This is a genomic window from Bradyrhizobium sp. CCBAU 45394, from assembly GCF_028128655.1.
GTDB lineage: Bacteria > Pseudomonadota > Alphaproteobacteria > Rhizobiales > Xanthobacteraceae > Bradyrhizobium > Bradyrhizobium diazoefficiens.
Genome location: NZ_LBIX01000174.1, coordinates 55,299 through 111,824, shown reverse-complemented (window position 1 = coordinate 111,824; position 56,526 = coordinate 55,299). Strand labels below are relative to the sequence as shown.

Below are 56,526 nucleotides of genomic sequence, written 5' to 3'. Positions count from 1 at the left end.
GTCCGCACTGCTCAATATCCGCCAGAGTGCGGGTCCGGAGCGCGCGATCCGCTACAACGGCTTCCTGTCGTCCGACATCAACGCGGCGGCCGCGCCCGGCTTTTCATCGGGCCAGGCGCAGGAAGTCGCGACGCGGATCGCGGCGGAAGTGCTGCCGCCCGGCTTTGCCTTCGAATGGACCGACCTGACCTATCAGGAGTTCATCGCCGGCAATTCCGGAATCTGGGTGTTCCCGCTGGCGATCCTGCTGGTGTTCCTGGTGCTGGCCGCGCTCTACGAGAGCCTGACCCTGCCGCTCTCGATCATCATGATCGTGCCGATGGGTCTGCTCGCGGCGATGTTCGGGGTCTGGCTCTCGAAGGGCGACAACAACGTCTTCACCCAGATCGGCCTCATCGTTCTCGTCGGGCTCTCGGCCAAGAACGCGATCCTGATCGTCGAATTCGCGCGCGAGCTCGAATTCGCCGGGCGCACCCCGATCCGCGCCGCGATCGAGGCGAGCCGGCTGCGGCTCCGTCCGATCCTGATGACGTCGATGGCGTTCATCATGGGCGTCCTGCCGCTGGTGCTCTCGACCGGCGCGGGCTCCGAGATGCGGCGGGCCATGGGCGTTGCCGTGTTCTCCGGCATGATCGGCGTCACCGTGTTCGGCCTGTTCCTGACGCCGGTGTTCTACGTGCTGCTCAGAACCATCACCGGCAACAAGCCGCTGGTACATCACGGCAGCGACATCAGCGCCGCGCCGGTCCAGGGGCTTCATCACGAAGGCGCAGGCCACTAGATCAGGGAAATCCCCGAGATCAGCAGCAGAACGAGCACGGTCTTGCGAAAGACCGTCTCGTTGACGCGGTGAAAGGCGATCACACCGAGCGCGGAGCCGGCGAACAGCGCCGGCAGGCTGACCGCGAGATCGACGAAGACCTTTGACGACAGGTCCTGGTGTCCGACCAGCAGCGCGATGGCGAAGACCTGCATCGCCGCGATGAACGGCTGCACCAGGCCACGCTGCTCGCTCTTGGGCATGCCGCGCATGTCGCACCAGATCGTCGGGATCGCGCCCGGCATGGCCGTCAGCCCGCCGACCAGCCCTCCCCCGAATCCGATCAGCGCCACCCAGTGCCGGCCGACGGCCTCGCCGGCCGTCACCAGCGTCGGTCGCAGCAGCATGTAGGCGGCATAGAGCGCGACGATGACGCCGAAGCCGCGCCTGAGCAGATGCGTATCGGTGGACTGCAACAGCGACACAGCGATGGGAACGCCGATCAATCCGCCGACGATCAGCGGCAGACTGCCTTCCCAGCGGATGCTGCGCCGAAGCGCCCACAGATTGGTCGCCTGCACGCCGATGCTGCACGCCATCATCAGCGGCACGGCCTCCAGCGGCTGAAACACCCGGAGCAGGATGGCGCCGGCTACGGCCGAGAATGCGAATCCCGACAGCCCCGAAACAAAGGCGCCGGCGAATACGGCAACGCTGAGCAGAGCCAGTGTCGTGACATCAGGCACGGACCGTCCTCCGGTCAATCGTAGGGAATTTGCGAGACGGCAGCGTCGACGTTTTCCGAGCAAACTTGCGGTTCGCGTGGAAACGACACATGCATCGCGTGCGCGTGAGAGCGTTCCAGCATCGCAAGGCCAACCAGTTGAAGCGTGACGAGTGCCACGGTCGCGGCGATTGCGACGATGTTGACGTTACGCACGCTCGAACGTGGGGTCGCCGGCGGCGCGCTCGCGCGCATCAGATCCGTGGGCATTGTCTGCAATATCCTCTTTGTTGCTGACCGGAATGATTTCATTCAAAGGCAATGGGTCGTGCGGCTGCTCCAGCAGATGGCGATAGCGCAGCAACGCGCGCCGCGCGTCGATCGCGCGCTGCGCGCGGAACGCCGCGCCGATACGCGCGACGATGTCGCGGAACTTGCGAGCCAGAACCGGTGACGTCGAGCGCATGACAATCTCCTTTCGACCTACACCAGAGATTGACGGGATTCACTTCCGCTCGCTGTGAGTTGCTTCACAAAACACGAACGCGTCGAACAAGAGATCGTGTGACATCTCCTAGAGGGGCACGCGGCAAATCGCGTCATTCGATCGAATGACCCGCGATAACTTTCTAATGATGTGTCTGTTTGAACCTATGGCGGGCTGCAGCGACGCCGCCCGCGACGCGAAGGCGCGTCAGTGCAGGAGTGGATTGGAAAATCCCGCCACGAGCTTGACGAGATCCGCCTGACGAGAAACGCCGGTCTTGGCGAAGACGCGATGCAGATGCGTCTTCACCGTCGTCTCTGCGATGCCGAGCGCAATCGCCGTCTCCGGCACGCCGCCGACCTCGACGATCGACTGCAAGACCCTCAATTCCGCCGGCGTGAGGTCGAACGTGCGGTCGACGAGGCCGGCACACGAGCGGCCGTCGAGTTCCGCCTTCCAGACGAACAGGGCTCCGACGGCCGGCGTGCGCTCCGTCGCGCCATCACGCAGCAACGACGGCAGCGCGATGACGTTCGCGATATAGTAGGAACCGCCATCGGATCTCAGCGGGATTTTTCGACCGGCCGCCGCAGCTACGGCAACCTCGCCGGAGTCGCGGAAGATATCGCGCAGGGCCAGATTTGCCTCGGCGGATCGCGCCACGAGCCGGCCCGAGACCGACCGCAGGACGTCAGCCGCGGCCAGAATGGTTTTTGCGGCAGGATTGCTGTGGACGATATTGCAGGCGGCATCGAGCAGGATGACGCCGGCACTGAGCCGGTCCACAACATCGGCCAGCGCGATCGCTCGCTGCTGCTTTCGCTCGATCGCCCGGTTGATCAGCAGCGCCCGGCTGGCGTGCGCGACCAGCGACTGCATGCGCGCGCGCTGCTCCGCATTGAGCATCTCCCTGCCCGGGATCACCGTCAGCAACATCGGACACGGCGACTTCGACTGCTCCAGCACCACGTTCGCCACGTCGACATAGCCCTGTGGACGCAGCCATTCCTGATAGAAGCGGCCGCGGCGATATTCCTCGAAATTCACGAGATCCGGGATGTTGCGCACCTCGCCGTACCGGGGGAGCCTGGCGAGAGGATCGTAGCGGGCGTAGGTCTCGGAATAGAGCTGGATGTAGTGCGGATCGACCCCGCAATAGAAATGCGTCGCGCCGGACTTGCTGACCGGATCCTTCGAAATCAGGCCGCAGGCCTGGCTGCCGATGAACGCATTAACCATGACGACGACGTCGCTCCACAACTCAGGGTGGAGACCCGCGTCATATATACTCTCGATCAACTCGTCATGTTTGGGAGGTCGGGGCATTGGAAGAGCCAGTGGTCAAACATCGAGACTGTGGAATGTTCTTCGTGCCCGGCGGCCTAGTTGAGTCTGCCACGGGAGCAAAAGGTTCAACTCCGATCGTGATTTGTGCCGATCAGCTGACGAACGGATTCGACAATCCCGCAGCGGGCAGCTCTCGAGGTCCGTGCATGGCAATGAATGGCATGAGTGATCAATATCACCAAGCGTACCACAACCGCGGCACGCGGCATCCTCCGATCGGAGGATGCGCCGGCCGGGCAGATGGAGCCCGGCCAGCGTGCGTCGTGTTCAAGCCGCCGGGGCTAATGCTGGCTCAGAACGCGACGCGAACGCCGCCCCTCGCGGTGCCAGTGCGGCTCTGGCCGGACATCATCATGCCCTCGACCGCGCCGAACACGGACACGTTGCGGCTGGTACGGTAGTCGAAGCCGAAGCCGGCGACGGCACCACCGTGCTGCGGCTACCGGGCGTCACGAAAGAGAAGTTCTGGCCGAGCAGCACTGTGCTGATGGTGGTGTCGCCGACGCGCTGGAGCGCGATGACGCCGCCATGGATGTTGGCCTTGAGCTCGCCGCCGGCGAGGCTGGTCACGCAGGACAGATCGACCTCGCCCGCTCCTCTGCAGCGTGCGGCCGCCGACCGACAATCCCTGCGCCGAGCCGGTCTCGCTGTAGCCATCGAACCGGCCCGCGACGTAGCGCAGCCGCGCCGTCGGCGTCAGCAGATCGCCGCTGCCGTCACATTCATTTCCAGTCCCTCGGTCGCCGCCATCTCGCCCCACCGGCGCACAGGCACGTTGTCGGCAGCCCCGCCTCCAAACGGAGGAGGCTGCCGCTGCGAATTGGATTCGCTGAGCGCTAAAGTAGAAATGTCCGTCGTATTCGAGTTGGACGGAGGCGACCGGGTCGCGGCTCAGAACGAACCGAGCGCGCTTCGCCCGGAACTGGTGCAGAGTCGTGACACCGCCTGCGCGGCTCACACCTAGTCCCAGCCCGCCCTCTCCGCGCTCTCGGCCCACACGGCGGCGCGATAGATCTCGCGCCCGCGGTTGTCCCTGACGCGGATCCAGGCGTCACGATCGCGCAGGTCGTCGCGCCAGACGAAAAGATGCCGCGCCATCTCGTCAGCCACCACGATGGTCGCCTTGGCATGTTCGAACACCATGCCGCCCGGGTCGATCTTCACGATATTGCCGACCAGGAGGTCGAAGAAGAAACGGTGCATTCAACACTCCGGCTTCAGGCGCCGTTTCCGCACGCAACGCTGCGTCATGATCTACTAAATCCGGTCGGGGTGCGTTACAGCGCTTCGCCGCTCCTGACGTCGCTCGGCGTCGCGCCATAGGCCCGCCGGAAGCAGCGGTTGAAATAAGAGAGATCTCCGAAACCGACATCGTAGGCGATCGAACTCACCGGCCGCTCGGCGAAGTCAGGCTCGCGCAGCATGCGATGGGCACGCTTGAGGCGTTGCTCGGTGAGGAAGGACGAAAAGGTCTTGCCGTCGGCCTCGAACAGCCGCTGGAGATAGCGCGGGGTCACGCCGAGCTCTTGGGCAACATTTGCCACCGAGATATCCTGCTGCCAGCAATTGTTGACGATGAGGAATTTCGCCTTCTGGAGTCGCGCCGCCTTGATGCCGCGCCGTCCGGTCGATTCCCGGACGTGATCCGTGGCGCCGAGAACGAGCGCCAGGAGATCATGCAGATGCGCGACGCCGAGCTGCCGCATCGCAGGCACCGCCAGCACCTTTTCGTGCACCAGCGCGATCGCGTAGTCGACGAGCAGCCGTAGCCCGGTGGTGCTCTCCGGGATGACGCGCATCACCGCATCGTCGACATCCACGATCATCGGGGCCAGCACGCGTCTCGGCACGCGCAGCGAGAAGCCGCTTCCGAGCGAGAGGCGCTCGAAGATCGTGACGTCCTCCGCGCTGGTCAGGACCGCCTCTCCCGCCCGAAGCCTCAAATCGTGTCCTCGCTCGGATATACCGAGAACGCCCGACCTGTTCACGATCAGGGCGAGACTGTCGTCGCCATCTGCAACCAGATGCTTCGTGCGAACGACCCGCGCTCCGCACAATCCCCCGATCAGCAACTGGGCTTCCGGCAAGACGTGGGACGTGAAGCTCGCCGCAGCCGGCTTTCCTTCCCTTGCCTCGACTTCCGCCTTCAGCACGCCGCGGCAGTAGAATTCGCGCAGGAGCGGTACGCGCTCGTCTTCGGGAATGTGGTCCGTTGAAACATTGAAAATTGAAAATTCATTCTTGCCGCTCACTGCAATCTCTCCAACCAACGAGCAGGCCCGGCCACGCGCTGTTATCTCCCCGCACCCGCGTTCGGTGCCGGTGCGCATTGTTCCGTGACGCACGCTGCCCTTCTCATTTTCAAGTGGCGGCCATATACGAAAGTATCAAATGATACGCGTCATACGTTCGGAGGACACACGCACCTTGCTCATCACAATGGATTGAGATTGCGCGAACTCATGATCCGCGATGTGAATTGGATCACACCGCATCGCCGGCGCCGGTCTGCCGCCCAAACGGCGCCGCAAATCCGGCGGCGATCTTGACGAGGTCGGCCTGCCTGCCGGCGCCCGTCTTTTCGAACAGCCGGCTGAGATGCGTCTTCACCGTCGTCTCGGCGATACCGAGCTTGGCCGCAATGTCGGGAACCCCGCCGATCTCGACGATCGCCATCAGCACGCGCAATTCGGACGGCGTCAGCCTGAACGCCACTGCGATCGCATCGGGCACGAGCGATGACACCATCGTGGCCCTTTGAACGAAGAGCACGGTGGCAGCTCCGTCACGCGGCAGATGGCGCTCCCGCCTCAACGGAACGGCATGGAGCAGATAATGATGTCCGTCGGACGATGTCACGAGCTCGATCTGACGGCGACCGTTTGAATGAGTTCCTGCATCCGCGGAAAATTCGAACAGGCCGCGGAATATTTTGTCAGCCTGGGTGTTGCGGCCAACTATTCTGTCGCCGACCATTGCGAGGAGATTGGCGTCGACGAAGAGCTGACGGCACGACGCGTTGGCATGGACGACCCTCCCTTCTGCGTCGAGCAGGCAGATCGCCGTGCTCAGTCCGTCCAGGACATCGGCAAGATCGTCCACGGTATGCGAGCGCGCCCTGATCTGGCGACCCATGACCCGCGACCGCTGGATGTGAGGCGCGAGCAGGCGCATACGCTCGCGCATCGCGTCGTCGACGGTCCCGCGGGACCGGTGACGCAGCACCTGCAAGATCGTGGTGCGCGCGACCGTTTTCTCGAGCGTCACGGTTGCGAGGTCTATCGCTCCCTGCGGCTCCACCCACTCTCGGTAGAAGCTGGTCGCCTCGAAGTCGGACTGGGGCATGACGTCGGCCACGCCGACCGTCTGGCCGGCGGCGAAGTCGAGATGGCGGTCGAGCAAGGGATCAAGTTCGACATATCTGTCGCGATAGAGCTGGCGGAACCGAGTGTCCGTGCCAAAATGCTCGTGGATCTCGATCGAGAGCCTGGCTGCATCCCTGGACAGGATGGTCGCGCCACATCCACCGACGAAATTCGAAACCTGCTCCAAGGCGGCGCTCCGCAGCGCGGGATTGGCCGCTGCATCGTAGATCTCGCCGACGAGCGACGAGAACCGGTTTGCCTGTAGGATCGTCATCGGATGGACGATGGGGTCTGCGAGTTGCCCCGGTGGCGAGGGGGACGAGCGCGTCGGGAACTGAGGGAGGCAGGCCGGCCGATCGCCGCCTTGGACGGAGAAAAAATGCGACAGCGCAATGCTGGAATATCGAACATCATCCTTGCGTAACGTCAACCGCAGGATGCGGCTTGGACGTTTCCGCCAAAGACTAGGATTAATGCGAACAGCGACCGGACAGTGTGCGAAGAGTCACGCGCCCGCTCGCGGTTATCGCCTGCTGTCGCCTGCCCGCCTTGCGGACCGGCCTCTGCGACTTACTTCCGGTTCTCCTCGCAGAATTTCAGCGCGGCGAGCGCCTCGCCGGCGCGAGGGATCTGCATCTCGATGCTGTCCTCGTCATCGTCCTCGAAATCGAGCGTGAGACGCCTGGCCTTGGAGAGGCGATCCATGATCGCCTGGTCGAACTCGAAGATGCCGCGCACGGTGGTCTTGTCCATCACCTCCCACTTCGCCTTCTTCATGATATCGGCGTCATCGGTGGCGACGTCGGCCCGGAGGATCTCGCCGACCTTGTCCCACTCCCAGCCGTCGTAGATCATCACGATCACGATGGCCTTGTCGGAATAGGTGATGACGATGACGTAGTCGCGGTTCTCGTCCTCCTTGTCCTTGTAGCCGCGGCTCGCATTGCAGTGCGTATCCTGCGTACGCTTCTCGATGGTCCAGTCGCCGACCTTGGATTGTTGCGCCAGCGCGGGCCTTGAGCTCAAGGCGGCTGCGCTCAAGGCGCCTGCGAGCATTCCGGCGGCGAGAAGGAATCGTCTCATGTCGGCCTCCAGCGTGTTCCCGGGGCCGAGATGACCACCTCTGCCGACGACCCGCAAGGGCTTCAGGCCGCGGGCAAGGCCAGCGGCAGGCGGCTTGCGTCCTAGGCTCGCCGCGGCACGATCGCGATCGGGGTGAAGGTGTAAACCTCCTCGCCGTTCTGGTTGAACATCGTCCATTTCACCAGCGCGATACCCTGCGGCTTCGACTTCGACGGCGTCAGGCTCATCACTTCGCCGACCAGATGCAGGCGGTCATTGGGCCGCACCGGAATGGTCCAGCGCAGCCCGTCGACGCCCGCGCCGATCAGCGGATGCGGACCGAAGGGCCGGGTCTGGATCGCGAGGTTCATGGCAATCGCGGCGGTGTGCCATCCTGATGCAGCGAGCCCATTGAACAGGGTCCCCTTGGCGGCCTCGTGGTCGAGGTGCATCGGCTGCGGATCGAACTCGGCCGCGAAGCGCTTGATGTCGGCTTCGGTGACCTCGACCTCCGGCGATTTGAACCGCATCCCGATGCTGAGATCGTCGAACCACTCGACCTGCGCCATGATTTTGCCTCGCAAAGCAGGACCGCCCGCGAAGACGCGCGGCCCGAAGGAATTGAACTAAAAGCGCGATGTAGCGGGCCTGCCGCGCACAAACCAGCCCAGGGTTCCCCGCGAAACCCCTTTTCCGGTGCGACGAAACACGCCTGAAACAGATGGCCGGTTATCTGGTTGTCAAAATCATACAGGGACGGCCACCATGCAATTCCTTCTCAATCTGATCCTGGACTATTCCTGCTGCCAAAATCTCGTCGCCCAGCCGGCGCGGGAGGATGAGCTATGATCGAGCTGATCTCCGCCCTCCTCGCCCTTTGCAGCATCGGCGTCTTTGCGGCGCATGCGCTGGATGCCTATCGCACCACGCACTCCTGAGCGCCCTGCGCTAGAACGGCCGCCGGTAAAAATGCTCCGAATGCGTTGCCGGCGGAAACCTGTTGGCGAGCGCCAGCGCTGACTTTTCATCCGTCTCGAGCGCGATCTTCTGCGCGAGCATCACGTCGCCGGGCACGAGGAAGCCTGTCGGGACGAAGCACCATCCCATCGTTGCCATGCCGGCGTCGTCGATTTCGTGGACGTTGGCGGCCGTGCCGTAGTGGATGCGATACCTCTTGCCGGTATCGCAGCCGATCACATCGAAATACCGGTGCTGCTCGAACTGGGCGCGCTGCGCCGGTGACAGCCAATCGGCCAGAAGCCGACGGCCGCGCGCATCCGGCGTGTTCTCGCCGAAGAAGCGACGGTAGAGTTCGCGCAGCGCATGCAAACGAGCACGCGCTGGCGCGCGGAACCGGAGTGCCGCGAACATGGGCAGCTCAGATCAACCGCCGACCAAGCGGGGATAGAACAGCGTTTCCTGCGCGGTCGGGTCGAACGATTTGATACGGGTCACTTCGCCGGGCCCGGTACGGAAGGCGGCGGTGAAGCCGGCTCCGGTCAGCTCCCGAAAGCGCTGTTCGGCCCGCGCCAGCGCTTCGGCATTGCCAGGATCAAACTCGTGGCGTGTGTCGCCAGTCTGGTCCATCACGATCTGGGTTGCCATGTTGAGTCTCCTCATGCCCAGCCCTGAATCTGATCAAAGCAAACCTCATGCCGTCAGTTCCTGATAGCAACAACTTTCTCGCGCCGGCGCATCACGCCTTGCTGAGCAAGAGCGTTTTCGAGCGAAGTGGATGCCGGTTCGCGTCAAGAAAACGCGTCAAAACAAGCATCGAGAGCCCCGTTTGAAGCGGGGCTCTCGTCAGCGCGAGGCGGCCGTTCCGCCCTCGTCGATCTGTCGTCCCATCAACGCAATTGCCTTCTGATAGACGCCGGCCGCATTCCAGGCCTCGATCGCGGCGAAATTCGGCTCGCCCGGCTGGTAACCGGCTCCCGCACGCCAGCCATGGGCCTTCAGGAAATTCGCAGTCGAGTTCAACGCATTGGCGGCAACCTCGAGATTGCCGGTGCCATAGGCCAGGATGTTCTTGGGCATGAACTGGGTCTGGCCGACCTCGCCGTGCATGGAGCCGCGGGTCGCCCCCGACAGGGTGCCGCGGTCGATCAGCTTCAGTGCGGCATAGAGCTGGTCGGTGAAGAACTCGGGGCGACGGCAGTCATAAGCAAGGGTCGCGATCGACGACAGCATGTTCTGGTTGCCGCGCTGGCTGCCGAAGCCGGTCTCCATGCCCCAGATCGCGATCAGCGGCCCGGGCGGAACGCCGTAGCGCTGCTGGATCGAGGCGAACAGGGCCGCCTGCGACTGCTTGAGCTGGCGCCCCTTGGCGACGATGGTGGTGGCACCGCGCTTGGCGAGGAACTGGTCGAGCGACAGCGAGAAGCTGCGCTGGCCGCGGTCGGCTGCGATGGTCGCGCTGGCGTAGTTCGTCTGCATCAGGGCCGAGATCGCGGTCGGGCCGATGCCCTTGCCCTGCGCCTCTGCACCGAACTCACGCTTCCAGCCTTCGAACCCGGCCGGCGAGCTGCCGCATTGCGCGGCGTTGGCCGCAGGCAGAGAGAGAAGCAGCGCGGCCGCGCCGATCACCGCCGTCGCCACAATCCTGCCCTTGATCATTGCTCGTTCCTCTCCTTAGGGCGCGACCGGCTCGCGCACGCGCATGATCCTACGTCGGTTGCGATCGCTCAAGTCCCGACAGGACCAATCGATCCAAGCAAAGCTCTTGACACCGGCAAGTCGCGACGTCCGCAAATCACGCAGCCTCCGTTCCCAGCAGGAAATCCACCATGATGCTCTGGTGCTGCTGGTACATGTCGGTACCGGTCCCCGTGACACAGCCGATCTTGCGGGCCGCGGCGATGAAGGGGGAGACTTCGGGCCTGGTGATGACGCAGCCGCAATAGGCGGCTGGCGCAAGGCGCGCGACGTCGACCGGCAGCGGGTCGCCGTCCTTCATCCCGGCGGGCGTCGCATTGGCGACGAAGTCGAAGCCGGCGGGGTCCATGGTGCCGGTCCGCACCGGCGCTTTGCCGAGCCCATTGAGCCGGCCGATCAGCGCGTCGCGGCGCTCGGCCATGCTGTCGTGAATGGCGAGCTCGCCGACGCCGGCCTCGACCAGCGCGAGCGCGATCGCCGAGCCGGCGCCGCCGGCGCCGACCAGAAGGGCGCGCATGCCGCCGGGATCGATCCCCTTTGCCCGCGCTGCGCCGACGAAGCCGAGGCCATCCACCATATCGCCATGCCATGAGCCGTCGGCGCGCCGGCGCATCAGGTTCACGGTGCGCAGGAAGTGCGCCCGATCGGTCGCACTCGTGCAGGCCTGGTAGCAGGCAAATTTGTGCGGGATGGTCACGACGATGCCGTCGAGATTTTTCAGCCGCGCAGCCACCGAGAGGAAGTCGGGCAAATCCCCCGGGGCGACCTGAACGGGCACGAGAATGCCGTCGTGTCGCCGTGCGGCGAAGGCGGCTGACACGCCCGCGGGCGAGCGCACCTGCGCGATGGGATCACCGACGATGACGTGGAGCCGCGTGGCGCCTGACGGGGCCGGGATCATGCCGCTCACACCGGAACCGGGGCGCCGCCCGCCTCCGCGGCCGTCCCGTAGGTCAATTCCAGTCCATCCAGATTGCCCTCCTTGCGCCACTTGTCGAGCAGCCGCAGGAACGCCACCGGCCCGCGCCAATATTGGCTGTTTCTTGCCGCGATCGGATCGAACACGCCCTCGTTGTTGTAATAGCCGGGCGTGCATTCGGCCAAGTAAGTCTGACGGCCGAGCGCGGCTTTCACGACCTCCTCGACCCAGGCGTTCTCGGCAGCGAGCGTCGGCTCCAGCGTTCTGGCGCCGCGCTTGCGCGCCTGATCGATCACATAGGCGATGTGCTGCGACTGCTCGTCGATGATGTGCGGGAAGTTGGCGCTCTGGCCGGCCTGCACCGTGACGATCAGGAAGCAGTTCGGGAAGCCGCGGCTGTAGAAGCCGTGCATCGTCCTGACGCCGTCGCGCCAGCGCTCGGACAGGCTCATGCCGTCGCGGCCATAGACCTCGAAGCCCATGCGGCGGGCGTAATCGGTGCCGACCTCGAAGCCGCTGGCATAGATCAGGCAGTCGAGCTCATAGGCCTTGCCATCGACGATCACGGCATTCTCCGTGATGCGCTCGACGCCCTGCCCTTTGGTATCGACGAGATGCACGTTGGGGCGATTGAAGGTGTCAAGATATTCGTCGTGGAAGCACGGCCGCTTGCAGAACGCCTTGTACCAGGGCTTGAGCGCGGCCGCGGCCGCCTCGTCCTTCACCACGGCATCGACGCGCGCGCGGATCTCCTCCATCTTGCGGTAGTCGGCCTGCTCGATGACCTTCAACGCCTCCTCCAGCGAGGTCACCGGCTGTGGCTGGCGGCGCGGCGCGAGCAGTATCTCGCCAAGCAGGCCGGTCCAGCCATCCTGGACCAGATCCTGCTCGAACGGCTCGCCCGAGATCACGGCGGTGAAATTGTCCATGCGCTCGCGCTGCCAGCCGGGCCCGAGGCTCTGCGCCCAGCTCTGATCCGTCGGCCGGTCGTCGCGCACGCCGATCGCCGACGGCGTGCGCTGGAAGACATAGAGCTCCTTCGCCGAGCGGCCGAGATGCGGCACGCATTGCACGGCGGTGGCGCCGGTGCCGATGATGCCGACGCGCTTGTCGGCAAGGCCGGCGAGACCGCCTTCAGCCGTACCGCCGGTGTAGGCGTAGTCCCAGCGGCTGGTGTGAAAGCTGTGTCCCCCAAAACTCTCGATGCCGGGCATGCCCGGCAGCTTCGGCCGGCTCAGCGGGCCGCCGGCCAGAATGACGAACCGCGCGCGGATGCGATCGCCGCGATCGGTCTCGACCAGCCAGCGCGCCTCCCGCTCCTGCCATTCCATGCGCGAGATGACGGTCTGAAACAGCGCGCGCTCGTACAGGCCGAAGTGGCGGCCGATGCGGCGGGAGTGTTCGTAAATCTCCGGCGCCCGCGCATATTTGCGCACCGGCATATAGCCGGTCTCCTCCAGCAGCGGCAGATAGATGTAGCTCTCGGTATCGCAGGCCGCACCGGGGTAGCGATTCCAGTACCAGGTGCCGCCGAAGTCGGCGGCCTTTTCCACGATGCGAAAATCCGCGATGCCGGCCTCGCGCAGGCGCGCGCCGCAGAGCAGGCCGCCAAAGCCGCCGCCGACGATGAGCACTTCGGTCGCTTCGCTGACGGCCTCGCGCGCAAATCCGGGATCGGCCCAGGGATCATCGAGATAGCGGCCGAAATCGCCTGATACCTCGACATATTGCGCCTTGCCCTCGGCGCGCAGACGGCGATCGCGCTCGTCGCGATAGCGCGCGCGAAGTGCGGAAAGATCGACCGTAGGTGCGCCGGCTGCGCCGGTCTTGTGTCTTTCCGCTGACATCCATTTCCTCCACGACAGACGCTGCTTCGCCGGCAGCTCTCCTCACGTTAGCCTTGAAAAAGTGACGCATGCAATCACGTCTGCCGTTTTTTGCGTGAACGGCGCGTGACGTTCCGGTAACCTCGCGCGCAAATCACAAGCGCCATGCAACGACATGGCGATCCGGAGGAAATGATGCAGGGATTGATGATGGACATGCCGCTCCTGATCAGCGGCCTGATCCAGTACGCCGCCGACTATCACGGCGAGGCGGAGATCGTCGCGCGCGAGATCGAGGGCGACATCCATCGCTACACCTATGCGGACGCTCACCCACGCATCAAGCGCATGGCGCTGGCCTTGAAGCGTCTCGGCATGCAGCAAGGCGACCGCGTCGGCACGCTGGCCTGGAATACCCACCGCCATTTCGAGATGTTCTATGCCGCGCCGGGCATGGGCTATGTGCTGCACACCGTCAATCCGCGCCTGTTTCCCGAGCAGCTCGTCTACATCATCAACCACGCCGAAGACCGCCTGCTGTTCGTCGACCGCGCCACGCTGCCGATCGTCGAGGCGATCGCGCCGCAATTGAAGACGATCGAGGCTTACGTCGTGATGTCCTCGCGCGAGCGGATGCCGGAGACGAAGCTTGTAAACGTCCATTGCTACGAGGAGCTTCTCGGACGAGAGAACGACGCCGGCTTCACCTGGCCGGAGTTCGACGAAAAATCCGCCTCTACCATCTGCTACACCTCGGGGACGACGGGAAATCCCAAGGGCGTGATCTATTCGCACCGCGCCGCGATCCTGCAGACCATGACCTGCTGCAATTTCGACTTCCTTCCGGGGCACGTCGAAGGCGTGCGCGAGGTGATGATGCCGATGGCGCCACTGTTCCACGGCAACGGCTGGAACATGCCGTTCACCGCGCCCTATACCGGCTCGAAGCTGGTGCTGCCCGGCCGCAACTATGAGCCCGACAAGCTGTATGAGCTGCTCGAAGGCGAGAAGGTGACGCTGTCGGCGGGGGTGCCGAGCTTCTGGCTGATCCTGCTCGACTGGCTCGGCCGCACCGGCAACAAATTCTCCACCTTGCGTGCAACGCTTTCGTCGGGCTCGGCCCCGCCGCGCGCCATGGTCGAGAAGCTGAAGCGCGACTACAACATCGACTACATCCAGGCCTGGGGCATGACCGAGGCTCTGGGCTGCTCGATGCCGGGCCTGCGTCCCGGCTCGGAGCACCTCAGCGACAAGGAGAAGTTCGACCGCCGACAGGTCTCGGGCCGGGCCTGTTTCGGCACCGCCTTGCGCATCGTCGACGACGGCGGCGTTGAGCTGCCGCGCGACGGCAAGACCGTCGGCCATCTGCGCGCGCGTGGTCCCTGGGTCGCCTCGGGCTATATGAAGCTCGACGAAGGCCTCGACCGCGACGGCTGGCTGATCACCGGCGACATGGCCGTGATCGACCCGCAGGGCCACGTCACGCTGACCGACCGCTCCAAGGACGTGATCAAGTCCGGCGGCGAGTGGATCTCCTCGATCCAGCTCGAGGACGTCGCCTTGTCTCATCCCGACGTGCTGCAAGCTGCCGTGGTCGCGATTGCGCATGAGAAGTGGCAGGAGCGTCCCCTGCTCCTCGTGGTTCGCAAGAAGGGCGCGACCGTCGACGGCAAGGCGCTGCTCGACCACATGCGCCCGAAGATCGCGAGTTGGTGGATGCCTGACGCCGTCGAGTTCCTGGACGAATTCCCGATGACCGGCACCGGAAAGGTGCTCAAATCGGCGTTGCGCGAGAAGTTCAGGGAATACCGCGTCGCCTGAAGCGGCACGCGATCACGCTGAAGTCCGCGCCGTCCATCGATCAAGGAGACGTAAGATGCTTTACCCGATGTCGCCCAAAGTCGTCGAGCTCAAGCGCAAGCTCGAAAGCTTCATGGACCGGCACATCTATCCCAATGAGGAGCGGTTCTATCGCGAGGCCGAGGAGCTCGGGCCCTGGAAGGTCTATCCCGTCGTCGAAGAACTGAAGCCGCTCGCGCGCGCGGAAGGCCTCTGGAACCTGTTCCTGCCGGAATCGAGCCACGGCGCGGGCCTCACCAATCTCGAATATGCCCCGCTCTGCGAAGTGATGGGCCGCTCGCATCTTGCGCCCGAAGTGTTCAACTGCTCGGCGCCCGACACCGGCAACATGGAGGTGCTGGAGCGCTACGGCACGAAAGAGGACAAGGAGCGCTGGCTGAAGCCGCTGCTCGCGGGTGAAATCCGCTCCTGCTTCGCCATGACCGAGCCTGCGGTCGCCTCGTCCGACGCGACCAACATCGAGAGCTCGATCGTGCGCGACGGCGACCATTACGTCATCAACGGGCGCAAATGGTACACCACCAACGCGACCGACCCGCGCTGCAAGATCTGCATCTTCATGGGCAAGACCGATCCTGACAATCCGGACCGCCACAAGCAGCAATCCATGATCCTGGTGCCGATGGATACATCAGGCATCGAGGTGAAGCGTCCCCTCCCCGTGTTCGGCTTCTACGGCGTGCCCGACCGCGCCTCCGAAGTCGTCTTCACCAATGTGCGCGTCCCGAAGGAGAACATGCTGCTCGGCGAAGGCCGCGGCTTCGAGATCGCGCAGGGGCGCCTCGGCCCCGGCCGCATCCACCACTGCATGCGCCTGATTGGCCTTGCCGAGCGCACGCTGGAAAAGATGTGCCGCCGCGTGCGCAGCCGCGTCGCCTTCGGCAAGCCGGTCTCCGAGCAGACGGTGACGCAGGAGCGCATCGCGGAAGCCCGCATCATGATCGAGCAGGCCCGGCTGCTGACGCTGAACGCCGCCTACGCCATGGACACGGTCGGCAACAAGGTGGCGAAAAGCGAGATCGCGATGATCAAGGTCGCCGTGCCCAACATGGCCTGCCAGGTCATCGACTGGGCGATCCAGGCCCATGGCGGCGGCGGCACCTCGAATGATTTCGGCCTGACTCAGGCCTATGCCACCGCACGTTTGCTGCGCCTTGCTGACGGCCCGGACGAGGTACACAGGAACCAGATCGCACGGTTCGAGCTGAAGAAGTATTCAAATGCCTGAGGGGACGTTGGCCTCAGCAAGCATCGAAGCCAACGCATTGAGATCGGAGTCTAATCGAAGCTTGGCGGCTCATCGATGGATACCGGCACATTCTTCTGCTTCGTAATTGCTTCGAGCATTGCGTTGAAGATTATGATCGGCAGGTAAAACATAAGCATGATCGTATTCCTCCTGCTGTGACAACCTTGGCTCGCGGGGCCAAGTTCCTCAAATTGACACTCGCTGGCCGCGGAACATTCTCTTGGCTTACTTGACTACCGATGAAACCGGGTCTCAAAGAGTATCAGGAACGCATCGCGTCAATCGCATGAGCGATCAACACCATTGCGCTCGCAGCGATGATAAGCACAAGCAACCAACTCACGTCCGCCTCCAACGCCGGAAGTGAACGCGCTCATCCATGCACAGTCAAAAACCATCGCTCTGGAACCGCTATTCAGCGGCTCGCTGATGTTTCGCGGCAACAAGAGCATCCGCAGTCGGCCCTATCGGCAGAATGCCAAAAGGAGCAACGCGCCGACGACGCAGGCTGCTAGGACTAAAAACCAAACGCCCATACGCTCCCCCGACTCACACACGCGAATCAGGATTAGCCCTACGATTTGGCATTGAAACGCTTATTGCCGGCTTTTCCCCAAGCCAGGCACGATCCATCTGCTCGCTGCGCTAGTCCAATACCTCCACCGTCGCGGAGCGACCGGCGACCAGCGACATGTTCTCCGGCACCGGATCGAGCGCGATGCGCACCGGGACACGCTGTGCCAGCCGCACCCAACTGAAGGTCGGGTTGACGTTGGCGAGCATGCTGGCTCCCTCGGCGCGGTCGCGGTCCTCGATGCCGGCGGCGATGCTCTCGACGCGGCCTGACAGCGTGACCTTCTCGCCCATCAGGCGGACCCGCACCTTGTCACCGGTGCGGATGCGCGCGAGCTTTGTCTCCTCGAAATAGCCTTCCACATGCAGCGTGTCGGTATCGACCAGCGCCATCACGCCCTTCCCGGCCGTGACGTAGGCGCCGGGGCGCAGGTCCATGTTGGTGATCACACCGTTCACGGAGGCATGGACCTCGCTGCGGTCGAGGTTGAGCTGCGCCAACGCGCGATCGGCCACGGCTTGATCGAAGGATGCCTTGGCCTGGAGCTGGGTGGCGAGAACCTGCTCCTGCTTCTGCTGCGACACCGCGTCGGTCGTCAGCGCGTTGTAACGCTTCAGATCGGCATTGGCCTGATCGAGCGTCGCCTGATGACCCGCAACCGACGCCTCGGCCTGGCGCAGCGCCAGCGCGAAACGTTCGCGGTCGATCCGGAACAGCACGTCGCCGCGGCGGACCTTCTGGTTGTCCTTGACCAGCACCTCGGTGACGAATCCGGACACGTCGGGCGCGACCTGGACCACGTCGGCGCGGACGCGGCCGTCGCGGGTCCAGGGCTGCTCCATGTAGTAGACCCAGAGCTCGCGGCCCACTGCGAGCGCGGCGACGACAACGATGACGGTCAGCGCGAGGCGGCCGAGCCAGGCGAAATTGCCCTTCATGAAAGATACTCCGAGAGGTAGACGACGCCGCCGAGAAGGCAGACGAAGATCGAAAAATCGAACAGCGCGCGGTGCCAGACCAGCCGGTAGAGGTCGAAGCGCTGCATGAGCCGGCGCAGAATCGCGCTGAGGACGTAAGCGACAATGATCCACAGCAGCAGCGACGGCACGAGCACGCCGTAGATGTCGATCACATATCTCATGCCGCAACACTTTCTGCGCGCGGCCGATAAGCCGGCGCGTCCGGAAACAAGCCACGCCTGATGCCGACGAGACCTATCAGGGCGTCTTCGCGCGCGCTGTCATTGGGATCCTTCACCGCCTGGGCCAGCGCCCGGTCGACGCTGGTCAGCAGCTCGGCCGGCATTCCGTCGCCGGCGTAGCCGCGGCAAGCGACGGCGAGCCGATCGAGCATGTCGTCGATGACGGCAATGGTGGATGCCGCAAGCCCGTAACGCGCGCGGCGCAGGTCGATGATGTTGATCCCGATACGAAGCTGGACAAGGCTGTCGGTATCGCGGCGATCGCTCTCCGACAGAAACGCGATACGCTGCACCAGAAGCCCGAGCCGGTGTAGCATGAGACCCGCAAACTCCGCGCGGTCGCGCTTGCCGCGCCGTTCGGCGGCGACCGCGATCGACTTCCAGTTCGACATCACCAGGCGATTGGCGATCCATTCCGCGCCGACGCCGCGCGCGATCCGCGTCACGATCTCGGCGACGACGATGCCGACGAAGAAGGCAACGGCGGAATTGGCGTAGGACGCAAAGTCCGCGCTGTAGGTCGACTGGATTGCAAGCAGGGTTGCAGTGTTGGCCGCGAGCGCCGTCCCGGTTCCCGCCGTAGCCGGACGGCCGATCAAGAAGCCGTAGAGCAGAAAGGTCGGCGCGAGTGCGACCACCAGGACCTCGATATGGGAGATCGCGGGGACCACCGCGAACAGATAGACCGCAACGACGACGATGGCGACCAGCGACCACCGACCAAAACTGCGAATGAAGCGTGCGGGCTCGTCTTGCGCCGCGAAGAACGAACATGCGACCGCTGCCATCATCGGCGCCGATGCGCCGTCTGGCCAGCCGGTCCCGATCCAGAACGCGCAGCAGATCAGGATGGCCACGACCGCGCCGGCCGCCGACCACAATGCAAGGCCGCGGTCGCGGTGGCGGACGGGCGCGGCACCGGCCTCGGAATGAAACGCCAGGTCGATCGTTGCAACATTGCGGTTCTCGGCAATCGCCTCGGTCAGCGCACGGCAATCGCGCGAGAGGTCGACCAGCTCGCGCAGCCGCAACAACAGGCTGGTGGTGATGATCCGTTCCCAGTCGGCGCCGTCATCGAGCACCGCCTGCTGCTCCGAGATCGCGGCCCGGATTCGCTCGGCCGGCTGGAGCGCGCCGACATCGCTCGCGATCCATTGCGCGAGATCCTCCAGGAGCCGTTTCAGCCCGGGTTGCCGCCGCAAGGCCTCCTCGCCGAGCGCCGCCAGCCGGTCCTCCAGCGAGGCGATCACCGGCAACAGCGTCAGCATGCGCAGCCTGATTTCACCGAGGCCGGTCACCGCATTGCGATCGGTCAACCTGTCATAGGCGAGATGGGTGGAGAGCGTGTCGATCTCGACGATGTCGGTCGCGAGCTTGAGGCGCTTGGCGCGATGCGTTTCGCTGGTGCCCTCGCGCAACAGCACGACCTGGCTGAGGCGCCGCGCGTCCGCCAGCCAGGCGTCGACCCGGTGAGCCACAGCAGGCGCGACGCTGCGGGGAAATACGATGGTCGAGACCAGGCTGGCACAGATGATACCCAGCGAGATCTCCTCAAGCCTTGCCACCGCAGTGTCAAAGATCGCGCCGGGCTCCGACACCGAGGGAAAGCCGATCAGCGCGACCGTGTATCCGGCCAGCATGAAGACGTAGCTGCGCGGCGTGCCGTCGAGCAGCGAGAGATAAAGACAGAGCCCGACCCAGAGCGCGATGGCGAGGCAGAGGAGTTCCGGCGCATCGATTAGGTTCGGCACCAGCGCGACCGTCATGGCCGCGCCAGCCAGCGTGCCCATCACCCGGAAGAACGCCTTCGAGCTGGTCGCGCCCGCCAGCGGCTGCGAGGTGATGTAGACTGTCGCCATCGCCCAATAGGGCCGCGGCAGGTCCATGGCGAGCGCGATGACGAGCGCCAGCATCGACGCGGCGAACGTCTTCAAAGCGAAAACGAGGTCCGCGTGGCGGACCAGGAACGGCTCGTCTGCGCGCATGACTATTTCGACTCTGCAAACGTCCTGGCAAACATCTTGGCTTCATGCAGGCGACCGGCCCGCTGCTCGATGCGCTGGAGCGTCTCGAAGGTTATCGCAAGTTCATCCGCGCCGATATCCTTGAGCAGGCTTGCCCGCACCCTACGCAGCACGCGATTGGTCTCCTCGACCTTGGCCTCGCCCGCCTTCGTCAGATGTAGCGTTTTGGCACGCCGGTCGGTCGGGTCCTCGCGGCGCTCCACCAGGCCTTCGGCCTGGAGCAGGTCGATCAGACGCACCAGCGATGGCCCCTCGATGCCGAGCTCGTCGGCAAGCACGCCCTGACGCACGTTCTCACCCTGGCGCGACAGCAGCAGCAGCGGAATCGCGGTCGCATAGGACAGGCCGTGATCGGACAAGGCCTGATCGGACTCGCGCCGCCACATCCTGCCGAGGCGCGTGATGAGCCGGCCGATTTCGGCATGGATAAAGCCTTGCGAGGGTGCCATGCAAATTAGATAGGACGCGAACTATTAGCCTGCAACTATATAACCCGGCGTAGCGCGATCGATCACGCAAATGCGAACGGGAACAACGCAGGATGGGACCGGGTTCCGCGACTGAGATACGAGAGGCGATAGCGGGCGAGAGCGCGCTGGCGCTCGTCCCGACCTTCGTCGTCGTAGCCGTGGATGCCACGGGAATGGGAATCATCCTGCCGCTGTTGCCATTCTATTCGCAGCGACTCGGCGCCACGCCCTTCCAGCTCGGCGCGCTGATCTCAGTCTATGCCGTTTGCCAGCTCGTTGCCGGCCCCGTGGTCGGCATGGTCTCGGACCGCTACGGTCGCAGAAAGGTCCTGCTGGTCAGCCAAATCGGGACGTTCATCGGATTTGTGCTGCTGGCATTGGCGGGCAACCTGACACTGGTGTTCCTGGCGCGCATCATCGACGGCCTGACATCAGGCAACATCTCGGTCGCTCACGCCTATGCCGCCGAGCACAGCGCGCCGGCAACGCGCAAGCAGGCGCTCGGCATGACCAGCGGCGCGATCGGAACCGGGCTGCTGCTCGGCCCCGCGCTGTCGAGCTTCCTCGTGCACTACGGCCAGACCGCGCCAGTCTGGGCTGCGGCGGCGCTCTCGCTGATCAGCATTTTCGCGACCATCGCCCTGCTCCCGCCCGATCATCCGGCCTCCGAGCCGCTCTACCAGCATCGCGTGCCTGAGCCGACGCTGACGCGCAGCCTGTTCGGCATGCGCTACGCCTGGCGGCTGCTCGGCCTGCTCATCGTCTTCTTCTTCGTCAATTCGATGTTCCTGTCGCAGATCGGCCTGTTCCTCTCGGCGCGGTTCTCCTGGGACGGGCATCCCTTCGGGGCACGCGAGCTCGGCTGGATGTTCGCCTATGCGGGCTTCATCAACATGATGGTCCAGGGACTGTTGATCGCGCGCGCGAACCTGATCGCTTCCGACCGCGCCATCGTGATGGCAGCGTTCGCCTGCATGGGCCTTGGATTCGCGGGGTTGGCGGCCGGCAACAATGTCAGCCTGCTCGCGATCTATCTGACGCTGATCATCGTGGGCACCATGTTCGCCCGCAGCACGCTGACCGCGGAATTGTCGCGCTCGACCGCGATCAACCGCCAGGGCATGATCATGGGTCTCAATCAGTCCCTGATGTCGGGCGCAAACATCAGCGCCCCGCTCTTGAGCGGCGCGCTGATCGGTCATCGGCTGTTCGCGACCTGGGCGCTGGCGATGGCTGCGATTGCAGCAATCGGCGCGGCGCTGGCCGGCCAGTTACTGGATACGCCGCGGACGCGTCAAGACAGATCAAGATGAGTTCGCAGTGTGCACCTCTCCCCAGCGGGGAGAGGTGCAAGCCACCCTCGCCTCAGTTCACCACATAGACATCCGGATCGGCGCTCGAGCTCGGCTTCTTGTAGGCGTTGCGCAGAGCGGGCGACATCGGGACGTTGTAGTTGAGGCCGTTCGGCGGCGTCGGCGATTCCAGCCACCTCTTGTAGAGGACCTCGATCTCCGGGCTCGCATAGAGCTCTGCCGTGGCACGATCGGCCAGCGCCTTGAACGGCGCGTCCTCCCGCCGCAGCATGATCCCGTAGGGCTCGGGCTTCGAGAACGTTTCTTCGCTGATCATGAACAGCGCCGGCTCCTTCGAGCGCGCGATCGCGACCGCGAGCTGGACGTCATCGAGCGCGTAGGCCTGGGCGCGATCGGTTTCAAGCAGCAGGAAGGCCTCGGCCTGGTCCTTGGCCGGCATGATGTTGATGCCGAGAGTGCGCTCGGTGTTGACCTTGGCGAGCTGGGTCAGGTTGACCGACCCGGCCACTGCCGTGACCGCCTTGCCCTTGAGATCGTCGATGGTGTTAATCTTGGCGGCCTTCTTCGCAGCAAACCGCGTCGCGCTGAGGAAGTGCGTGTTGGTGAAGGCGACCTGCTTCTGGCGGTCGGCGTTGTTGGTGGTCGCCGAGCAATGCAGGTCGAGCGTGCCGTTGACCATCAGCGGGATGCGGTTCGACGACGTCACCGCGAGAGTCTCGACGACGATGTCGGGCATGCCAAGCTGCTTCTTCACGGCGTCGACGATCTTCAGGCAGATGTCCATGGCAAAGCCGACCGGCTTCTGGTTTCCGTCCAGATAGCTGAAGGGAACGGACGCCTCCTGATAGCCGAGCGTGATCTTCTTCGTCTCCTTGACCTTCTGGAGCGTGCCCGACAGGTCTTCGGCTGAAGCTGCGCCCGCAAGACATGTCAGGGCCAGGATAACGGTGGGTAAGCGCATCGGCTGCTCCTCAAGGGGGTCGTCGACTCGTGTCGAGACGCGATCGCGGCGGTGATAGCCCAGACATGCGCCAGCCGCCAGACGAGGCCGCGTCTACCAACTATCGCGACTTTCGATATGACGCGCGGCAGTTGTCTCCGGCGGAGCGGCTCGGCCCGGGCACCGAGATAGCCCTTACGCGTCGATGCTCCGTTGGACCAGGATGCGCTCCGCGCTGTCGTTCCAGACGTCCATTTTGGTGATCTTGCCTTTCCGCACCACGAAGCGATCGATGTAACGGTTGCCCTCGAACGGTGTACCGTCCTTCCACTCGCCGTAAAGCGTGCCGACGCTATAAACGATGGTTTCGCCATCGCCGGGGCAGACGTCGAATCGGTCCATCTTCTTCTTGACCCAGCGGTAGCGCTTGGCGTTGAAGCCTGTCGGGCCGCGCGGATGATCGAACTCGCGTCCGCCGGTGAAGGTAATCACCGTACCCGGCGCCATATAGGCTGCCGCAGCATCGGGATCAGGGATCATCGATGCTGTAAGATAGGCCTCCACAATCGCGGCATCGGACAACGGAGCGGTTTCGGCTCGTGCGGCAACGGACATGCTAATTCTCCCGGGTTTGCGGAATACTAACGCCACTCCCGCGAACTCCGTGCATATATTTTGAACATTTCCTTCGCTAGACTGCCGACAATCTGGAGCCGCCAATCTCGGCCGATTGCTCTAAATTCCGCCCGCAAGTGCCATGACAAGTCAGACCGCCTTCGACCTGATCTTCCGGAACGCGCTGTTGCGATCATCCGCCGCACCCGTCGATATCGGCGTGAAGAGCGGCCGCATCGCCGCGATCGAGCCAGGGCTGACCTGCGAGGCCGTCGAGGTCGATGTCGGCGGACACCTCGCCCTCCCCGGCTTCGTCGACACCCACATCCACCTCGACAAGGCCTGCCTGCTCGGCCGCTGCGGGCACAATCACGGCAGCGTCTCGGAGGCGATCCGTGCCGTTGCCGGGATGAAAAAGGACTTTACGGTCGAGGACGTCTACGCGCGCGGTGCCCGCGTGCTCGAGCGCGCCATCGTGCACGGCACGACGCGAATGCGCACGCATGTCGAGATCGACCCGCGCATTGCCCTGCGCGGCTTCGAGGCGGTCAAGGCGCTCAAGCGCGACTATGCTTGGGCGATCGACCTGTCGCTCTGCGTCTTTCCGCAGGAGGGCCTGACCAACGATCCCGGAGCTGAGGACCTGCTGATCCAGGCGCTGCGCGACGGCGGCGAGACCATCGGCGGCTGTCCCTATATGGACACCGACCCGAATGCTCACCTCGAGCGCATCTTCAATCTCGCGCAGGAATTCGACGTCGACGTCGATCTCCATCTCGATTTCGACCTCGACCCATCCTGGTGGCACCTCGACGAGGTGTGCCGGCAAACCGAGCGGCGCAACTACGGGGGACGCGTGGCGGTCGGTCATGCCACGAAACTCTCCGCGTTGCCGCCGGAGCCGCTGAAAGCTGCCACCGCGCAACTGGCGAAAGCCGGCGTTGCCGTCACCGTGCTGCCCGCGACCGATCTCTATTTGATGGGGCGCGAGGCCACCCACAACGCGCCGCGCGGACTGACGCTCGCCCACAAGCTCGCCGGAGACGGGGTGTTGTGCTCGGTCGCGACCAACAACGTGCTCAATCCGTTCACGCCGTTCGGCGACGCCTCGCTGCTGCGGATGGCGAATTTCTACGCCAACGTCGCCCACGCCTCGGTCAGCGACTTCGACATCTGCCTCGATCTCGTGACCGAACTGCCGGCACGGCTGATGAACCTCGGCGATTACGGCATCAAGGTCGGCAATCCCGCCGATCTCATCGTGCTCGACACGCAAGACAGCCGCTTCGCCATCGCCGAGCTTCCTGATGTCATGATGGGCTTCAAGGCTGGCCAGCAGACTTTTGCGCGGCAGCGGCCCACTCTGTTCAGCCCCGGACGCTGAGCAGCCCTCACCTTGCCGTGCCTTGCGCCCGCCCCGCGGCCCGCGCAACACTCCGCAGATCATCCAACGGAGGAACCGGATGGCCTTCGACACACTCTTCCTCAACGCACGCTTCGACGGCGGCACCCGCCATCACATCGCGGTCAAGGACGGACGCATCGCCGCAATCACGTCCGTTGACCAGCCACCCGCCGGTGCCGAGACGATCGACCTCAAAGATGCCCTCGTCGTTCCCGGCTTCGTCGAAGGCCACATTCATCTCGACACCAGTTTCTATGGCGACGCCTGGCGGCCGCACAAGCCGTGCACCGACGGATTCAACGTGCACGAACGCGTCGCCTTCCAGGCGCAAAACATGGCCGAGGCCGCGCCGATGGACGTGCGGGCGCGCAACCAGCTCGATCTCTGCATCGGACACGGCACCACGCAGATGCGCAGCCACGTCATGGTCGACGGCTCGGTCGGCTTGAAATCGCTCGAGACGATCCTGCGCGTGCGCGAGGAATACAACGGCCTGATCGACATCCAGCTCGTCGCCTTTCCCCAGAGCGGCATCCTGTCGAGCCCGGGCACGGCGCAACTGCTCGACGAGGCCATCGGGCTTGGCGCCAACCTCGTCGGCGGGCTCGATCCCGCGAGCTTCGATCGCGACGTTGAAAAGCATCTCGACGTCGTGTTCGGCGTCGCCAATAAGCACGGCGTCGACATTGACATCCATCTGCACGACATGGGCACATTGGGCGCCTTCGAGATCGAGCAGATTGCGGCACGCACGCGCGCGCTCGGCATGGAGGGGCGCGTTGCAGTCAGCCACGCCTACGGGCTCGGCGACATCCCCGCGGATTACCTCAAGAAGGTCGCCGAGATCCTCGCCCGCTCCGGCGTCGCGATCATGACCAACGCACCGGGCGCGCGGCCGTTTCCGCCGATCCTCGCCTTGCGCAATGCCGGCGTGACCGTCTTCAGCGGCAACGACAACATCCGCGATTCCTGGTGGCCTTATGGCGACGGCGACATGCTGCGCCGGGCCACGACGCTCGGCTACCGTTCCGGCTTCAACATCGATGAGGAACTGCGCGCCGCATTCGACGTCGTCACCGCATCAGGCGCAAAGGCGCTCCGGCTCGAAGGCTATGGCCTGCGAATCGGCGCGAAGGCCGATTTCGTGGCGCTGAATGCGGAACACGTTCCCGAGGCCGTCGTCGCGGTGCCGCAAGGGCGCTCCGTCTACAAGGACGGCAGGCTCGTCGCCGCGAACGGCAGGATTGTAGGGAAATCCGGCTGACGACCGGCCGCTTTCCGTTCGATGTTACCGCCAAGCTTTCCAGAATTCCGAATACGGTAGAATCCCGGATAGTAGATTCTCTCCGATTCCCGATAGGTGCGCGCATTGCAAGTCCCGCGGTGCCGGTCATAGTAGGGCCTGCACTGAAGTCTGCATTCAACGGGGAAGCATGGACATGTTCAGCGCATTCAGCAGCATCGACATTCATTCCGTTCGAGCAAGAACACCGAGCGAGGTCGCCGTGAAGCGGCTCGACGGCATCGGGCACGTCCTGTCGGACCTCGATCTCGCTGATGTCCAGACTCAGGATGACCTGACACGTGCGCTTATGGCGCTCGACACGGCCGACAAGTGCATTCGGGCGATCCGCGCGGAATTCCGGACCGAAGCCGCGAGCGATCGGCTGGTCCGCAAGGCCGAAAGCCTGATGGCATTGATCGAACGCACCCGCGACGAGCTCATGGGCGTTCGCGCGGCATAGTCCTGAGCCGGCGTCGCCCTACTTCGCGCGATTGATCTTCGCGAGGATCCGGTCGGCCTCGATGCGCCAGTCGGCGCTGCGGGCAAACTCCCCGGTGCCCCTGGTGCCGAACAGCCCTTCATCGGCGAGATCGGCGACCCAGGCCTGCCGCTCGGCCGTGCCCTGCGCCGACCACGGCGTCAGTCCCGCTTCGCGCACCGTCTCGGCAACTTCGCGCACCTCCTCGGCACGCCGGCGGCCATGCTCGATCACGCGCTGGAAGAAATAGGCGCCCTGCTTCTCCCAGTTGATGGCGGGAAACGTTTCTGCGAGCGAGGCCAGCACGGCATCCTCCACGCCATAGGCGCGCGCGGTGGTGAAGCTTTCGATCACCATGGCCTCGAGGCCCTTGATCATAATGCTGCGGCACATCTTCACCGCGGAGGACACGCCGAGCTTGTCGCTCGCGACCTTCGCCGCAAAGCCGATGGCGTTCAGCAGCGGCTCCAGCTCCCTGGCACCGGGGCCGCCGAGCAGCAGCGGCACCTTGATGCGATACGGCGGCACCGAAGTCATCACCGCACCCTCGACATAGCGCCCGGCAGCACCGTCGATCAGCGCCGCGGCGCGCTGCTTGGCGCCGGGCGAGGCCGAGTTGAAATCGAGGAACCAGGTGCCCTGATTGATCGCGGCGGCGCAGGCCTTTGCGACCGGAACGGCCTGGCTTGCCGTGACCGCAGAGATGATGAAATCGGATTTCGCGGTCAACTCGGCGTGAGAGGCCGCAAGGCCAACGCCGAATTTCGCCGCATGCTGTTTCAGCGCAGTATCCTGCTCGCCCCCGAGCTTGATGTCATAGGCGGCAACCTTGATGTCCTGCTGGCGCAAATCCTCGGCCAATATCCGGCCGACCTCGCCGTAGCCGACCAGCCCGATCTGCCATCGTCTCGGATCCGACATCAGTTCAATCCTCGTGTCGTCTCGTCGAACAGCTCCTCGACCGCATAGCGGCGCGGGATCAACGCCTGCTGGAATGCATAGTCGACGATCAATTCGAGCGGCTTCCTGTTGGCTTCGATCCCGAACGGGACGAGGTCCGGCGTTGCGGCGGGTCCCACGTGCGCCTTGTTCCGCTTGAGGAGATCATAGACGCCCGCGACCACATCAGGCCGCGATTTCGCAAGCTGTTCGGTCACGACCACGAGATGATTGACCGGCACGACACCGCGGCGGGCGTACCATGTGGCGGCTTCCGTCGCAGGATCCGGGAACAGCGGCTTCAGCCTGGGATCGTTGGAGGTCTCGCCGAGGACGGCATCGAGTTCGCCGTCGAGCAGCATCTGCAGGATCTTCTTGTCCTTCGGCGCGCGCTCGGTGGTGTCGACATATTCGGCGACATGCGGATCCTCGAACGTCACCCAGCGAATGTTGTCGAGATCGACGCCGTAATCGTTGGCGAGGATGCCCCTGATCCAGGCGCCCGTCGTCGTCGTGAAGGAGCGGATGCCGACGCGCTTGCCTTCGAGATCGGACGGCCCGAGCGTCCCATGCGAGGGATTATACAGCGCATAGGAATGCTGGAAACGCCCGAGCATGGTCGCCGGCAGCAGCACCAGCGGCTTGCCGTGGGCCTTCGCCATCAGATAGGTGACGATCGCCATCTCGCAGACATCGAACGCCTGCTCACGCACCATCGGCTTGAACGCGGTGTTGGTCGGCGTGTACTCGATGAAGTCGAGGTCGAACAGGTCGGAGCGCAGCTCGCCGCTCTTCACCGCCTGCACATGGGGGTGACTGCCGAGCACGGCCTTCAGCTTGAGACGATCCATCCGCCCGCTCCGCTTCCCTTATTTCGCTCAGACGTCCTCGGGATTGTCGACATAGACAAGACCGGCCTTCGCCAGCGCCTCGCGCATGCTGTACATATCGAGACCGAGTTCGCCCGAGGCCAGCCGCTTGCGCTTGCCGCCTTCGTCCGCGTTGCGCTTGTTCGCCTTTACGGCGACCTCGGCAGCATAGCGCTTCGGCACCACCACGACGCCGTCGTCATCGGCGACGATGATGTCGCCGGGATCGACGTTGACGCCGGCGCAGACCACGGGGACGTTGACCGAGCCGAGCGTAGCCTTGACCGTGCCCTTGGCCGAGACCGCGCGCGACCACACCGGAAACTTCATCTCGTGCAGCGCTTTGACGTCGCGGCAGCCGGCATCGATGATCAGCCCCTGCACGCCACGCGCCTGGAGCGAGGTCGCGAGCAGCTCGCCGAACATGCCATCGGTGTTGTCGGTGGTGCAGCCGACGACGAGGATGTCGCCTTTCCTGCACTGCTCGACCGCGACATGGATCATCCAGTTGTCGCCGGGCTGCGCTAGCACGGTGACGGCCGGGCCGGCAATCGACGCACCTGCCCAGACCGGCCGCAGATACGGCTTCATCAGGCCGATGCGGCCATAGGCCTCGTGCACGGTCGAGACGCCGTACTCTGCCATTCCGGCGGGATCGGCACGCTTGATGCTGCGAACGACGACGGACTTCATGCGAGCTCCTCCGCAACCGTCGGGAACAGACGCTGATAGGCCTCGCCATAGGTCATCGGCACGCCGGTGTTGCGGCTGCCCTGGATGCCGCGGTTGAGCGCAACACGCTCGTAATAGCCCCAGAGATGCTTCTGTGCGGCCAGGATCTGGAACGCCTCGTACTTCTCCTTCCAGACCTCATCGATCTTGAGGAGCAGGTCCGGCTTGTAGTTGCACTGCTCCGGCTGGTGCGGCTCGAACAGGAACACCGGCGGAGCCGAATATTTGTACTGCGCGCCGGGCTTGTGGCCCATGGCCTGCGCGACCACGCGGGTCTCCTGCGCGAAATGCGCGGCGTTCGGATGGTCAAAATTATAGGGGTCTTCCAGCGCATGCGTCAGCACGAAGCTCGGATTGAGTTCGCGGTAGATGTCGACCATGCGGTCGAAATGCGCTTCCGTCAGCTTCAGCGGATAGTCGCCGCAGTCGAAGAATTCGATCTCGGCACCGAGCAGCTTGGCCGCCCGCTCCGCCTCGTCCTTGCGGCCGGCCTTGACCGATTCCAGCGTCGCGCCCTTCTCCTTCCAGGCGAACTGGCTCTCGCCGCGCTCGCCGAAGGACATGCAGACGATCTTCATGCGATAGCCCTTTTTCGCATGCAGCGCGATGGCGCCGCCGGCGCGCCAGACGAAATCGCCCGGATGGGCGGTGACGACGAGACCTGTTTTCATGGGACAAACTCCCCTCTTTCGTTCGTAGGCTTCATAGGCCGCCCGCCTCGTGCAGGCAGCCAATTCATCAGGCCGTGACGGCCGCTTGTTCCTCGCCGTCGAGCACGCGCCGCAGGCGCTCGCCGTCGAGCGCGCCTTCCCATTTGGCAATCGCGATGGTCGCAACCGCGTTCCCGATCAAATTGGTCGGCGTCAGCCCCTGCGACATCAGGCGGTGGATGCCGAGCACCAGCGCGACGCTCGTCACCGGAATGGTGCCGGTCGCCGACAGCGTCGCCGCCAGCACGACGAAGGCCGCGCCTGCAATGCCCGCCGCGCCCTTGGAGGTCACGAGCAGGATCAGCAGCAGCTCGACCTGCTCGGCGAGCCCGAACGGCGTGTTGGTCGCCTGCGCCAGGAACACCGAGGCCGCGGCGAGGTAAAGACAAGTGCCGTCGAGATTGAAGGAATAGCCGGTCGGGATGACGAGGCCAACCACGCTCTTCTCGCAGCCCGCCTTCTCCAGCTTGGTCAGCATCCGCGGCAGCACCGTCTCCGACGAGGTCGTGGCGATGCAGATCAACAGCTCCTCCCAGATGTAGCGGATCAGCTTGAGCAGCGAGAAGCCGCACAGCCGCGCCACGGGACCGAGCGCCACGATGATGAAGATGACGCAAGTGAGATAGAAGCCGCCCAGCAGCTTACCGAGCGAGGCCAGCGAGCCGACGCCGAACTTGCCGACCGTGAAGGCAATGGCGCCGAACGCCCCGATCGGCGCCGCCCACATCACGAAGCCGACGACGGCGAACACCATCTTGGCGGCGAGGTCGATCAGATGCACCAGCGGCGCGGCGCGCTCGCCGAGCTGCACCAATGCAAAGCCGCACAGAACGGAGATGAACAGCACCTGGAGGATGTTGCCCTCGGCAAACGCGCCAATGAACGTGGCAGGAACGATGTTCATCAGGAACGGCACGAAGCCGATGACGCTAGTCTGCTTGACGTATGGCTCGATCGCGCTGGCATTGATGCTGGCGGGATCGATGTTCATGCCGACGCCAGGCCTGAGCAGGTTCACCGCGACGAGCCCGATAATCAGCGCGATCGTGGTCATGATCTCGAAATAGACGATCGCCTTCACCGCAACGCGCCCGACGCGCGCCATGTCGGCCATATGGGCGATGCCGTGCACGACGGTGCAGAAGATGATCGGCGCGATCAGCATCCGGATCGCCTTGATGAAGGCATCCCCAAGCGGCTGCATCTTGGCACCCGCCTCGGGGCTTACGATCCCAAGCGCGATGCCGGCCGCCATGGCGATGAGCACCTGGATCCAGAGCTCCTTCCACCAGGCGCGGCCGCGCGGCTTGTCGATCGCGAATGACGTCATTGGTCGAACTCGAACAGGCGCGCGGGGTTGTCGACGAGGATCTTCTGCTGGACCTCCGGCTCCGGCGCGAACAGCGGGATCAAATCGACGAGGTCGCCGTCATTCGGCATCACCTTGACGTTGGGATGCGGCCAGTCCGTGCCCCAGATGACACGGTCAACCGCAGTCTCGACGATCTTGCGCGCAAACGGCACGGCGTCAGTGAAGGGCGGGCCGGCCGAGGACACACGCTCGGAGCCGCAGATCTTGACCCAGCATTTCTCGTCGCGCTGCATCAGCTCGATCAAAATCCTGAACGGAAGCTGGTCGAGCCCGTCCGACGCCTTCACCCGCCCCATATGGTCGATGGTGTAGCTCAGCGGCAGCTTCGTCAGCATGTCGGCATATTCAGGCAGGTCGATCGCGTCGAAATGCAGGTCGATGTGCCAGCCGAGCGGCGCAACCATCGCGATGATGCGGTCGAACACGCGCTTGTCGGGAACGCCGCCGAGATGGCGGACGAAATTGAAGCGGCAGCCGCGGAAGCCGCCGTCGTGCAGCACGCGAAGCCCGCGTTCGGCGATGGTGTCGTCGATATTGGCGACCGCACGGTAGGCGCCATTGCTCTCTGCGATCGCATCGAGCGCGACCGTGTTGTCGGTCCCGTGCACACTCGCATTGACGATGACCGCCCGCTCCACCCCGAGCTTGGCGTGCAGCGCACGGAAATCCTCCAGCGGTGCGTCCGGCGGCGTGTAGGAACGATCGCGCGCATAGGGATATTTCGCGCCGGGCCCGAAGATGTGGCAATGCGCGTCGCACGACAGTTTCGGCAGCTTGAACTTCGGCGTGCGCGTGTTCGGATCGGGCGGCGGAATGGTCGGCGTGTACATCATCGTCATCAGGTGAACTTGAACAGGCGCGCCGGATTGTCGACCAGCAGCTTCTGCTGGACTCTTGCTTCGGGCGCAAAGAGAGGGATCAGGTCGACGATCTCGCCGTCATTCGGCATGATCTTGACGTTGGGGTGCGGCCAGTCGGTGCCCCAGATGACGCGATCAGGCGCATTGTCGATCAGCGCCTTCGCAAACGGCACGGCGTCATGGAACGGCTTGCCGGCCGCAGACGCGCGCTCGAGACCGGTGATCTTGACCCAGCACTTCTCGTCCTTCTTCTGGAGATCCAGCAGCGCGGTGAAGCCGGGATCGTCGAGCCCCTTCCTCGCCTGCACCGTGCCCATGTGGTCGATCACGTAGGGCGTCGGCAGCGCGGTGAGAATGGACGCGAATTCGGCGATCGTCCCCGGCTCGAAATAGACGTCGATATGCCAGCCGAGCTCGGCGACGCGGTGCACGATGCGCTGGAATTTTGCCATGTCGCCGACGCCGCCAAGGCGCTTGAGGAAGGCAAAGCGGCAGCCGCAGATGCCGCCCTTGTCGAGCGCCGCGAGTTCCTTCTCGGTCATCTCGTCGTCGACGTTGGCGATGCCCTTGTAGGCGCCCTCGCTCTGGGCGATGGCGTCGGTGACGACGCGATTGTCGGTGCCGTGCACGGTGGCATTCACGATCACGCAGCGCTCGACGCCGATTTTCTCGTGAACGCTGCGAAACGCCTCCAGCGGCGCATCCGCCGTGTTGTAGGGACGCTTCTCGGCGAAGGGATAACGCGACGCCGGGCCAAAAATATGGGTGTGGGTGTCGCAGGATGTCGGCGGCAGCTTGAAGGACGGCACCTTCGGATTTGGATCCGGCGGCGTGATCGTGGGGATCGCCTTGGGTTCGGCCTTCGGTTCTGTCTTGGGCTCGGCCCCCTGCGCGCGCGCTTCACTCGCGAGCGCGGCACCGGCCAGCCCGGACAAGAGATGCAAGCACTCCCGCCTGTTCATTTCCCAAAACACCCTGTCACATGGTCCGCTTGCGAGCGGAAGCGCTGTTACGCGCCTCCACTCGGGCGGTTTCTTTCAAGTCTTGCTGCTGACGACCTGCCGCCGGCGCGCCGGCTGGTCGAGCGGCGGCGCCTGGAACGCGGCGACGGTGGCTTGCACCAGTTGCTCGATGGCGCTGGCCGCGTCACTGCCGTCGGCCTCGCCACGCGACAGGCGTGAGACGCGGTCCGGCGTCACCAGCGAATAATAGAGTGCACCGAGCAGGAAATGGCTGCGCCATACGATGTCGGTGCGCGGAATGTGCGGCAGGCTCTCGTGGACCGCGTCGATGAAGGCGTGGCTGGTGTCGTCAAAGGTCTGCGCGATGATTTTTCGCGCAACCTCGTTGCCTTCCGCCGACATCACGGCGCGCAGCCGCGTAAAGCGCGCCCCACCACCGGCAAGATCGCTGCCCGAGGTGAAGGCCGGCACCACATAGGCCCGCACGATCGCCTCCAGCCGGTCCTGGAGATCGCGCACGCGCCTGGCGGCGGCGAGCAGCTCGGAGCGGCGGAGATTCATCGGCCCGCAATGGCGCCGGTAGATCTCCAGCAGCAGGCCGTCCTTGGTCTTGAAATGATAGGTCACGCTGCCGGGATTGGCGCCGGCGGCCTGTGCGATGTCGCGCACGGACACGGCATTGAAGCCGTTGGTGGCGAACAGCTCCTCGGCCGCGGCGAGGATCGCCTCGCGCATGTTCGGCTTGCGGGCCGTTTCCTTGCTGGTGGGCTTGCGTACCATGTTATTTGTACTATCGTACAAAAGATCAGGTCTCGTCAACAAAAACGATGCGAGACGTCCCCGGGCGGTTCGGAAGACCGCAGCAGGGGCGAATGGAGTGCTGGGAAAATGCTGGGTTTGAACACAACAATTGGTCGGCTCGTGGTCGGTGCGGGCTTGCTGCTGGCGGCGAACGCCGCGCAGGCTGAGAATTATCCGAGCAAGCCGGTCCACATCCTGGTGCCCTACGCGGCCGGGGGCGCGGTCGACGTGCTCGCGCGCACGCTCGGCCAGGCGCTGGCCAAGACCTGGGGCCAGCAGCCGGTGATCGACAACCGTCCCGGCGCCGGCGGCATCGTCGCCTCGCAGGCGCTGACGCAGGCTGCGCCGGACGGCTACACACTGATCCTGGTCGCGAGCGGCCATCCGCTCAACCAGTTCATCTACCCGAGCGTGCCCTATGACACGTTCAAGGATTTCACTGCGATTACCGAAGTGGCCTCTTCTCCACTCGCAATCGTGGTGGCGAAGGACAGCCCCTACAAGACGCTCGGCGATCTCCTGGCCGCTGCCAAGAAGGAGCCGGACAAGCTCTCCTACGGCATGTCCGGCAACGGCACGTCCGCGCATCTTGCCGGCGAGCTGCTCAAATACATGTCCGGCACCAAGATCGTCGCGATCCCCTACAAGGGCGGCGCGCCGGCACTGACCGCCGTCATCGCCGGCGAGATCCCGCTCAGCATCAATCCGCTTGCAGAGGCGATCGGCCAGCTCGAAGGCGGCCCGGTGCGCGCGCTCGCGGTGACATCAGCCGAACGCTCCAAGGCGCTGCCGGATGTTCCGACCATCGCCGAGGCTGGCGTGCCAGGCTACGACGTCTCGGTCTGGTGGGGCGTGCTGGGCCCGGCAAAAATGCCGCCGGAGATCGTGTCCAAGCTCGAGACCGACCTCAAGGCCGCGCTGCAAGACCCCAACGTGCTGTCGACGCTCGGCAAGATCGGCGCAGCTCCGGTCGGCTCCTCCGCCAAGGACTTTGATGCCTACATGCACGCCGAGGCGACCAAATGGGAGCCGGTGCTGAAGGCCGCCAACATCCGCGCGCAGTAAGGCGGGATCGTCTGATGAGGATATCTTCCTGGAGGCACGGTGCGCTCGCCGCCCTGCTCGCGTTTGCAACCGTCGGCCTCTCCGGCTCGTTCGCGAAGGCCGACGGCGAAGCAAAGCTCCTGGCGCCGAGCGGCACCTTGCGGGTCGGCATCTATCCGGGCAGCCCGACCTCGATGGTAACAGATGCGGCCGGCAAGCCGCACGGCCTCGCCTACGATCTCGGCGGCGAGCTTGCAAAACGGCTCGGCGTCGGCGTCGACTATGTCAGGTTCGAGCGCGTCGCCGACATCGTCACCGCGATTCACGACGACCGCGTCGATTTCACCGTGACCAATGCCACTCCGGCCCGTGCCAGCGAGGTCAGCTTCAGCCAGCCCGTGCTGGCGATCGAGCTCGGCTATCTCGTTCCGGCGAACTCGCCGGTCGGCAAGGTCGAGGATATCGACAAGCCCGGCGTGAAGATCGGCGTCACCAAAGGCTCGACCTCCGAGCGAACGCTGCCGGCGAAGTTCAAGAACGCGACCATCGTTCCCGCCGAAAGCGTCAAGGCCGCCATCGGCATGTTCGGGCGCGGCGAGATCGACCTTTACGCCACCAACAAGCCGACGCTGTTCGAGATGTCCGACCAGATGCCGGGCGCGAAAATCCTCGACGGCAATTGGGGGCTGGAGCACATGGCCATCGCGATCCCCCGGGGGCGCGAGGACGCGCTTCCCATGCTCAATCGCTTCGTGACGGAAGAGCAGTCCTCCGGCGCGCTGGACACGATCCAGCAGCAGGCCGGCCTGCGCGGCGCGACCAAGGCGACGCGCAAGTAGACTCAATTCTCCGCCCGCTCCGCGGACCGCCAGACGCTCTCCGCCCAGGTGCAAGCGATTGGCATTCGCCAACATCGCTTACTCCGTTTGCTGCAAATCAACGCAGCAACATGGACAAAGCGTCATTGGTCTTCGGGGCTGCGCTGGGCGACGAAAGCGTGAGATCGCCGGAGACCGAGAATGAACAAACCTCTATTGTTGACACTGCATCGATGGATCACGCTGGTCTTCGCGCTGCCCCTGCTCGCGATCATCGCCACCGGACTGATTCTGTCCTTCGAGCCGCTGGTGCAAGTCAGTGGCATCAGTGGTCCGGCGATCGACGCCGGGCGCATCGTCGAGCTGGTGAAACGGTATGATCCGGATAGCAGGGCGCGCGGGCTTTCGGTCAATGCCGCGAGCCAGCGCATGACGCTGCAAGGCGCCGGCACCTCGGCGATCGATCTCGCAACGGGCGAGCCCGCTGCCGCGGGCTCCAGCCTTCCCGATCTCTTCCTGTGGGCCCGCGTCACGCATGAACGGCTGCTCGGCCAGGCGTGGCTGGTGACAAGCTCGACCATCGCCATGGTGTCCCTGATGGTGCTCGGCCTCCTCATGGGACTGCCGCGCCTGCGCAATTCGCTGTCCGGATGGCACAAGGGCACCGCATGGTTTGCGTTGCCGCTGATCCTGCTGAGCCCGCTGACCGGCCTGTGCATGGCGTTCGGCCTGACGTTCCAGAGCGGCGCCGCTCCAGCCGGCGGTGGCGGACGTCCCGTTACCCTGCCCGATGCTGTTCGCATGGTCGCAGATTCGCACGAGCTGTCGCATGTGATCTCGATCGGCGTGCGCGGCGGTCGCATGATGGCGCGGATCTATGAGGACGGGGAGCTGCGCGCCTATGCCGTCAATTCATCGGGCGTCACACCGCTGCCGCGCAACTGGCCGCGCCTGATCCATGAGGGAAACTGGTCGGCCCTGATCGCTTCGCCTCTGAACGTCGTGACGTCGATTGCACTGCTAACGCTGCTCTCAACGGGCCTCCTGATCTGGGCGCGGCGGAAGCTGCGCAAGCCGCGAGCGCGATCGAACAAGCAACCTGGCGCAACCGTTGCCAAGGCCGCCTGATCGGAGAACGCGTACGCATTCAACTGCGCATACCGGCCCGGCTGAGCGTCCCGCATCCTATCGAGAGGGATGGTCACCGGCCTTTCCCTCGTCACGCAGCACGATGCAGCATTCCCCTCATGCAACGGTCGCCGGATCGCGCTAGTCTGCCGCACACATGACCAGACGTACCGGCAGCGCCGATCTTCCTCTCCACACCGGACGGGTTCCGCCGTGGCTTGCGAGCCGCATGGCCTCGCTTGGCGCGATCGTCACGCAGGCGATCGTGCATCATTACGGCCGCGATGCGTTTCTCCAGCGGCTATCGCATCCGTTCTGGTTCCAGTCGTTCGGTGCCGTGATGGGGATGGACTGGCACTCCTCGGGGATCACCACCTCGGTGATCGGCGCGCTGAAGCGCGGGCTCGGCCCGCTGCAGGACGAACTCGGGATCTATGTTTGCGGTGGCCGAGGCCAGCATTCGCGCAAGACGCCGGACGAGCTGTTGCAGCTCGGCGAGCGCGTCGGATTCGACGGCGTAAAGCTCACCCGCGCCAGCCGGCTGGTCGCGAAGGTGGACAGCGCGGCCGTGCAGGACGGCTTCGACCTCTATCTCCATGGCTTCTTCGTCACGGCCGGCGGCAAGTGGACGGTGGTGCCAGCAGGGCATGAACGGCGACAAGCGGCAGGCCCGCCGCTATCACTGGCATTCCGAGGCCTTGAAGAGTTTTGTCGACGCCCCGCACAGCGCGATCGACGGGCCGCAGCAAGGCGAGATCGTCAATCTCACCGACCACCGCGCCGATATCTCGCGCAGCGCGCAGCTCGAACTCCTCGGCGATCTTGGTCCCGATCGCATCGTCGCCGAATTCGAGCGGCTCACCGGAGCCGCACCCGAACCGGCGCAGGCGATGCTGCCGCACCTGATCATGCCCGCGCATCACGATGTCAGGCCCAAGGACGTGTTCGCGCGGCGCCTGCACGGCACGCTGGCTGCGGCCGCCGAGCGCGGCCCCGTCGACTTCCCGGAGCTGTTGCTGACGCCCGGCGTCGGCGCCCGCACGGTGCGTTCGCTGGCGATGGTGGCCGAGGTCGTGCACGGCGCCCCCTATCGCTTCAACGATCCCGCCCGTTTCTCGCTCGCTCATGGCGGCAAGGACCGGCACCCCTACCCCGTCCCGATCAAGGTCTATGACGAGACCATCCGCGTGCTGAAAGGCGCGATCCAGAACGCAAAACTCGGACGCGAGGAAGAGATGCAGGCGCTCAGGCGTCTCGACGACCAGGCGCGACGGCTGGAGCGGACCGCGCGTGGACCGTCGGTCGAGGCTTACATCGCCGGCGAGCGCGCGGCCTCTCCCGAGCTCGACGGCCGCTCCGTCTTCGGCTGGGAGCGCGATCTCGTCGCTTCGAAGAAATCGGCCGGCTCCTGAAGCTGCCGCTCGGGGCTCTCGCCTAGTCTTCAGCCTCCTCGTCGTCGAGCAGCCGGTTGGCCGAATGATCCTGGTACTGCTCCGTCTGGATGAACTTTCCGTCCATGCCGCGAATGTCGGAATGTTGCGCCTTGTCGCGGTTCGACAGGATCATGTTGTCGCCGACCTTGTCCTTTGCGATGTCCGTGAGTGCGCCAGTCCCCGCGCCCTTGCCGCGCGCGCCTGATCCGATATGCGTCTTGCCGCCGTTGGGCATGGACTGCTCCCTTGCTGCTGCGTGCATTGGTGCAACGCCTGCGCGACGAGATTGTTTCGCACTCCACGCAAGATGATGCGCGCCATTGTTCCCGGCACGGCGTGCGCTGCGTCAGTCCGCGAGCAACGGCTCGGCGGCGGCACCACGGCTCGGCCTGCGGTTCCCGCCGGCAACGACAGGCAATCGCGCGATCGCACGCATACCCGGCCGCTTGCGCCAGTGGATTTGCGCGGGGTCCACGGCGAGCTCGAGTTTCGGCCATCGCGCAAGCAGCGCCTGCAACGCGCAAGTCGCCTCGATCCGCGCAAGCTGGTGGCCGAGACAGAAATGAATTCCCGTTCCGAACGACATGTGGCGGTTCGGCTTGCGCGTAAGGTCGAGCCGCTCCGAGCGATCGTGCACCGCCGGGTCCATATTGGCGGCGGCAAGCATGACCATGACACGGTCGCCCTTCTTCAGCCGTACGCCCGCAAGCTCGACATCCCGCCGCAGATAGCGCGGTTTGGAAAACTGCACGGGCGAGACGAAGCGCAGGAATTCCTCGACGGCGAGCGAGATGCGGCTCCAATCCTCCTCCAGCCAGTCGCGCAAGGCCGGATTCCTGAGCAGCTCGTAGACCGAACCGCTGATCAGATGCGTGGTGGTCTCCGAGCCTGCCGCGAGCAGCAGGAACACCATCGACACCATTTCGTCCGGCGTGATCTGGCCGCCCTCGAGCTCGACCTGGACCAGCTCGGCGATCAGGCCCTCGCCGCCCCGCACGCGCGCGATCTGCAACTGCCGTTCGAGGTAGGCGCGCATCTTGCGGAACGCGAACAGCAGGCGGAAGAAGCTGACGACATTCGTCAGCGACGACATCTTGTTGGCCCAGGCGACGAATCTCGGGCGATCGGCCGCGGGCAGGCCCAGCAGCTCGCAGATCACCGACACCGGCAGGATGCGGGCGTAACACTGGACGAGGTCGGCCGGGCTGCCATCGGCAAACAGGTCGTTCGCCAAACCGTCGGCGATGGCGCGAATGCGTGGCTCCATCGCCACGATCGCGCGGCGGCGAAATGCCTCGTCCACGATGCTGCGCAGCCGCGTGTGATCGGGCTCGTCCATGGTCAGCATGTTGTTGGCGATGGTGGTGACGAGCTTCGGCATCCACCAGCGCAGGCCGGCAACTTTGCCGTCCTCCTTGCGCAGCGTGAAGGTGGTGCCGTCCTTCAGGACCTCAGCGGTGGCGTCATGGGTCGTGGTGATCCAGACATCGCCGACGAGAGGAAATCGCGTCGCAACCACGGGGCCCGAGGCGCGCAGCGCCGCGATCGCCGCGGGCGGATCGCGAAAGAAGGCCTCGCTGGTGAAATCGAGGCGCGGTGCCATGGGATCACCGGATTGGTTGGTGGCGTCTCAACCAGATGGTGCGCGCGGACCCACGTGCAAGGGCCGGAACCGGTGCTGGCTGCGCCAGCGCGATGCTCGCGACCAGAGCCTATCCGCGGCCCGGCGAGCGCGGCCCGGTCTTGCGTTGCTGCTGGTTGGTGTAGGCGTCCCAATGGCTCCAGCTGCCGCTGCTGAGGCTTTGCAGGTCGGTGGTAAGCGGACGGCGCGTGCGCTTGTCGTAATCGGCGATCGCGCGTTCCGACTGCGCGATCTTGCGCTTCAGTTCTGCAACCGCCTTCTGGGTCTGGCCGTTCCGCTTCGACGAGGCGATCTCGCCCATCGTGAAGCGCGCCGTCTCGAGCGCCTTCAACTCGGCGCGGTTCTTCTTCAACTGAACCCGGTGCCAGGCGATGTTGCTGTCGCTGTCCGCAACCATGTGGAAACTCCGCTGATTCGTTCCCACAGTGTATCGCGCGCCGAATCGGCGCCGCAACGGGCGCCGCGCGGCGAAAATACGGTCTTATTGCGCAAGAATTCCGCGTCTAGCGCTCGGCGAAAGCCTTTTCGACCACGAACTGGGCCGGTTCGCCGTGATTGCCCTCGATGAAGCCGCGCTCGCCCAGGAGCACGCGGGTGTCCGCGACCAGCGCCGGGCTGCCGCAGATCATGACGCGGTCGTGCGCGGCCTCCAGCGCCGGCAGGCCGATATCGCTGAACAGCTTGCCCGAGGTGATGAGGTCGGTGATGCGGCCGCGGTTGCGGAAGGGATCGCGGGTCACCGTCGGGTAGTAGATAAGCTGGCTCTGGATGTACTCGCCGAGCAGCTCATCTTTCGGCAGATGCTCGGTGATCATCTCGCCATAGGCGAGTTCCTTGACGTGGCGGCAACCGTGCAGCAGCACCACCTTCTCGAAGCGCTCGTAGGTCTCGGGGTCCTTGATCACGCTCAGGAACGGAGCGAGGCCCGTGCCGGTGCCGATCAAATAGAGGTTGCGGCCCTCTTCCAGATTGTCGATCACCAGCGTGCCGGTGGCCTTGCGGCTGACGATGATCTCGTCGCCTTCCTTCAGGTGCTGGAGCCGCGAGGTCAGCGGGCCGTCCGGCACCTTGATCGAGAAGAACTCCAGCGTGTCCTCGTAATTGGCGCTGGCGACGCTGTAGGCCCGCAGCAGCGGCTTCTCGCCGACCTTGAGCCCGATCATGGTGAATTCACCGTTGCGGAAGCGGAAGGTCGGGCTGCGGGTGGTCTTGAAGGAGAACAGCGTGTCGGTCCAATGGTGGACGCTCAAAACGCTTTCCTGGTTGAAATTGCTCATCTCACCCTTCCGTGTCGCTACGTTGCGGTTCCGAGGCGGTCAGCTATGCGTCGTTTGTACACGATCATTCGTGTACTAATGAATAATCCGGCTTGATCCCGTGGTCAAGGCTGCCCAAGATCGGCAGCGTTGCAGTTAAGGAAAAGGACCCCTTCCATGGCGCATGACGCACCCCAGGCCGCCGGGCCCTCGAAGCTCGTGATCCGCAATATCGGCCTGATCCTGTCCGGCGCGCTGGAAAAGCCGATCCTGGACGGCGACACCATCGTCGCCGAGAACGGCAAGATCACCGCGATCGGCCGCCACAAGGATCTCGACACGGAAGGTGCGACCACCATCGTCGATGCCAACGGCACCACGGTGACCCCCGGCCTGATCGACAGCCATGTCCACCCCGTCGCCGGCGACTGGACGCCGCGCCAGAACCAGATCAACTGGATCGACAGCTCCCTCCATGGCGGCATCACCACCATGATCTCGGCAGGCGAAGTGCACATGCCGGGTCGCCCCCGCGACGTGGTGGGGCTGAAGGCGATGGCGATCTTCGCCCAGCGCGCGTTCTGGACGTTGCGTCCGGGCGGCGTGAAGGTTCATGCCGGTGCGCCGGTGATCGAATGCGAGATGGTCGAAGAAGACTTCAAGGAATTGGCCGCCGCCGGCGTCAAGCTGCTCGGCGAAGTCGGCCTCGGTGGCGTCAAGGACGGACCCACTGCGCGCAAGATGGTGGGTTGGGCGCGCAAATACGGCATCCAGAGCACGATCCACACCGGAGGCCCCTCGATCCCCGGCTCCGGCCTGATCGACAAGGACGTGGTGCTGGAGGCCGACACCGACGTGGTCGGCCACATCAATGGCGGCCACACCGCCCTTCCCGACGACCAGATCCGCTGCATCTGCGAGGGCTGCAAGCGCGGGCTCGAGATCGTTCATAACGGCAACGAGCGCTCGGCGCTCTATACGCTGCGCATCGCGCGCGAAATGGGCGACCTGCACCGCGTCATCCTCGGCACCGACGGGCCGGCCGGCTCCGGCGTGCAGCCGCTCGGCATCTTGCGCATGGTCTCGATGCTGTCCTCGATCGGCGAGCTGCCGGCCGAGATCGCCTTCTGCCTCGCCACCGGCAACACCGCGCGGATGCGGCAGCTCGATTGCGGCCTGATCGAGGTCGGCCGCGCCGCGGATTTCGTCATCATGGACAAGGCGCAGCACTCGCCGGGCAAGAACATCCTGGAGAGCGTCCAGCTCGGCGACCTCCCCGGCATCGGCATGACCATCATCGACGGCGTCGTCCGCACCCAGCGCAGCCGCAACACGCCGCCGGCCGGCAAGGTGCCGGAAGTGGTGGCGAAGTGACGGCACTTGCCGTCATTCCGGGGCGCGCGAGAGCGCGAACCAGGAATCTCGAGCAACAATCTCCGGATTCCGGGTTCACGCGCGGCGCGCGTGCCCCGGAATGACAGTCAATTTCACCGCAACTTGCTCAACAGCGCCATCAGCATCTCGCGCTCCTTGGCGTCGAGCGGCGCCAGCGTCTCGCGGGTGATGGCGAGCGCATTCGGCGCCAGTTTCTCGGCTAGCTGCTGACCGGCACGCGTCAGGCTCACCAGCAGGCGCCGTCCGTCCTCGGGATCCTGGCTGGTTTCAGTCAGGCCGCGCGCCGTCAGGCGGTCGATCACGCCCTTGATGGTCGCGACGTCCATCGCGGTCAGCCGTCCCAGCTGGTTCTGCGAGCACGGCCCGGTCTCGGCGAGCTTTGACAGCGCCGCCCATTGCGTCGGCGTCAGATTGGTCCCGATATCGCGGGAGAAGATCGAGCTGTGCCGCTGCCAGACCTGGCGCAGGATGAAGCCGACCTGCTCGTCGAGCACGTAAGGCGGTTTTGCCGGTTTGACGCTCTTCTTCGCCGCAACGCTTCTCGCCATCCGCTCCCCGACCTTCCCTTTGCCGTCACAACGACAGATGCGCGTCGCGGATGTCCGGACGCGCGTCGAGCTCAGCCATGGTGCCGCCGAAGCAGATGCGGCCGCGCTCGATGATATAAGCGCGATCGGAAATCAACCGCGCGAAGTGCAGATTCTGCTCGGAGACGACGATGCTGACGCCCTCCTTCTTCATGGTCAGGATGGCATCGACCATCTGTTCCACGATCTTCGGCGACAGGCCTTCCGACGGCTCGTCGAGCAGCACCAGCGACGGGTTGCCCATCAGCGTGCGCGCGATGGTGAGCATCTGCTGCTCGCCGCCGCTCATGCGGCCGCCCGGGCGGTTCTTCATCTCGCCGAGGTTGGGAAACAGCGTGAACAACTTGTCGCGCGTCCAGTAGGGCGCGTTCGGGCGCTTCGGCTGCCGGCCGACTTCGAGATTCTCCTCCACCGTCAGATCGGTGAAGATTCGCCGCTCCTCCGGCACGTAGCCGAGCCCCTCGCGCACGATCTCGTGCGTCGGCCGCACCGACACGTCCTTGCCCTCGAACATGATGCGGCCCGAGCGCTGCGCCACGAGGCCGACGATCGAGCGGAACGTCGTCGACTTGCCGGCGCCGTTGCGGCCCAGCAGCGCCACCACCTCGCCCTCGCCGACCTCGAAACCGATGTCGAACAGGATATGCGCCGGGCCGTAATGGCTGTTGAGGTCCTGCACCGTGAGTTTCATGCCGAGGCTCCGTCGCGATGGCGGGCATCGTAGACGAGCCCCTCGCCGAGATAGACCGCCTGCACCTGCGGGTTGCCGCGCACCTCGGCGGGCGAGCCCTCGGCGATCAGCGTGCCGCGGTTGAGCACGATGATGCGGTCGGCATGCTCGAACACCACGTCCATGTCGTGCTCGGTGAAGAGCACGCCGATCGATTTCTCCCGCGCGATTTGAGCCGTCAGTCGCATCAGATCGACTCGCTCGCGCGGCGCCATGCCGGCGGTCGGCTCGTCCATCAGCAAGAGTTTCGGCTGGTTGGCGAGCGCGACCGCAAGCTCGAGCCGCTTGAGGTCGCCATAGGCGAGCTCGCCGCAGGGACGATCCGCGTAGCCGCTCATGCCGACGAGCTCGAGCAAGCGGCCGGCTTCGCCACGATCGAACTTCGGCGCCGAGCCCCAGAGATTGAACAGCTGCTTCCCGTGCGAGATCAGCGCAACCTGCACGTTCTCGCGCACCGTCATGGTCGCGAACGTCGCGGTGATCTGGAAGGTACGCCCCACCCCGAGCCGCCAGATCTCGCGCGGCTTCTTGCCGGTGGTTTCTTCGCCAAGCAGGCGGACCTGGCCGGAATCCGGCTTGTTCTGGCCGTTGAGCATGTCGAAGCAGGTGCTCTTGCCGGCGCCGTTCGGGCCGATCAGCGCCAGGATCTCGCCGGCGCGCAGCGAGAACGAGACGCCGCGCACGGCATGGATACCGCCATAGGATTTGGTCAGGCCTTCGACCGCGAGAAGTGGGGGTGCGACGCTCATTCGGCGGACTCGATCGGCTTGGCAAGCAAGGGAGATCCCGGCGGCGATGTCTTCCTGCGACGCTGCGCCAGCATCTCCAGCATGCCGACGATGCCCTTGGGGAAGACGACGACGATCAGCACGATGAAGCCGCCGAGCACGAGCTTCGACAGGTCGGTCTGGCTGACCAGCCAGATGTTGAGCGCCTTGTAGACGATGGCGCCGATCACCGCGCCCGACACAGTCTCGACGCCGCCGAGCAGCACCATCACCAGCGCGTCGACCGAAAGCGAGATGCCGAGATTGTCCGGGAAGACGCTGCCCTTGAGATAGGCGAACAGCGCGCCGCCGATGCCGGCGGTCGTGCCCGCGATCACGAAGGCGGTCCACTGGATGCGCTTGGCGTTGATACCGATCGCTTCGCTGCGCAGGAGCGAGTCGCGCGTGGCCCGCAGCGCGTAGCCGAACGGCGAGAACACCATGGCCCGCAGCGCGAACGTGACGAGCGCCGCGACGCCGAGCGCCAGCCAATAGAAGTGCGACGGGCTCGCCGCCCATTTTTCCGGCCAGACGCCCAGAATGCCGTTGTCGCCGCCGGTGACGCTCACCCATTGGAACGCGATCGACCAGACGATCTGCGCAAAGGCGAGCGTCAGCATCGCAAAGTAGACCCCGGAGAGCTGCACGGCGAAGAAGCCGAACACCGCGGCGCCCATGCAGCCGAGCAGCGGCCCGAGCAACAGGCAGACGATCATCGGCAGTCCGGCCATCTTGGCGAGGAAGGCGATGCCGTAGGCGCCGAGGCCGAAATAGGCGGCGTGGCCGAAAGACGCGAGTCCCCCGACCGACATCAGGAAGTGCAGGCTGACGGCGAAGATCACGAAAATCGCGATCTCCGAGCCGACGGTCAGCGCGTAGTTGCCGGCGAACAGCGGCAGCGTTGCGGCAATGACGAGCGTTGCCAGCGCGGCCAGCCGCTCGTTCGACGACAGCGGGCGCCAGGGATTGACGGTAAGACCCGGCGTCTTGCGCGCGGCCGCCTCCGGCTTACCGAACAGGCCCCAGGGGCGGACGATCAGCACCACCGCCATCACCAGGAAGACCAGGATGATGGAGATCTTCGGGAAGATCAGGATGCCGAAGGCGTTGAGCTCGGAGACCAGCACCGCCGCGACGAAGGCGCCGACGATGCTGCCGAGACCGCCGATCACGACCACGACGAAGACCTCGACGATGATGCGCAGATCCATCGCGTGATGCACGGCATCGCGCGGGATCTGGAGCGCGCCGCCGAGCGCTGCGAGGAAGACGCCGACCGCAAACACCGACGTGAACAGCCATTTCTGATTGACGCCGAGAGCCGCGACCATGTCGCGGTCCTGCGTTGCCGCGCGCACCAGCACGCCCCAGCGCGTGCGCTGGAACAGCAGCCAGAGAATGCCGAGCACGACCGGGCCGAGCCCGATCAGGAACAGGTCATAGCTCGGGATATTCTGGCCGAAGAAATCGATCGCGCCCTTGAAGCCCGGCGCGCGGCGGCCGACGAGATCGTCGGGCCCCCAGATCAGCACGACGAGGTCCTCGACCATCAGGGTCAGGCCGAAGGTCGCGAGCAGCTGGAATAATTCGGGCGCATGATAGATGCGGCGGAGCAGCACCATCTCGACGATGACGCCGATCAGCGCCACGGCCAGCGCGGCCGCGACGATACTGCCCCAGAAACCGAATGCGCCCGAAAGCCGCTCGGTCAGCGTGAAGGCGATGTAGGCGCCGATCATGTAGAAGGCGCCATGCGCGAAATTCACGATCCGCGTCACGCCAAAGATGATCGACAGGCCCGAGGCCACCAGGAACAGCGACGCTGCGCTGGCGAGACCGGTCAGAAACTGTACGACATAAAAGGCCATCGGCGGTCCGGGTTCAGGTGTTGCTTCACCTCTCCCCGCTTGCGGGGAGAGGTCGAATTGCGGAGCAATTCGGGTGAGGGGGAGTCTCCGCGAGCTCGATGGTTACCTCCCTCGCGGAGGCTCCCCCTCACCCCGACCCTCTCCCCGCAAGCGGGGCGAGGGAGAAGAAAGAGATCAGTCCTTCGGCCGCAGCTTCTCGACTTCGGCATCGCTGGGCAGATAGTCCGCGCCCTTCTTGTAAGAAGAGTCCACCATCACGCCCTTGCCGTCCTTCAGCGCGGTCTTGCCAACGTAAGCGCCGAGGGTCGACTGGTGGTCGATCTTGCGGAAGGTGATCTCACCGAACGGCGACGGCATGGACAGGCCCTCCGCCGCGGCAATCAGCTTCTCCGGATCGGTCGAGCCGGCCTTTGCCAGGATCGCGGCCGCCGACTTGATGGTCTGGTAGCCGACGATCGAGCCGAGACGCGGATAGTCGTTGTACTTGGCCTGGTAGGCCTTCAGGAACGCATCATGCTCGGGCGTCTTGATCGAGTACCAGGGATAGCCGGTGACGATCCAGCCCTCCGGCGTCTCGTCCTTGAGCGGATCGAGATATTCGGGCTCGCCGGTCAGGAAGGACACGACCTCGCGCCCCTTGAACAGGCCGCGGGTGTTGCCTTCGCGCACGAGCTTCACGAGGTCGGCGCCGAAGGTGACGTTGAGGATCGCCTCGGGATTGGCCGCGGCAACCGCCTGCACCACCGGACCCGCATCGATCTTGCCCTGCGGCGGCCACTGCTCGTCCACCCACTGGATGTCGGGGCGCTTCTCCGACATCAGCTTCTTGAACACGGCAACCGCCGACTGGCCGTACTCATAGTTCGGCGCGATCGTCGCCCAGCGCTTTGCCGGCAGCTTGCTGGCTGCTTCCACCAGCATCGCGGCCTGCATGTAGTTCGAGGGCCGCAGGCGGAAGGTGTACTTGTTGCCCTTCGACCAGGTCACGGCGTCCGTCAGCGGCTCGGCCGCGAGGAAAAACACTTTCTTCTGGTTGGCGAAGTCGCTGACGGCCAGACCGATGTTCGACAGGAACGTCCCCGTCAGCATCGCGACGCCCTCGCTCGACACCAGCTCGTTGGCCGCAGTCTGCGCATCCGCCGGCTTGCCGCCGTCGTCCTTGGAGACGACGACGAGCTTCTTGCCGTTGATGCCGCCGGCCGCGTTGATCTCTTCCACGGCGAGCTGCCAGCCCTTGCGATAGGGCTCTGTGAAGGCCGGCAGCAGCGAGTAGCTGTTGATCTCGCCGATCTTGATGTCCTGTGCCACGGCCGAATGAGCCATGCCGCCGGCCAGAAGCGCGAAGGCCGCGCCCACAAAATAGTTTCTCGCTCGCATCCCAACCTCCAGTTTTGAACTCTCTACGTCTTCAGCGTGATCTTGTCGGGGAAGCAGTGCCCGCCTCCCCGGTTCAAACTCTATCTCAGACCGTCCTCGCCCTTGATCTCCGCAACCGTCAGCCCGCCGACACGCGGCAGCGGACGGCCGCTGTCGGTAACGGCGACCGCGACCATGATCTCGTTGGCGCGCGGCGCGTCGTTGATCTGCACTTCCATGCCGTCGAAGTGGCTGCGCACGAAGGCCGCATCCTTGTGACCCAGGGGGATATCGAGCGTCGTGCCGGGGCCGCTGCGCTTCTTCGACGAAGGGATCAGCGCTGCGCCCTTGCTCAGAACCTTCCGCACCGGCGCGCCCATCTTCGGGTGAAGGATCGCTGCCGCATGCTCCAGTTCGCCGTTCTCACCGACGGCCGCCGCCTTGCCGTAGCTCTGCACCTTCGCACCGTCGATCCCGAGCGCCGCGACTGCGCGCTTCGACAGCAGTTCGCCGAGCTCCTCGCCGATCGCGATCAGCGGCGCGAGATCCTCGACATATTGTCCGGCAAAGGGATTTTCGATCACGGCGATGGCCGCGGCGCGCCGGGTCGGCGGCGAGACCTGGCGGCCCATCTCCATTTGCGTCTCTTCGACGACCGTGACGATCTTGCGGATGATCGCGCTCATGATTGTTTCCCTTGGGCTCTTCCCTGCTCAGGCATGAACCGCGTTCTCCAGCACAGACGGGCGCGATCGTTGCCGTTCAATATCTTTTGTTCCGATGACGAGCATATCACCACTGAGCTGCAACACGGCACCCTCGATCAATCCGCGATCGAACAATTGCCGTGCACATTCCGCGCCAGATTCCAGCGCGGCCGAAATCTCGGTCGGTGACAATTCGCCGACGTTGCGGGTGACAAGACGCGCGCCGAGATCGCTGTCGGGCTGAAGCTCGTTCGCGGGCTGCCGGACGATGGCGGGATGCCCGGGCAGATCGACGGCGTTGGCGATGATCGTGGCCGCCGCATCGGCCTGCGCGGCCGTTGCCGCCAGCACCGTCACGGCGTCGGCAATGCCGAGCGAAAAGCTGCGGCCGTGGCGCCCGCTGGTCGCGATCCCCCGCACGGGATCATCAGCATCGACCTTCATTCTCCGCATCACGCCGTCGCGATCGGGCCGGTCCATCAGGCCGACCGAAAAATGTTCGCCTCGCGCAAGATGCAGCGCGATGTCGCCGCCATTGTTGACATAGGCCTGGTCGAGCGACGCCGCGTTCAGCATTGCGCCCAGAATCTCCTCGGCCACGCTGCCCGCCACCGCGGCCATCGGCGTGATGAAGCAATCGGGGGCATAGGGCGCAACGGCGGCATACATGCGGCGCGCAACGGCGCCCTTCAGTGGGCACGCTCCGGGTTCCGCTGCCTTGCGCAGCTCCGTCAGCTCCACGCAGAGCTCATCGAGCAGTCCGGTGAAGCGGCGCGCTGCGGCGTCATAGGCCGCACGCACCTCGCCCGGGCCCCCCCTCGCTTCGACGATCAGATCAATCGGCCCATCCTGCAAATGCAGCCGCCGACCATCAGACAGCAATGCGATTTGCGGGAGCCGTGTCATGCCCGGGGCCCTGGAATCGGGTTCTGCCAGGGCAACTGGCGGACATCCTCGCCGTTCCGTACTTCCGAGAGCGGCTTGACGTAATCCATGTGTCCACCGAGCGCGGCGTAGTCGGACAGCCTCATCGTGAACTCGATCGGCGCGACCAGCGCCGGCGTCGGCACATAGCCGAACGCGCCTGAAGGCATCTGCGTCACGTCGACCATGTAAGTGATGCCGCCGCCGGGCCAGACATAGACTGGTGCGCCGCCGCTGGTGACACGTGTCAGCGCGTCCTTCACCGAGCGCGTCAGCCGCACCGGATTGTCGGTGACGCCCGCACGCAGCGAGCCGCCCGCACCGGCCATGAACAGCACGGTGCACAGCGCCGGCTCGCAATTCTCCTGGATGCGCTCGACCGAGAACTTCAAATCGGCCGGCATCTCGGTCTCGACCGGCTTCAAGGCCTCGTCGAGCACGTAATAGGACGAATGCTCGCCCGTCGTGGAAACCATCAGCATGGAGAGGCCAGGCTTGGCCTCCTTCGCATCGAACGGTCCGAGGATCGCGAGCGGATCGGAAATGTTGGTGCCGCCCCACCCCGTGCCGGGATCGGCGACCTGGAAATAGCGGCCGGGCGTCGAGCGCCGGCCCTTCATCTTGATGCCGGTGTCGGCGATGTCGAGCAGCTTGCCGGCCTGGTGCTCTGAGAGCACACCGGTGATGTGGTCATCGACGACCACGACCTCGTCGACCTTGCCATGCCATTGCTTGGCGAACATGCCGATCGTCGCCGAGCCGCAGCCGACGCGCATGCGCTCTTCTTTCGCGCCGTTGACGATCGGCGGCTGGCCGGCCTGCACCACCACCGTGGCGCCGCCGTCGATGGTGAGCTCGACCGCCTTGCAATTGGCGAGGTCCATCAGCGTATCGCAGGTGACGCGGCCCTCCTTCTTGGAGCCGCCGGTGAGATGATGCACGCCGCCGAGCGACAGCATCTGCGAGCCGTATTCGCTGGTGGTGACGTGGCCGACCGCCTCGCCCTGCGCGCGCACGGTCGCGGTCTCCGGGCCCAGATAGCGGTCGGTGTCGACCTTCACCTTGATGCCGCAATAGGAGAAGATTCCCTCGGTGACGACGGTCACCATGTCGACGCCGTCGACTTCCGCAGAGACGATGAACGGTGCCGGCTTGTAGTCCGGATAGGTCGTGCCCGCACCGATCGCGGTGACGAAGGTCGAGGGTTCGTGGACGATCTTGCCGTCCCAGTCTTCCGTGCGGCTGAACGGCACAAGCTTGCCGCCATGCGAAACGGTGCGCTCCAGGATCACGTGCGGATCGACGCGAACGAGCTTGCCGTCGTGATTGGCATAGCGATCGCAGGCGCCCGCCGCGCCCGGCTTGATGTAGCACATCACCGGACAGGCATCGCAGCGGATCTTGTCGGTGGCGGCGCTCGTCGTTTCAGTCACCATGTGCAAGCCAGCGGACACTGCGGTTATCATTCGTATACGAACGATGTTGCGCGCGGTCCCGATAGCTGTCAAGCGGCGGCGCGCGCGAAAAGATGCGCTGCCGAATAAAACCTCATTTGCCTGCCGCCTTTGTCCACAAAGCGGGCAGTCGCGCTGCACTGCGGCATGGCCGCTTGCACGTTTGTGTACAAACGGTATCGTCGCAACGTACAATTTTTGCGACCCGATCGTCGCGGGGCTTGGGAACAGGATGACGCAGACACCGATCCGCCTCACCGTGAACGGCAGGATCCACGAGATCACTGCAGAGCGCGCAACGCCATTACTCTATGTGCTGCGCAACGACCTCGCGCTCAACGGTCCGAAATTTGGCTGCGGCCTCGGCGAATGCGGCACCTGTACTGTCCTGATCGACGGCGCCGCCGCGCGCTCCTGCGTCATCCCGGTCGGCGGCTGCGCGGGACGCGACATCGTGACGCTCGAAGGGCTCGGCACAAGCGACAAGCCTGATCCGGTGCAGCAGGCCTTCATCGACGAGCAGGCCGCGCAATGCGGCTACTGCCTCAACGGCATGATCATGACCACCAAGGCGCTGCTCGCGATCAACCCGCAGCCGACAGAACAGGAAGCGCTGGCGGCGCTGCGCTACAATCTCTGCCGCTGCGGCACGCATGTCGAAATCCTGCGCGCCGTGATGCGCGCATCGGGGCAGCTCACCGAGGCCGCGGACTGATGACCTCCCCTGCCTCGAACGGAGCTGAGCGGCAATCAGGCTCGCTCGTCGTCGTCCGCACCGTGGACGAGATCACATCCGAGACCTTCGTCCGCATCACCGCAGACGGCTCGGTCACCGCTTACAATGGTCATGTCGATCTCGGCACCGGCATCCGCACCGCGCTCGGCCAGATCGTCGCCGAGGAGCTCGACGTGTCCTTTGCGCGCGTCGTCATCGTGCTCGGCGATACCGCTGTCGTGCCGAACCAGGGCGCCACGATCGCCAGTGAAACCATCCAGATCACTGCCGTGCCCCTGCGCAAGGCCGCGGCGCAGGCGCGCCACTTCCTGATCGCGCGCGCAGCCGAGCGGCTGGAGTTGCCGGAGGCCGACCTCAAGATCGAAGACGGCCTCGTGCGCGGGCACGACAACCGCAGCGTCAGCTATGGCGAATTGATCGGCGGCGAGACGATCCGGCTCGAGCTTGCCGACGACGTCGCCGTCAAGCCCGTCGGCGACTACGCCATCGTCGGCCAGTCGATGCCGCGGGTCGACCTGCCGGCGAAGGCCACGGGCGAGCTGACCTTCGTGCACGACGTCCGCCTGCCTGGCATGCTGCACGGCCGCGTCGTGCGTCCGCCCTATGCCGGCGTCGATGCCGGGCCGTTCGTCGGCACCAGCCTGCTCGCGGTCGACGAATCCTCGGTGCGCGACGTTCCCGGCGTTATAGCCGTCGTGCACATCGGCGATTTCGTCGGAATCGTCGCCGAGCGCGAGGAGAATGCGATTCGCGCCGCGGAGCAGCTCAAGGTGAGCTGGAAGCCGACGCCCACCCTCACCGACCTCGCCGATGTCGAGACCGCGTTGCGCGCCAATCCGTCGACGCCGCGGACGTTGATCGACAAGGGCGACGTCAATGCGGCGATATCAGGCGCCGCCAAGCCGATGCAGCGCACCTATGTGTGGCCGTACCAGATGCATGCCTCGATCGGCCCGTCCTGCGCGGTCGCCGACTTCCAGAGCGGCGACATCCGCGTCTGGTCGGGCACGCAGAATCCGCATCTGCTGCGCGGCGATCTGGCGCTGCTGATCGAGCGCCCCGAGAGCGAGATCGAAGTCATCCGGCTGGAGGCCGCCGGCTGCTACGGCCGCAACTGCGCCGACGACGTCACCGCGGATGCGCTGCTGCTGTCGCGCGCGGTCGGCCGTCCGGTGCGCGTGCAGCTGACGCGCGAGCAGGAGCACGCCTGGGAGCCCAAGGGCACCGCGCAGCTCATCGACGTCAATGGCGGCCTGAACGCCGACGGCGGCGTCGCGGCTTACGACCTCGCCACGCGCTATCCCTCGAACGCCGCGCCGACGCTGGCGCTGCTGCTGACCGGTCGCGTCTCGCCCGATCCGGCCGTGCTCCAGATGGGCGACCGCACCGCGATCCCGCCCTACGACTACGACCACATGCGCGTCGTCGCCCATGACATGGCGCCGATCGTGCGCGCGTCCTGGCTTCGCGGCGTCTCGGCGCTGCCGAACACGTTTGCGCATGAATCCTACATCGACGAGGCCGCAACGGAAGCCGGCGTCGACCCGATCGAATACCGGCTGCGCTACCTGAAAGACCAGCGCGCCGTCGATCTCGTCAATGCGGTGGCCGAGCGCGCGGGCTGGACGCCGCGGCCGGTCCGCGAAGAGAAGGACGGCGAGGTCGTGCACGGGCGCGGCTTTGCCTATGCGCTCTATGTCCACAGCAAGTTTCCGGGCTATGGCGCGGCGTGGTCGGCCTGGGTCGCCGACGTCGCCGTGAACAAGACGACCGGCGACGTCAGCGTGACGCGCGTCGTCGCCGGGCAGGACTCCGGTCTGATGATCAATCCGGACGGCGTGCGCCACCAGATCCACGGCAACGTCATCCAGTCCACCAGCCGCGCGCTGATGGAGGAGGTCTCGTTCGAGCGCGGCGCGGTGGCGGCGCGCGAATGGGGCGCCTACCCGATCATGCCCTTCCCCGACGTGCCCAAGATCGACGTCTTGTTGCTGCCGCGGCCGGATCAGCCGCCGCTCGGCGTCGGCGAGTCCGCCTCGGTCCCGAGCGCGGCGGCGATCGCCAATGCCATCTTCGATGCCACCGGCGTGCGCTTTCGCGAGCCCCCGTTCACGCCCGAGCGCATCCTCCGGGGCCTGCACGGTGACGCGCGGCCCGCGCCGCAGGCCCTGCCCGCTCCTGCAGCGCCACAGCCATCGCGCATCTGGCAGAATCCGTTCGCCAGGCGCGCCGGCATCTTTGCGACCATTGCCGCCGTCTGCACCGCCGCGATCGGCGTTGGCGCTGCCCTCTTGCCCGGCCGCGCCATCGCGCCGATCGCGCGGCCCGATGCATCGGTCTATTCCGCGGCAACCATCGCCCGCGGCGCGCAGCTTGCCGCGCTCGGCAATTGCGCGGAGTGCCACACCACGATCGGCGGTGCGCCCAACGCCGGCGGCCGCGCGCTTGCGACGCCGTTCGGCACGATCTACGCGACCAACATCACGCCCGACGTCGAGACCGGCATCGGCGCCTGGTCCTATCCCGCCTTCGAGCGCGCGATGCGCGACGGGCAGCATCGCGACGGACGGCAGCTCTATCCCGCCTTCCCCTACACGCATTTTTCGAAGACCAGCGAGGCCGACCTCCAGGCGCTCTACGCCTATCTGATGGCGCAGCCCGCGGTGCGCGCGACGCCACCCGCGAATACGCTCGCCTTCCCGTTCAACATTCGCCCGCTGCTCGCGGGCTGGAACGCGCTGTTCCATCAGACGAAGGACTTCAAGCCCGATCCCGCGCAGTCCGCGCAGTGGAATCGCGGCGCCTATCTGGTCGAAAGTCTCGGCCATTGCAGCGCCTGCCATTCGCCGCGCAACGCGCTCGGCGCCGAGCAGCGCGAGGCCTATCTCGCCGGCGGCTTTGCCGAGGGTTGGGAGGCGCCGCCGCTGACGTCGCTGTCGCAGGCACCGATCCCCTGGAGCGAGGAGGAGCTCTACGCCTATTTGCGCACCGGCCTGTCGCGCTATCACGGCGTCGCCGCCGGCCCGATGGCGCCTGTTGTCAGGGATCTCACGGCCCTGCCCAACCAGGACATTCGCGCGATGGCCGTCTATCTCAACTCGTTCAACGACGCCGCCACCGAGGCGCCGGATGCGCTTGCCGCCAGGCTCGAGAGCGCAACGCAAGTCACCACCGCCGCCTCCACCGGCGCGCGGCTCTATCAGGGCGCCTGCGCCGTCTGCCACGAGGTCGGCGGCCTGCCGCTGTTCGGCAGCCGGCCCTCGCTCGCGCTCAACAGCAATCTGCACAGCGCATCACCGGACAATCTCGTGCAGGTGATCCTGCACGGCATCGCCGAGCCAGCATCGAGCGATCTCGGCTACATGCCTGCGTTCAGGAACAGCATGAGCGACGCGCAGATCGAGGAGCTCGTCACGTTCCTGCGCAGGCAGTTCGCCCCCGACAAGCCGGCCTGGACAGGCGTGCGCGAAACGATCGCACGCGTGCGATCGCCTGCCCACTGAATATTATGCGTGCTTCTTCACTTCCACCGGCGGCGTGCCGTGGGTGTGGAAGGACTCGATCGTCTTCAGGCCCCACGCCTGGCCCTTCTTGCGCTCCTCTTCCGTCCACACGATCGGCTTCCAGTCGGGCGCGAGGATGAGGCGCGCGCCGGCATTGGCGACCTCGACGCGGTTACCGCCGGGCTCGTAGACATAGAGGAAGAAGGTCTGCTGGATCGCGTGCTTGTGCGGACCGGTCTCGATGTGGATGCCGTTCTCCAGGAAGATATCCGCCGCGCGAAGAATCTCCTCGCGGCTGTCGAGCGCGTAGGTGACGTGGTGGAAGCGGCCTGGCGTGCCGGAATGGTCGAGCGAATAGGCGAAGTCGTAGCTCTTGTTCGACATCGTCAGCCACATCGCCGCTTCCCGACCGTCGTTGAGCACGATCTGCTCGGTGAGCCGGCAGCCGAGATAGTTCTCGAAGAACTCGCGGTTGGACTTGATGTCGACGGCGAGGCAGTTGAGGTGGTCGAGGCGGCGGACATTGACGCCGCGGGCGGGAAAACGCTGCGCCTGGTTCTTGAGCGCCGGCTTCAGCTCCGGCGGCGCCTGATACCATTCGGTCTCGTAATAGAGCTCGACGATGTGGCCGTCGGGGTCGCGGCAGCGGAAGGTCGGCCCCTGCCCCATGTCGCCGTCGATCCAGCCGATGTCGAACCCGGAGCCCTTGAGCGCGGCGACGCGGCGCTCCAGCGCCTGCTGGCTGCGCGCGCGCAGCGCCATGTGCTCCATGCCTGAGGTCTTCGACGCCGTGAGCTTGAGCGAATAGCGCTCGTAATCGTCCCAGCCCCGCAGGTAGACCGACTCGCCCTTCCGGCCGCTGATTGTCATGCCCATCACGTCGACGAAGAATTTCAGGCTCTCGTCGGGCTTGGGCGTCAGCAGCTCCATATGGCCGAGATGGGCAAGATCGAGGATCGGTTCGGGCTGCATGCTTTCCTCCTGGCGTGGCTGCGATCCGCAGGAACCGGATCGCGCATTCGGGCACAGGGCCGCAATTGGCTCACGCGCCCGGAGGCGGCACCGAGGCCGCGGGTTCATTTGTACTAATGTACAAATGATTAGGTCCCGTCAACAAACCAACCCTTGCATCCCGGACCGAATGGCGCCCCGCGCTTGAGAAGAACCATCCCCGAACGGCGGACGGACTGCCCGAATGGTAAAATCTTCCCTAATTCGATCGAAAGCCTGCTGGCCCCAAAAAGCAGCACTTTCCGGCCGTTTCCGCCCACAGATATGCATCAGGAACGAATCTATCGGCCGAATTGTCGCGGATTTAACGAAGCGGCCGCGGCTGCCGTTTAACCGTTTGTGCAGCCGCGGCCGCGCATAGTC

55 protein-coding genes and 1 pseudogene (1 of these 56 cut by a window edge) are annotated in these 56,526 nt (G+C 65.0%); 14 read left to right on the top strand and 42 right to left on the bottom strand.

Annotated features, from left to right (window positions below; all coding sequences use genetic code 11):
• On the top strand, positions 1-781 hold the end of the coding sequence (locus tag WN73_RS33805) for an efflux RND transporter permease subunit (RefSeq protein ID WP_271556512.1). The gene continues 2,423 nt to the left of window position 1, outside the view; the window shows 781 of its 3,204 coding nt (coding positions 2,424-3,204); its start codon lies beyond the left edge, outside the window; the stop codon is at positions 779-781.
• Here the strand turns inward: WN73_RS33805 and WN73_RS33800 are convergent.
• The 15 genes from WN73_RS33800 to WN73_RS33730 form a co-directional block, all read right to left on the bottom strand.
• Positions 778-1,506, bottom strand: a complete 729-nt coding sequence (locus WN73_RS33800; RefSeq protein WP_271556510.1) for a sulfite exporter TauE/SafE family protein — start codon at positions 1,504-1,506, stop codon at positions 778-780. The genes WN73_RS33805 and WN73_RS33800 overlap by 4 nt on opposite strands.
• A 14-nt stretch (positions 1,507-1,520) precedes the next feature.
• Positions 1,521-1,700 carry a hypothetical protein gene (locus tag WN73_RS33795; protein WP_246740274.1) on the bottom strand — a complete coding sequence of 60 codons (180 nt, stop codon included), beginning with the start codon at positions 1,698-1,700 and terminating at the stop codon, positions 1,521-1,523.
• Positions 1,693-1,950 (bottom strand): hypothetical protein, encoded by a 258-nt coding sequence (locus WN73_RS33790; protein WP_271556507.1) that lies wholly within the window; start codon positions 1,948-1,950, stop codon positions 1,693-1,695. The genes WN73_RS33795 and WN73_RS33790 overlap by 8 nt, the downstream gene beginning before the upstream one ends.
• 228 nt (positions 1,951-2,178) lie before the next feature.
• On the bottom strand, positions 2,179-3,297 hold the full coding sequence (locus WN73_RS33785; RefSeq protein WP_271556504.1) for a helix-turn-helix transcriptional regulator: 1,119 nt from the start codon (positions 3,295-3,297) through the stop codon (positions 2,179-2,181).
• Between the two features lie 372 nt (positions 3,298-3,669).
• Positions 3,670-3,888 (bottom strand): hypothetical protein, encoded by a 219-nt coding sequence (locus WN73_RS33780; protein WP_271556502.1) that lies wholly within the window; start codon positions 3,886-3,888, stop codon positions 3,670-3,672.
• Positions 3,889-4,278: 390 nt separating this feature from the next.
• On the bottom strand, positions 4,279-4,521 hold the full coding sequence (locus WN73_RS33775) for a DUF6894 family protein (protein ID WP_028170920.1): 243 nt from the start codon (positions 4,519-4,521) through the stop codon (positions 4,279-4,281).
• Positions 4,522-4,595: 74 nt separating this feature from the next.
• Entirely contained in the window at positions 4,596-5,570 is a 975-nt protein-coding gene (locus WN73_RS33770) for a helix-turn-helix transcriptional regulator (RefSeq protein ID WP_161535303.1), read from the bottom strand.
• Positions 5,571-5,802: 232 nt separating this feature from the next.
• Positions 5,803-6,957 (bottom strand): helix-turn-helix transcriptional regulator, encoded by a 1,155-nt coding sequence (locus WN73_RS33765; RefSeq protein ID WP_161535304.1) that lies wholly within the window; start codon positions 6,955-6,957, stop codon positions 5,803-5,805.
• A 296-nt stretch (positions 6,958-7,253) separates the two neighbouring features.
• Entirely contained in the window at positions 7,254-7,766 is a 513-nt protein-coding gene (locus WN73_RS33760) for a hypothetical protein (protein ID WP_011086643.1), read from the bottom strand.
• Positions 7,767-7,867: 101 nt separating this feature from the next.
• The gene (locus WN73_RS33755; protein WP_011086642.1) at positions 7,868-8,314 is read right to left on the bottom strand and encodes a MaoC family dehydratase; all 447 of its coding nucleotides are present in this window, start codon (positions 8,312-8,314) and stop codon (positions 7,868-7,870) included.
• Positions 8,315-8,693: 379 nt separating this feature from the next.
• A complete protein-coding gene (locus tag WN73_RS33750) occupies positions 8,694-9,116 on the bottom strand; it encodes a hypothetical protein (protein WP_011086641.1) in 423 nt (140 codons plus the stop codon).
• A gap of 12 nt (positions 9,117-9,128) precedes the next feature.
• Complete coding sequence (locus WN73_RS33745) at positions 9,129-9,350, bottom strand: hypothetical protein (protein ID WP_008137329.1); 222 nt, start codon at positions 9,348-9,350, stop codon at positions 9,129-9,131.
• Positions 9,351-9,548: 198 nt separating this feature from the next.
• Entirely contained in the window at positions 9,549-10,361 is an 813-nt protein-coding gene (locus WN73_RS33740) for a lytic murein transglycosylase (protein ID WP_028170916.1), read from the bottom strand.
• 136 nt (positions 10,362-10,497) lie between these two features.
• Positions 10,498-11,301: a shikimate dehydrogenase family protein gene (locus tag WN73_RS33735; RefSeq protein WP_161535305.1), complete on the bottom strand. Its 804-nt coding sequence runs from the start codon at positions 11,299-11,301 to the stop codon at positions 10,498-10,500.
• 5 nt (positions 11,302-11,306) lie between these two features.
• On the bottom strand, positions 11,307-13,166 hold the full coding sequence (locus tag WN73_RS33730; protein ID WP_161535306.1) for a flavin-containing monooxygenase: 1,860 nt from the start codon (positions 13,164-13,166) through the stop codon (positions 11,307-11,309).
• A 174-nt stretch (positions 13,167-13,340) separates the two neighbouring features.
• On the opposite strand from WN73_RS33730, the gene WN73_RS33725 reads away from it, so the two are divergent.
• Positions 13,341-14,966 carry a long-chain fatty acid--CoA ligase gene (locus WN73_RS33725; RefSeq protein ID WP_271556810.1) on the top strand — a complete coding sequence of 542 codons (1,626 nt, stop codon included), beginning with the start codon at positions 13,341-13,343 and terminating at the stop codon, positions 14,964-14,966.
• 55 nt (positions 14,967-15,021) lie between these two features.
• Complete coding sequence (locus WN73_RS33720; protein ID WP_271556490.1) at positions 15,022-16,233, top strand: acyl-CoA dehydrogenase family protein; 1,212 nt, start codon at positions 15,022-15,024, stop codon at positions 16,231-16,233.
• Positions 16,234-16,899: 666 nt separating this feature from the next.
• On the opposite strand, the gene WN73_RS33715 is transcribed toward WN73_RS33720, so the two are convergent.
• The 4 genes from WN73_RS33715 to WN73_RS33700 are packed head-to-tail and all read right to left on the bottom strand — an operon-like array spanning position 16,900 to position 20,502.
• Positions 16,900-17,766 (bottom strand): efflux RND transporter periplasmic adaptor subunit, encoded by an 867-nt coding sequence (locus tag WN73_RS33715; protein ID WP_211433439.1) that lies wholly within the window; start codon positions 17,764-17,766, stop codon positions 16,900-16,902.
• The gene (locus WN73_RS33710; protein WP_028170911.1) at positions 17,763-17,969 is read right to left on the bottom strand and encodes a DUF1656 domain-containing protein; all 207 of its coding nucleotides are present in this window, start codon (positions 17,967-17,969) and stop codon (positions 17,763-17,765) included. Before WN73_RS33710 ends, WN73_RS33715 begins: the two co-directional genes overlap by 4 nt.
• On the bottom strand, positions 17,966-20,014 hold the full coding sequence (locus tag WN73_RS33705) for an FUSC family protein (RefSeq protein ID WP_271556486.1): 2,049 nt from the start codon (positions 20,012-20,014) through the stop codon (positions 17,966-17,968). Before WN73_RS33705 ends, WN73_RS33710 begins: the two co-directional genes overlap by 4 nt.
• A 2-nt stretch (positions 20,015-20,016) precedes the next feature.
• Positions 20,017-20,502: a MarR family winged helix-turn-helix transcriptional regulator gene (locus WN73_RS33700; RefSeq protein WP_028170909.1), complete on the bottom strand. Its 486-nt coding sequence runs from the start codon at positions 20,500-20,502 to the stop codon at positions 20,017-20,019.
• Between the two features lie 92 nt (positions 20,503-20,594).
• Here WN73_RS33700 and WN73_RS33695 point away from each other — a divergent pair, with 92 nt between their 5' ends.
• Positions 20,595-21,836, top strand: a complete 1,242-nt coding sequence (locus WN73_RS33695) for an MFS transporter (protein WP_271556483.1) — start codon at positions 20,595-20,597, stop codon at positions 21,834-21,836.
• Positions 21,837-21,888: 52 nt separating this feature from the next.
• On the opposite strand, the gene WN73_RS33690 is transcribed toward WN73_RS33695, so the two are convergent.
• Entirely contained in the window at positions 21,889-22,797 is a 909-nt protein-coding gene (locus WN73_RS33690) for an amino acid ABC transporter substrate-binding protein (protein WP_271556481.1), read from the bottom strand.
• Positions 22,798-22,971: 174 nt separating this feature from the next.
• Positions 22,972-23,391, bottom strand: coding sequence for a nuclear transport factor 2 family protein (locus tag WN73_RS33685; RefSeq protein ID WP_271556479.1), 420 nt, complete (start codon positions 23,389-23,391; stop codon positions 22,972-22,974).
• A gap of 142 nt (positions 23,392-23,533) precedes the next feature.
• Between WN73_RS33685 and WN73_RS33680 the strand changes: the two genes are divergently transcribed.
• From WN73_RS33680 to WN73_RS33670, 3 genes are all read left to right on the top strand, one after another.
• Positions 23,534-24,775: an amidohydrolase family protein gene (locus WN73_RS33680; protein ID WP_271556477.1), complete on the top strand. Its 1,242-nt coding sequence runs from the start codon at positions 23,534-23,536 to the stop codon at positions 24,773-24,775.
• 79 nt (positions 24,776-24,854) lie between these two features.
• Complete coding sequence (locus WN73_RS33675) at positions 24,855-26,060, top strand: amidohydrolase family protein (protein ID WP_271556475.1); 1,206 nt, start codon at positions 24,855-24,857, stop codon at positions 26,058-26,060.
• A gap of 175 nt (positions 26,061-26,235) precedes the next feature.
• Positions 26,236-26,541, top strand: a complete 306-nt coding sequence (locus WN73_RS33670) for a hypothetical protein (protein WP_038966273.1) — start codon at positions 26,236-26,238, stop codon at positions 26,539-26,541.
• An 18-nt stretch (positions 26,542-26,559) separates the two neighbouring features.
• Here WN73_RS33670 and WN73_RS33665 read toward each other — a convergent pair whose 3' ends face one another.
• The 8 genes from WN73_RS33665 to WN73_RS33630 all read right to left on the bottom strand — a co-directional run bounded on the left by WN73_RS33665 (position 26,560) and on the right by WN73_RS33630 (position 33,783).
• Positions 26,560-27,483 carry a DUF1932 domain-containing protein gene (locus WN73_RS33665; RefSeq protein ID WP_271556809.1) on the bottom strand — a complete coding sequence of 308 codons (924 nt, stop codon included), beginning with the start codon at positions 27,481-27,483 and terminating at the stop codon, positions 26,560-26,562.
• Positions 27,480-28,349, bottom strand: a complete 870-nt coding sequence (locus tag WN73_RS33660) for a hypothetical protein (protein ID WP_271556473.1) — start codon at positions 28,347-28,349, stop codon at positions 27,480-27,482. The genes WN73_RS33665 and WN73_RS33660 overlap by 4 nt, the downstream gene beginning before the upstream one ends.
• Before the next feature lie 27 nt (positions 28,350-28,376).
• The gene (locus tag WN73_RS33655; RefSeq protein WP_028170900.1) at positions 28,377-29,060 is read right to left on the bottom strand and encodes a 4-carboxy-4-hydroxy-2-oxoadipate aldolase/oxaloacetate decarboxylase; all 684 of its coding nucleotides are present in this window, start codon (positions 29,058-29,060) and stop codon (positions 28,377-28,379) included.
• Complete coding sequence (locus WN73_RS33650) at positions 29,057-29,770, bottom strand: PIG-L deacetylase family protein (protein WP_011086622.1); 714 nt, start codon at positions 29,768-29,770, stop codon at positions 29,057-29,059. The genes WN73_RS33655 and WN73_RS33650 overlap by 4 nt, the downstream gene beginning before the upstream one ends.
• 67 nt (positions 29,771-29,837) lie before the next feature.
• Positions 29,838-31,139 carry a C4-dicarboxylate transporter DctA gene (gene dctA / locus WN73_RS33645; RefSeq protein WP_271556469.1) on the bottom strand — a complete coding sequence of 434 codons (1,302 nt, stop codon included), beginning with the start codon at positions 31,137-31,139 and terminating at the stop codon, positions 29,838-29,840.
• Positions 31,136-32,020, bottom strand: coding sequence for an amidohydrolase family protein (locus tag WN73_RS33640; RefSeq protein WP_271556467.1), 885 nt, complete (start codon positions 32,018-32,020; stop codon positions 31,136-31,138). The genes dctA and WN73_RS33640 overlap by 4 nt, the downstream gene beginning before the upstream one ends.
• Positions 32,020-33,003 carry an amidohydrolase family protein gene (locus tag WN73_RS33635; protein WP_271556464.1) on the bottom strand — a complete coding sequence of 328 codons (984 nt, stop codon included), beginning with the start codon at positions 33,001-33,003 and terminating at the stop codon, positions 32,020-32,022. Before WN73_RS33635 ends, WN73_RS33640 begins: the two co-directional genes overlap by 1 nt.
• Positions 33,004-33,078: 75 nt before the next feature.
• Entirely contained in the window at positions 33,079-33,783 is a 705-nt protein-coding gene (locus tag WN73_RS33630) for a TetR/AcrR family transcriptional regulator (RefSeq protein WP_271556462.1), read from the bottom strand.
• 108 nt (positions 33,784-33,891) lie between these two features.
• Here WN73_RS33630 and WN73_RS33625 point away from each other — a divergent pair, with 108 nt between their 5' ends.
• The 4 genes and pseudogenes from WN73_RS33625 to WN73_RS33610 all read left to right on the top strand — a co-directional run bounded on the left by WN73_RS33625 (position 33,892) and on the right by WN73_RS33610 (position 38,206).
• Positions 33,892-34,869 (top strand): tripartite tricarboxylate transporter substrate binding protein, encoded by a 978-nt coding sequence (locus tag WN73_RS33625; protein ID WP_271556460.1) that lies wholly within the window; start codon positions 33,892-33,894, stop codon positions 34,867-34,869.
• 14 nt (positions 34,870-34,883) lie between these two features.
• Complete coding sequence (locus tag WN73_RS33620) at positions 34,884-35,687, top strand: ABC transporter substrate-binding protein (protein ID WP_271556458.1); 804 nt, start codon at positions 34,884-34,886, stop codon at positions 35,685-35,687.
• A gap of 180 nt (positions 35,688-35,867) precedes the next feature.
• Positions 35,868-36,794: a PepSY domain-containing protein gene (locus WN73_RS33615; RefSeq protein ID WP_271556456.1), complete on the top strand. Its 927-nt coding sequence runs from the start codon at positions 35,868-35,870 to the stop codon at positions 36,792-36,794.
• Between the two features lie 157 nt (positions 36,795-36,951).
• Positions 36,952-38,206, top strand: a pseudogene (locus tag WN73_RS33610) (DUF763 domain-containing protein).
• A 22-nt stretch (positions 38,207-38,228) separates the two neighbouring features.
• On the opposite strand, the gene WN73_RS33605 reads toward WN73_RS33610, so the two are convergent.
• The 4 genes from WN73_RS33605 to WN73_RS33590 form a co-directional block, all read right to left on the bottom strand.
• Positions 38,229-38,462, bottom strand: a complete 234-nt coding sequence (locus tag WN73_RS33605; RefSeq protein WP_028170893.1) for a hypothetical protein — start codon at positions 38,460-38,462, stop codon at positions 38,229-38,231.
• Positions 38,463-38,573: 111 nt separating this feature from the next.
• Positions 38,574-39,830, bottom strand: coding sequence for a cytochrome P450 family protein (locus WN73_RS33600; protein WP_271556454.1), 1,257 nt, complete (start codon positions 39,828-39,830; stop codon positions 38,574-38,576).
• A gap of 109 nt (positions 39,831-39,939) precedes the next feature.
• Positions 39,940-40,266 (bottom strand): hypothetical protein, encoded by a 327-nt coding sequence (locus tag WN73_RS33595; RefSeq protein WP_028170891.1) that lies wholly within the window; start codon positions 40,264-40,266, stop codon positions 39,940-39,942.
• Positions 40,267-40,372: 106 nt separating this feature from the next.
• Positions 40,373-41,146 carry a ferredoxin--NADP reductase gene (locus WN73_RS33590; protein WP_011086612.1) on the bottom strand — a complete coding sequence of 258 codons (774 nt, stop codon included), beginning with the start codon at positions 41,144-41,146 and terminating at the stop codon, positions 40,373-40,375.
• 156 nt (positions 41,147-41,302) lie between these two features.
• On the opposite strand from WN73_RS33590, the gene WN73_RS33585 reads away from it, so the two are divergent.
• Complete coding sequence (locus tag WN73_RS33585) at positions 41,303-42,499, top strand: amidohydrolase family protein (RefSeq protein ID WP_271556450.1); 1,197 nt, start codon at positions 41,303-41,305, stop codon at positions 42,497-42,499.
• 113 nt (positions 42,500-42,612) lie between these two features.
• Here the strand turns inward: WN73_RS33585 and WN73_RS33580 are convergent, their stop codons facing one another.
• From WN73_RS33580 to WN73_RS33545, 8 genes are all read right to left on the bottom strand, one after another.
• Positions 42,613-43,068 carry a MarR family winged helix-turn-helix transcriptional regulator gene (locus WN73_RS33580; RefSeq protein ID WP_011086610.1) on the bottom strand — a complete coding sequence of 152 codons (456 nt, stop codon included), beginning with the start codon at positions 43,066-43,068 and terminating at the stop codon, positions 42,613-42,615.
• Between the two features lie 25 nt (positions 43,069-43,093).
• Entirely contained in the window at positions 43,094-43,798 is a 705-nt protein-coding gene (locus WN73_RS33575) for an ABC transporter ATP-binding protein (RefSeq protein ID WP_011086609.1), read from the bottom strand.
• Entirely contained in the window at positions 43,795-44,586 is a 792-nt protein-coding gene (locus tag WN73_RS33570; protein WP_028170890.1) for an ABC transporter ATP-binding protein, read from the bottom strand. Before WN73_RS33570 ends, WN73_RS33575 begins: the two co-directional genes overlap by 4 nt.
• On the bottom strand, positions 44,583-46,472 hold the full coding sequence (locus tag WN73_RS33565; protein ID WP_161535326.1) for an ABC transporter permease: 1,890 nt from the start codon (positions 46,470-46,472) through the stop codon (positions 44,583-44,585). Before WN73_RS33565 ends, WN73_RS33570 begins: the two co-directional genes overlap by 4 nt.
• Positions 46,473-46,646: 174 nt before the next feature.
• A complete protein-coding gene (locus WN73_RS33560; protein ID WP_271556445.1) occupies positions 46,647-47,849 on the bottom strand; it encodes an ABC transporter substrate-binding protein in 1,203 nt (400 codons plus the stop codon).
• 80 nt (positions 47,850-47,929) lie between these two features.
• The gene (locus WN73_RS33555; RefSeq protein ID WP_011086605.1) at positions 47,930-48,514 is read right to left on the bottom strand and encodes an amino acid synthesis family protein; all 585 of its coding nucleotides are present in this window, start codon (positions 48,512-48,514) and stop codon (positions 47,930-47,932) included.
• Positions 48,515-48,541: 27 nt separating this feature from the next.
• Entirely contained in the window at positions 48,542-49,441 is a 900-nt protein-coding gene (locus tag WN73_RS33550; protein ID WP_028170887.1) for a UPF0280 family protein, read from the bottom strand.
• Positions 49,438-50,895 (bottom strand): 6-hydroxynicotinate reductase, encoded by a 1,458-nt coding sequence (locus tag WN73_RS33545; protein ID WP_271556808.1) that lies wholly within the window; start codon positions 50,893-50,895, stop codon positions 49,438-49,440. The genes WN73_RS33550 and WN73_RS33545 overlap by 4 nt, the downstream gene beginning before the upstream one ends.
• Before the next feature lie 250 nt (positions 50,896-51,145).
• Here WN73_RS33545 and WN73_RS33540 point away from each other — a divergent pair, with 250 nt between their 5' ends.
• Together WN73_RS33540 and WN73_RS33535 are read left to right on the top strand one after the other, a co-directional pair.
• Entirely contained in the window at positions 51,146-51,628 is a 483-nt protein-coding gene (locus WN73_RS33540; protein ID WP_028170885.1) for a (2Fe-2S)-binding protein, read from the top strand.
• Positions 51,628-55,152 (top strand): molybdopterin cofactor-binding domain-containing protein, encoded by a 3,525-nt coding sequence (locus WN73_RS33535; RefSeq protein ID WP_271556440.1) that lies wholly within the window; start codon positions 51,628-51,630, stop codon positions 55,150-55,152. Before WN73_RS33540 ends, WN73_RS33535 begins: the two co-directional genes overlap by 1 nt.
• Positions 55,153-55,155: 3 nt before the next feature.
• On the opposite strand, the gene WN73_RS33530 is transcribed toward WN73_RS33535, so the two are convergent.
• Positions 55,156-56,124 carry a catechol 2,3-dioxygenase gene (locus tag WN73_RS33530; protein WP_271556438.1) on the bottom strand — a complete coding sequence of 323 codons (969 nt, stop codon included), beginning with the start codon at positions 56,122-56,124 and terminating at the stop codon, positions 55,156-55,158.
• Positions 56,125-56,526 lie beyond the last annotated feature (402 nt).

Coding starts and splice junctions, on each gene's coding strand:
- WN73_RS33790 (WP_271556507.1), bottom strand. CDS start 1,950: ATGCGCTCGACGTCACCGGTTCTGGCTCGCAAGTTCCGCGACATCGTC.
- WN73_RS33785 (WP_271556504.1), bottom strand. CDS start 3,297: ATGCCCCGACCTCCCAAACATGACGAGTTGATCGAGAGTATATATGAC.
- WN73_RS33775 (WP_028170920.1), bottom strand. CDS start 4,521: ATGCACCGTTTCTTCTTCGACCTCCTGGTCGGCAATATCGTGAAGATC.
- WN73_RS33765 (WP_161535304.1), bottom strand. CDS start 6,957: ATGACGATCCTACAGGCAAACCGGTTCTCGTCGCTCGTCGGCGAGATC.
- WN73_RS33760 (WP_011086643.1), bottom strand. CDS start 7,766: ATGAGACGATTCCTTCTCGCCGCCGGAATGCTCGCAGGCGCCTTGAGC.
- WN73_RS33755 (WP_011086642.1), bottom strand. CDS start 8,314: ATGGCGCAGGTCGAGTGGTTCGACGATCTCAGCATCGGGATGCGGTTC.
- WN73_RS33750 (WP_011086641.1), bottom strand. CDS start 9,116: ATGTTCGCGGCACTCCGGTTCCGCGCGCCAGCGCGTGCTCGTTTGCAT.
- WN73_RS33745 (WP_008137329.1), bottom strand. CDS start 9,350: ATGGCAACCCAGATCGTGATGGACCAGACTGGCGACACACGCCACGAG.
- WN73_RS33740 (WP_028170916.1), bottom strand. CDS start 10,361: ATGATCAAGGGCAGGATTGTGGCGACGGCGGTGATCGGCGCGGCCGCG.
- WN73_RS33735 (WP_161535305.1), bottom strand. CDS start 11,301: ATGATCCCGGCCCCGTCAGGCGCCACGCGGCTCCACGTCATCGTCGGT.
- WN73_RS33730 (WP_161535306.1), bottom strand. CDS start 13,166: ATGTCAGCGGAAAGACACAAGACCGGCGCAGCCGGCGCACCTACGGTC.
- WN73_RS33725 (WP_271556810.1), top strand. CDS start 13,341: ATGCAGGGATTGATGATGGACATGCCGCTCCTGATCAGCGGCCTGATC.
- WN73_RS33720 (WP_271556490.1), top strand. CDS start 15,022: ATGCTTTACCCGATGTCGCCCAAAGTCGTCGAGCTCAAGCGCAAGCTC.
- WN73_RS33715 (WP_211433439.1), bottom strand. CDS start 17,766: ATGAAGGGCAATTTCGCCTGGCTCGGCCGCCTCGCGCTGACCGTCATC.
- WN73_RS33710 (WP_028170911.1), bottom strand. CDS start 17,969: ATGAGATATGTGATCGACATCTACGGCGTGCTCGTGCCGTCGCTGCTG.
- WN73_RS33705 (WP_271556486.1), bottom strand. CDS start 20,014: ATGCGCGCAGACGAGCCGTTCCTGGTCCGCCACGCGGACCTCGTTTTC.
- WN73_RS33700 (WP_028170909.1), bottom strand. CDS start 20,502: ATGGCACCCTCGCAAGGCTTTATCCATGCCGAAATCGGCCGGCTCATC.
- WN73_RS33695 (WP_271556483.1), top strand. CDS start 20,595: ATGGGACCGGGTTCCGCGACTGAGATACGAGAGGCGATAGCGGGCGAG.
- WN73_RS33690 (WP_271556481.1), bottom strand. CDS start 22,797: ATGCGCTTACCCACCGTTATCCTGGCCCTGACATGTCTTGCGGGCGCA.
- WN73_RS33685 (WP_271556479.1), bottom strand. CDS start 23,391: ATGTCCGTTGCCGCACGAGCCGAAACCGCTCCGTTGTCCGATGCCGCG.
- WN73_RS33680 (WP_271556477.1), top strand. CDS start 23,534: ATGACAAGTCAGACCGCCTTCGACCTGATCTTCCGGAACGCGCTGTTG.
- WN73_RS33675 (WP_271556475.1), top strand. CDS start 24,855: ATGGCCTTCGACACACTCTTCCTCAACGCACGCTTCGACGGCGGCACC.
- WN73_RS33670 (WP_038966273.1), top strand. CDS start 26,236: ATGTTCAGCGCATTCAGCAGCATCGACATTCATTCCGTTCGAGCAAGA.
- WN73_RS33660 (WP_271556473.1), bottom strand. CDS start 28,349: ATGGATCGTCTCAAGCTGAAGGCCGTGCTCGGCAGTCACCCCCATGTG.
- WN73_RS33655 (WP_028170900.1), bottom strand. CDS start 29,060: ATGAAGTCCGTCGTCGTTCGCAGCATCAAGCGTGCCGATCCCGCCGGA.
- WN73_RS33650 (WP_011086622.1), bottom strand. CDS start 29,770: ATGAAAACAGGTCTCGTCGTCACCGCCCATCCGGGCGATTTCGTCTGG.
- dctA (WP_271556469.1), bottom strand. CDS start 31,139: ATGACGTCATTCGCGATCGACAAGCCGCGCGGCCGCGCCTGGTGGAAG.
- WN73_RS33640 (WP_271556467.1), bottom strand. CDS start 32,020: ATGACGATGATGTACACGCCGACCATTCCGCCGCCCGATCCGAACACG.
- WN73_RS33635 (WP_271556464.1), bottom strand. CDS start 33,003: ATGAACAGGCGGGAGTGCTTGCATCTCTTGTCCGGGCTGGCCGGTGCC.
- WN73_RS33630 (WP_271556462.1), bottom strand. CDS start 33,783: ATGGTACGCAAGCCCACCAGCAAGGAAACGGCCCGCAAGCCGAACATG.
- WN73_RS33625 (WP_271556460.1), top strand. CDS start 33,892: ATGCTGGGTTTGAACACAACAATTGGTCGGCTCGTGGTCGGTGCGGGC.
- WN73_RS33620 (WP_271556458.1), top strand. CDS start 34,884: ATGAGGATATCTTCCTGGAGGCACGGTGCGCTCGCCGCCCTGCTCGCG.
- WN73_RS33615 (WP_271556456.1), top strand. CDS start 35,868: ATGAACAAACCTCTATTGTTGACACTGCATCGATGGATCACGCTGGTC.
- WN73_RS33605 (WP_028170893.1), bottom strand. CDS start 38,462: ATGCCCAACGGCGGCAAGACGCATATCGGATCAGGCGCGCGCGGCAAG.
- WN73_RS33600 (WP_271556454.1), bottom strand. CDS start 39,830: ATGGCACCGCGCCTCGATTTCACCAGCGAGGCCTTCTTTCGCGATCCG.
- WN73_RS33595 (WP_028170891.1), bottom strand. CDS start 40,266: ATGGTTGCGGACAGCGACAGCAACATCGCCTGGCACCGGGTTCAGTTG.
- WN73_RS33590 (WP_011086612.1), bottom strand. CDS start 41,146: ATGAGCAATTTCAACCAGGAAAGCGTTTTGAGCGTCCACCATTGGACC.
- WN73_RS33585 (WP_271556450.1), top strand. CDS start 41,303: ATGGCGCATGACGCACCCCAGGCCGCCGGGCCCTCGAAGCTCGTGATC.
- WN73_RS33580 (WP_011086610.1), bottom strand. CDS start 43,068: ATGGCGAGAAGCGTTGCGGCGAAGAAGAGCGTCAAACCGGCAAAACCG.
- WN73_RS33575 (WP_011086609.1), bottom strand. CDS start 43,798: ATGAAACTCACGGTGCAGGACCTCAACAGCCATTACGGCCCGGCGCAT.
- WN73_RS33570 (WP_028170890.1), bottom strand. CDS start 44,586: ATGAGCGTCGCACCCCCACTTCTCGCGGTCGAAGGCCTGACCAAATCC.
- WN73_RS33565 (WP_161535326.1), bottom strand. CDS start 46,472: ATGGCCTTTTATGTCGTACAGTTTCTGACCGGTCTCGCCAGCGCAGCG.
- WN73_RS33560 (WP_271556445.1), bottom strand. CDS start 47,849: ATGCGAGCGAGAAACTATTTTGTGGGCGCGGCCTTCGCGCTTCTGGCC.
- WN73_RS33555 (WP_011086605.1), bottom strand. CDS start 48,514: ATGAGCGCGATCATCCGCAAGATCGTCACGGTCGTCGAAGAGACGCAA.
- WN73_RS33550 (WP_028170887.1), bottom strand. CDS start 49,441: ATGACACGGCTCCCGCAAATCGCATTGCTGTCTGATGGTCGGCGGCTG.
- WN73_RS33545 (WP_271556808.1), bottom strand. CDS start 50,895: ATGGTGACTGAAACGACGAGCGCCGCCACCGACAAGATCCGCTGCGAT.
- WN73_RS33540 (WP_028170885.1), top strand. CDS start 51,146: ATGACGCAGACACCGATCCGCCTCACCGTGAACGGCAGGATCCACGAG.
- WN73_RS33535 (WP_271556440.1), top strand. CDS start 51,628: ATGACCTCCCCTGCCTCGAACGGAGCTGAGCGGCAATCAGGCTCGCTC.
- WN73_RS33530 (WP_271556438.1), bottom strand. CDS start 56,124: ATGCAGCCCGAACCGATCCTCGATCTTGCCCATCTCGGCCATATGGAG.